This window comes from Streptomyces sp. NPDC030296 (assembly GCF_055572815.1).
In genome coordinates, this window is record NZ_JBVICQ010000011.1 from 236781 (window position 1) to 293803 (window position 57023).

General features: G+C 72.5%; 49 protein-coding genes (2 of these 49 cut by a window edge). 28 read left to right on the plus strand and 21 right to left on the minus strand.

Annotated elements, in window-relative coordinates; all coding sequences use genetic code 11:
* The 3 genes from ACZ4Z3_RS30170 to ACZ4Z3_RS30180 form a co-directional block, all read left to right on the plus strand.
* Positions 1–297 carry the end of an alpha/beta hydrolase gene (locus ACZ4Z3_RS30170; RefSeq protein ID WP_468503986.1) on the plus strand. Its footprint begins 1287 nt before the window's first position, so only the last 297 of its 1584 coding nucleotides appear in the window; its start codon lies off the left edge, out of view; its stop codon occupies positions 295–297.
* 218 nt (positions 298–515) lie between these two features.
* On the plus strand, positions 516–1394 hold the full coding sequence (locus tag ACZ4Z3_RS30175; RefSeq protein ID WP_468503987.1) for a MurR/RpiR family transcriptional regulator: 879 nt from the start codon (positions 516–518) through the stop codon (positions 1392–1394).
* Positions 1395–1522: 128 nt separating this feature from the next.
* Positions 1523–2122 carry a hypothetical protein gene (locus tag ACZ4Z3_RS30180; protein ID WP_468503988.1) on the plus strand — a complete coding sequence of 200 codons (600 nt, stop codon included), beginning with the start codon at positions 1523–1525 and terminating at the stop codon, positions 2120–2122.
* Between the two features lie 34 nt (positions 2123–2156).
* On the opposite strand, the gene ACZ4Z3_RS30185 is transcribed toward ACZ4Z3_RS30180, so the two are convergent.
* The 6 genes from ACZ4Z3_RS30185 to ACZ4Z3_RS30210 all read right to left on the minus strand — a co-directional run bounded on the left by ACZ4Z3_RS30185 (position 2157) and on the right by ACZ4Z3_RS30210 (position 7362).
* Positions 2157–2852 carry a lipoprotein gene (locus ACZ4Z3_RS30185; protein ID WP_468503989.1) on the minus strand — a complete coding sequence of 232 codons (696 nt, stop codon included), beginning with the start codon at positions 2850–2852 and terminating at the stop codon, positions 2157–2159.
* A 108-nt stretch (positions 2853–2960) separates the two neighbouring features.
* Positions 2961–3335, minus strand: coding sequence for a roadblock/LC7 domain-containing protein (locus ACZ4Z3_RS30190; protein ID WP_033524857.1), 375 nt, complete (start codon positions 3333–3335; stop codon positions 2961–2963).
* A 14-nt stretch (positions 3336–3349) separates the two neighbouring features.
* Entirely contained in the window at positions 3350–3961 is a 612-nt protein-coding gene (locus tag ACZ4Z3_RS30195) for a roadblock/LC7 domain-containing protein (RefSeq protein ID WP_468503990.1), read from the minus strand.
* Positions 3962–3998: 37 nt separating this feature from the next.
* Positions 3999–5075 carry a DUF4388 domain-containing protein gene (locus ACZ4Z3_RS30200; RefSeq protein ID WP_468503991.1) on the minus strand — a complete coding sequence of 359 codons (1077 nt, stop codon included), beginning with the start codon at positions 5073–5075 and terminating at the stop codon, positions 3999–4001.
* The gene (locus ACZ4Z3_RS30205; RefSeq protein ID WP_055538428.1) at positions 5072–5470 is read right to left on the minus strand and encodes a hypothetical protein; all 399 of its coding nucleotides are present in this window, start codon (positions 5468–5470) and stop codon (positions 5072–5074) included. Before ACZ4Z3_RS30205 ends, ACZ4Z3_RS30200 begins: the two co-directional genes overlap by 4 nt.
* 389 nt (positions 5471–5859) lie before the next feature.
* Positions 5860–7362, minus strand: coding sequence for a type III PLP-dependent enzyme domain-containing protein (locus tag ACZ4Z3_RS30210; RefSeq protein ID WP_468503992.1), 1503 nt, complete (start codon positions 7360–7362; stop codon positions 5860–5862).
* Positions 7363–7519: 157 nt separating this feature from the next.
* On the opposite strand from ACZ4Z3_RS30210, the gene hutU reads away from it, so the two are divergent.
* The 4 genes from hutU to hutI are packed head-to-tail and all read left to right on the plus strand — an operon-like array spanning position 7520 to position 13150.
* The gene (gene hutU, locus ACZ4Z3_RS30215) at positions 7520–9208 is read left to right on the plus strand and encodes a urocanate hydratase (RefSeq protein ID WP_468503993.1); all 1689 of its coding nucleotides are present in this window, start codon (positions 7520–7522) and stop codon (positions 9206–9208) included.
* Positions 9205–10515, plus strand: a complete 1311-nt coding sequence (locus ACZ4Z3_RS30220; RefSeq protein ID WP_468503994.1) for an allantoate amidohydrolase — start codon at positions 9205–9207, stop codon at positions 10513–10515. Before hutU ends, ACZ4Z3_RS30220 begins: the two co-directional genes overlap by 4 nt.
* A complete protein-coding gene (locus ACZ4Z3_RS30225) occupies positions 10512–11867 on the plus strand; it encodes a formimidoylglutamate deiminase (protein WP_468503995.1) in 1356 nt (451 codons plus the stop codon). The genes ACZ4Z3_RS30220 and ACZ4Z3_RS30225 overlap by 4 nt, the downstream gene beginning before the upstream one ends.
* Positions 11864–13150, plus strand: a complete 1287-nt coding sequence (hutI, locus tag ACZ4Z3_RS30230) for an imidazolonepropionase (protein ID WP_468503996.1) — start codon at positions 11864–11866, stop codon at positions 13148–13150. Before ACZ4Z3_RS30225 ends, hutI begins: the two co-directional genes overlap by 4 nt.
* Before the next feature lie 95 nt (positions 13151–13245).
* Here the strand turns inward: hutI and ACZ4Z3_RS30235 are convergent, their stop codons facing one another.
* Positions 13246–14148, minus strand: a complete 903-nt coding sequence (locus tag ACZ4Z3_RS30235; protein ID WP_468504047.1) for an RNA polymerase sigma factor SigF — start codon at positions 14146–14148, stop codon at positions 13246–13248.
* Between the two features lie 248 nt (positions 14149–14396).
* Between ACZ4Z3_RS30235 and ACZ4Z3_RS30240 the strand changes: the two genes are divergently transcribed.
* The 5 genes from ACZ4Z3_RS30240 (at position 14397) to ACZ4Z3_RS30260 (ending at position 19236) form a co-directional block, all read left to right on the plus strand.
* Complete coding sequence (locus ACZ4Z3_RS30240; protein WP_055540172.1) at positions 14397–14765, plus strand: STAS domain-containing protein; 369 nt, start codon at positions 14397–14399, stop codon at positions 14763–14765.
* 314 nt (positions 14766–15079) lie between these two features.
* Complete coding sequence (locus ACZ4Z3_RS30245) at positions 15080–15595, plus strand: ATP-binding protein (RefSeq protein ID WP_055516920.1); 516 nt, start codon at positions 15080–15082, stop codon at positions 15593–15595.
* Between the two features lie 296 nt (positions 15596–15891).
* The gene (locus ACZ4Z3_RS30250) at positions 15892–16623 is read left to right on the plus strand and encodes an LPXTG cell wall anchor domain-containing protein (RefSeq protein ID WP_468503997.1); all 732 of its coding nucleotides are present in this window, start codon (positions 15892–15894) and stop codon (positions 16621–16623) included.
* A 28-nt stretch (positions 16624–16651) separates the two neighbouring features.
* Entirely contained in the window at positions 16652–17782 is a 1131-nt protein-coding gene (locus ACZ4Z3_RS30255; protein ID WP_468503998.1) for a hypothetical protein, read from the plus strand.
* A 38-nt stretch (positions 17783–17820) separates the two neighbouring features.
* Positions 17821–19236, plus strand: coding sequence for a hypothetical protein (locus ACZ4Z3_RS30260; RefSeq protein WP_468504048.1), 1416 nt, complete (start codon positions 17821–17823; stop codon positions 19234–19236).
* Positions 19237–19329: 93 nt separating this feature from the next.
* Here the strand turns inward: ACZ4Z3_RS30260 and ACZ4Z3_RS30265 are convergent, their stop codons facing one another.
* A complete protein-coding gene (locus ACZ4Z3_RS30265) occupies positions 19330–20835 on the minus strand; it encodes a peptide MFS transporter (RefSeq protein ID WP_468503999.1) in 1506 nt (501 codons plus the stop codon).
* Between the two features lie 577 nt (positions 20836–21412).
* On the opposite strand from ACZ4Z3_RS30265, the gene ACZ4Z3_RS30270 reads away from it, so the two are divergent.
* The gene (locus ACZ4Z3_RS30270; protein WP_468504000.1) at positions 21413–22090 is read left to right on the plus strand and encodes a response regulator transcription factor; all 678 of its coding nucleotides are present in this window, start codon (positions 21413–21415) and stop codon (positions 22088–22090) included.
* 107 nt (positions 22091–22197) lie between these two features.
* Entirely contained in the window at positions 22198–23466 is a 1269-nt protein-coding gene (locus ACZ4Z3_RS30275; RefSeq protein ID WP_468504001.1) for an ATP-binding protein, read from the plus strand.
* 20 nt (positions 23467–23486) lie between these two features.
* Here ACZ4Z3_RS30275 and ACZ4Z3_RS30280 read toward each other — a convergent pair whose 3' ends face one another.
* On the minus strand, positions 23487–24053 hold the full coding sequence (locus ACZ4Z3_RS30280) for a GtrA family protein (protein ID WP_468504002.1): 567 nt from the start codon (positions 24051–24053) through the stop codon (positions 23487–23489).
* Positions 24054–24284: 231 nt separating this feature from the next.
* On the opposite strand from ACZ4Z3_RS30280, the gene ACZ4Z3_RS30285 reads away from it, so the two are divergent.
* The 4 genes from ACZ4Z3_RS30285 (at position 24285) to ACZ4Z3_RS30300 (ending at position 28622) form a co-directional block, all read left to right on the plus strand.
* The gene (locus ACZ4Z3_RS30285) at positions 24285–25424 is read left to right on the plus strand and encodes a 5-(carboxyamino)imidazole ribonucleotide synthase (protein ID WP_468504003.1); all 1140 of its coding nucleotides are present in this window, start codon (positions 24285–24287) and stop codon (positions 25422–25424) included.
* Positions 25421–25945: a 5-(carboxyamino)imidazole ribonucleotide mutase gene (gene purE / locus ACZ4Z3_RS30290; protein ID WP_468504004.1), complete on the plus strand. Its 525-nt coding sequence runs from the start codon at positions 25421–25423 to the stop codon at positions 25943–25945. Before ACZ4Z3_RS30285 ends, purE begins: the two co-directional genes overlap by 4 nt.
* 99 nt (positions 25946–26044) lie before the next feature.
* Complete coding sequence (locus ACZ4Z3_RS30295) at positions 26045–27241, plus strand: dipeptidase (RefSeq protein WP_468504049.1); 1197 nt, start codon at positions 26045–26047, stop codon at positions 27239–27241.
* 139 nt (positions 27242–27380) lie between these two features.
* A complete protein-coding gene (locus ACZ4Z3_RS30300; RefSeq protein WP_468504005.1) occupies positions 27381–28622 on the plus strand; it encodes a dipeptidase in 1242 nt (413 codons plus the stop codon).
* A gap of 116 nt (positions 28623–28738) precedes the next feature.
* Here the strand turns inward: ACZ4Z3_RS30300 and ACZ4Z3_RS30305 are convergent, their stop codons facing one another.
* Positions 28739–29101, minus strand: coding sequence for a VOC family protein (locus ACZ4Z3_RS30305; protein ID WP_359698599.1), 363 nt, complete (start codon positions 29099–29101; stop codon positions 28739–28741).
* 110 nt (positions 29102–29211) lie between these two features.
* Between ACZ4Z3_RS30305 and ACZ4Z3_RS30310 the strand changes: the two genes are divergently transcribed.
* On the plus strand, positions 29212–29718 hold the full coding sequence (locus ACZ4Z3_RS30310) for a CGNR zinc finger domain-containing protein (protein WP_468504006.1): 507 nt from the start codon (positions 29212–29214) through the stop codon (positions 29716–29718).
* Positions 29719–29905: 187 nt separating this feature from the next.
* Here the strand turns inward: ACZ4Z3_RS30310 and ACZ4Z3_RS30315 are convergent, their stop codons facing one another.
* Entirely contained in the window at positions 29906–31249 is a 1344-nt protein-coding gene (locus ACZ4Z3_RS30315) for a UDP-glucose dehydrogenase family protein (RefSeq protein ID WP_468504007.1), read from the minus strand.
* Positions 31250–31470: 221 nt separating this feature from the next.
* On the opposite strand from ACZ4Z3_RS30315, the gene ACZ4Z3_RS30320 reads away from it, so the two are divergent.
* Positions 31471–32628, plus strand: a complete 1158-nt coding sequence (locus tag ACZ4Z3_RS30320; RefSeq protein WP_468504008.1) for an acyl-CoA dehydrogenase — start codon at positions 31471–31473, stop codon at positions 32626–32628.
* Between the two features lie 173 nt (positions 32629–32801).
* Positions 32802–33164, plus strand: a complete 363-nt coding sequence (locus ACZ4Z3_RS30325; protein WP_468504009.1) for a four-helix bundle copper-binding protein — start codon at positions 32802–32804, stop codon at positions 33162–33164.
* Between the two features lie 75 nt (positions 33165–33239).
* On the opposite strand, the gene ACZ4Z3_RS30330 is transcribed toward ACZ4Z3_RS30325, so the two are convergent.
* The gene (locus ACZ4Z3_RS30330) at positions 33240–34508 is read right to left on the minus strand and encodes an LCP family protein (RefSeq protein ID WP_468504010.1); all 1269 of its coding nucleotides are present in this window, start codon (positions 34506–34508) and stop codon (positions 33240–33242) included.
* Positions 34509–34627: 119 nt separating this feature from the next.
* Here ACZ4Z3_RS30330 and ACZ4Z3_RS30335 point away from each other — a divergent pair, with 119 nt between their 5' ends.
* On the plus strand, positions 34628–35176 hold the full coding sequence (locus ACZ4Z3_RS30335; protein WP_355396283.1) for an acyl-CoA thioesterase: 549 nt from the start codon (positions 34628–34630) through the stop codon (positions 35174–35176).
* A 34-nt stretch (positions 35177–35210) separates the two neighbouring features.
* On the opposite strand, the gene ACZ4Z3_RS30340 is transcribed toward ACZ4Z3_RS30335, so the two are convergent.
* Complete coding sequence (locus ACZ4Z3_RS30340) at positions 35211–36632, minus strand: LCP family protein (RefSeq protein ID WP_468504011.1); 1422 nt, start codon at positions 36630–36632, stop codon at positions 35211–35213.
* A gap of 133 nt (positions 36633–36765) precedes the next feature.
* Between ACZ4Z3_RS30340 and ACZ4Z3_RS30345 the strand changes: the two genes are divergently transcribed.
* Positions 36766–37794 (plus strand): glycosyltransferase family 2 protein, encoded by a 1029-nt coding sequence (locus tag ACZ4Z3_RS30345; RefSeq protein ID WP_468504012.1) that lies wholly within the window; start codon positions 36766–36768, stop codon positions 37792–37794.
* A gap of 84 nt (positions 37795–37878) precedes the next feature.
* Here ACZ4Z3_RS30345 and ACZ4Z3_RS30350 read toward each other — a convergent pair whose 3' ends face one another.
* The 4 genes from ACZ4Z3_RS30350 to ACZ4Z3_RS30365 form a co-directional block, all read right to left on the minus strand.
* The gene (locus ACZ4Z3_RS30350) at positions 37879–39552 is read right to left on the minus strand and encodes an LCP family protein (RefSeq protein ID WP_468504013.1); all 1674 of its coding nucleotides are present in this window, start codon (positions 39550–39552) and stop codon (positions 37879–37881) included.
* 324 nt (positions 39553–39876) lie between these two features.
* A complete protein-coding gene (locus tag ACZ4Z3_RS30355) occupies positions 39877–41625 on the minus strand; it encodes an LCP family protein (RefSeq protein WP_468504014.1) in 1749 nt (582 codons plus the stop codon).
* A gap of 245 nt (positions 41626–41870) precedes the next feature.
* A complete protein-coding gene (locus ACZ4Z3_RS30360; protein ID WP_468504015.1) occupies positions 41871–43067 on the minus strand; it encodes an LCP family protein in 1197 nt (398 codons plus the stop codon).
* A 166-nt stretch (positions 43068–43233) separates the two neighbouring features.
* On the minus strand, positions 43234–43989 hold the full coding sequence (locus ACZ4Z3_RS30365) for a TIGR03089 family protein (RefSeq protein ID WP_468504016.1): 756 nt from the start codon (positions 43987–43989) through the stop codon (positions 43234–43236).
* Between the two features lie 143 nt (positions 43990–44132).
* Between ACZ4Z3_RS30365 and ACZ4Z3_RS30370 the strand changes: the two genes are divergently transcribed.
* Together ACZ4Z3_RS30370 and manB are read left to right on the plus strand one after the other, a co-directional pair.
* Entirely contained in the window at positions 44133–45611 is a 1479-nt protein-coding gene (locus ACZ4Z3_RS30370; protein WP_468504050.1) for an N-acetylmuramoyl-L-alanine amidase, read from the plus strand.
* A gap of 256 nt (positions 45612–45867) precedes the next feature.
* A complete protein-coding gene (gene manB, locus ACZ4Z3_RS30375; RefSeq protein WP_468504017.1) occupies positions 45868–46950 on the plus strand; it encodes a mannose-1-phosphate guanylyltransferase in 1083 nt (360 codons plus the stop codon).
* Positions 46951–47167: 217 nt separating this feature from the next.
* On the opposite strand, the gene ACZ4Z3_RS30380 is transcribed toward manB, so the two are convergent.
* The 4 genes from ACZ4Z3_RS30380 to ACZ4Z3_RS30395 all read right to left on the minus strand — a co-directional run bounded on the left by ACZ4Z3_RS30380 (position 47168) and on the right by ACZ4Z3_RS30395 (position 51112).
* Complete coding sequence (locus ACZ4Z3_RS30380; protein WP_468504018.1) at positions 47168–48169, minus strand: DNA-3-methyladenine glycosylase family protein; 1002 nt, start codon at positions 48167–48169, stop codon at positions 47168–47170.
* Between the two features lie 80 nt (positions 48170–48249).
* Entirely contained in the window at positions 48250–49578 is a 1329-nt protein-coding gene (locus ACZ4Z3_RS30385; protein ID WP_468504019.1) for a coenzyme F420-0:L-glutamate ligase, read from the minus strand.
* Positions 49575–50534 carry a 2-phospho-L-lactate transferase gene (gene cofD / locus ACZ4Z3_RS30390; protein ID WP_468504020.1) on the minus strand — a complete coding sequence of 320 codons (960 nt, stop codon included), beginning with the start codon at positions 50532–50534 and terminating at the stop codon, positions 49575–49577. The genes ACZ4Z3_RS30385 and cofD overlap by 4 nt, the downstream gene beginning before the upstream one ends.
* 80 nt (positions 50535–50614) lie before the next feature.
* Complete coding sequence (locus ACZ4Z3_RS30395; protein WP_468504021.1) at positions 50615–51112, minus strand: cysteine dioxygenase; 498 nt, start codon at positions 51110–51112, stop codon at positions 50615–50617.
* Positions 51113–51782: 670 nt separating this feature from the next.
* On the opposite strand from ACZ4Z3_RS30395, the gene ACZ4Z3_RS30400 reads away from it, so the two are divergent.
* The 3 genes from ACZ4Z3_RS30400 to ACZ4Z3_RS30410 all read left to right on the plus strand — a co-directional run.
* Positions 51783–52046: a WhiB family transcriptional regulator gene (locus tag ACZ4Z3_RS30400; RefSeq protein ID WP_003975777.1), complete on the plus strand. Its 264-nt coding sequence runs from the start codon at positions 51783–51785 to the stop codon at positions 52044–52046.
* A 238-nt stretch (positions 52047–52284) separates the two neighbouring features.
* The gene (locus ACZ4Z3_RS30405) at positions 52285–55914 is read left to right on the plus strand and encodes a glycosyltransferase family 2 protein (RefSeq protein WP_468504022.1); all 3630 of its coding nucleotides are present in this window, start codon (positions 52285–52287) and stop codon (positions 55912–55914) included.
* Positions 55911–57023, plus strand: partial view of a DUF5719 family protein gene (locus ACZ4Z3_RS30410; protein ID WP_468504023.1) — the 5' portion only. 375 nt of this gene lie beyond the right edge of the window; only the first 1113 of its 1488 coding nucleotides appear in the window; its start codon is at positions 55911–55913; the stop codon falls past the right edge of the window. Before ACZ4Z3_RS30405 ends, ACZ4Z3_RS30410 begins: the two co-directional genes overlap by 4 nt.

Below are 57023 nucleotides of genomic sequence, written 5' to 3' on the forward strand. Positions count from 1 at the left end.
GGCGCGCTGATCCTCCAGAACGAGTGGGACTCCCAGACGCCGCTGACCAGCGGCCAGGGCCTGCGCCGCGTCATGAGGGGCTCGAAGATGGTCACCGTCGCCGGAGGCGTCGGACACGGCATCTACGGCAACAAGTCGTGCGCCGACAAGACGGCCACCGCCTACCTGACCACCGGCAAGCTCCCCGCGAAGGACATCACCTGCAAGGCCCGTCCCGGTGCGGAGGAGCGCGCCACCGCCAACCCGCTGCCGATCCCGACGCCCCCGGGCATCCCGGGGATGGCCGACCGCTTCTGATCGCCACGGCCCCTGGGGCGCCGCCCGCACGCGGGAGGCGCCCCACGGGCCTGGCCGTCCCCGGCCGCGCGGGCGGGACCGGGGGCCGAGCAGACCCGGCACGCACGGCCCCCCGAGAACGATGATGCATAGGCTCATGCAGACTTCTCGGCGACTGAATAGGGTGGGTGTTGCGCTGCGCTGATCGAGGGAGGCGCAATGCGGAAGGGGAGCGCGTCATGAGCGCCGAGCGGAACACCGGTGGCACGGGGGCGGCGGGCGGTGCGGACAGCCCCGCCGCGCGCCTCCAGACCTTGTTCGAGGGGCACCGGCTGACGCCCACTCAGCGGCGGATCGCCCACAGCATGGTGCGGCGCGCCGCCGACGTGCCGTTCCTGTCGAGCGTGGAACTGGCGGAACTCGCCGGGGTGAGCCAGCCGTCGGTGACCCGGTTCGCGGTGGCGCTCGGCTTCGACGGATACCCGGCGCTGCGCCGGCACCTGCGCGAGGTCGCGCCCGCCGAACCGGCCTCGGCCGCCGCCGCCCTCAACGAGTACCAGCAGGCCGTCGAGGCCGAGATCGAGAACCTGCGCCACCTGGCCGAGGTCCTCGCCGACCCCGCTCCGGTGGCACGCGCCGGGCGGCTGCTCGCCGCGTCCCGGCCGCTGCCGGTCCTCGGCCTGCGGGCCGCCGCCGCCCAGGCGTACGGCTTCGCGTACTTCGCCGGGAAGGTCCACCCCGACGTACGGCTGCTGCACGAGGGCGGCAGCATGCTCCACGACCGGATCGACGCGACGGTACGCGCCGGGGCGACCGCGCTGCTCTGCTTCGCGCTGCCCCGGCACCCGCGCGAGGTCGTCGACAGCCTCGCGTACGCCAAGGAGGCCGGGCTGACGGTCGTCAGCGTCGCCGACTCCGCGTTCGCGCCCGTCGCCAAGGTCTCCGACCTGCTGCTCCCCGCCGCCGTCGGGACCGGCCTGGCCTTCGACACCGCCTGCGCGCCGATGCTGCTCGGGCGGGTGCTGCTGGAGGCCATGTGCGACGACCTGCCCGAGGCGCAGGCGCGCCTGGAGGAGTTCGACGCGAAGGCCGCCGCCCGGGGACTCTTCGTGGAGTAGAACCCCTTGGGTTCCGGCCCGGTGAGTGGTATCCCGCTTTCTCAGGCGCGTTTCACCTTCGCTGGTTAACGTGCCTGGTGACCGACGTACGACAGGGAAACCGAACCTGGGACACGGGAGGCGGGAGAGTGGCACGCGGAGGACAGGGGCTGGCTCGGGTGGCCGTCGTGGTGCGGGCCGGGGCGGCACCCATGGGGTGGCTCGGAATGATCGCGGCGGGTGCCGGTCTGGTGCCGTCGGGGATGACCGGACGGCGGATCGGGGTGCTCGGCGGGGCGGCGTTGTTCATCGTGGCGGCCGTGGTCGTCGCGGCGTCGCGGCGGGGACGGTACGCGGAACTGGCGCGCGGGGCCGCGCGGGCGGGCAAGCACGATGTGCTCCAGGACCGCGCGGTGACCCTGCGGAACTGGCGGCGCGGACACCGCTGGTGGCTGCTGCTCGCGTTCGCCGCGGCGCTCGCCTCGTCGTTCGCCGTCCCGGCGGCGGGCGGGATGCTGCTGGCCGGCGCCGGTGCCGGCCTGTGGCTCAAGGCGGGCCGGCTCGGCCGCCGCGAGCGCGCCGACGGACACCTGCTGTGGGTCCGCGTGGACTGGCTCTCCCCCCGCGGTGGCGCCCCGGCCGGCAAGCGCGTCACCGCCTACCGGTCGACGGGCGCCGCAGCGGGCGACGCGGCCCCCGGCGGCGGCAGGCGCCCCACGAGGACGGCGGCGGCGGCCGGGCGGGCGTAGGAGGCCCTCACCAGGCAAGCGGTAGAGGTCCGGCTCAGGTGGCGCGCAGCGTCCGTTTGGCCAACTCGTACGCCGGGAGCATGTCCTCGTGCTCCCCGGTGTCGAGGCCGCCGAGGTGGACGACGACGGGGCCGTCGGCGGTCACGGTGAGGAAGGCCCGTTCCTTCTTCGTCTCGTCCAGCGCCTCACTGGTGTAGAGGTACTCGACCTCGGCGCCGGAGACGTCGGAGTCCGAGGAGAAGTCGCTGTACTTCGCCTTGCTGGTGTCGCCCTCGGCCTTCACGAACTCCCGCAGCAGCGCTTGCGCGTCGTCGGCCTTCGCGCCCGCCTCGCCGGTCCACACCCGGATGAAGCCGAGGTTCCCGGCGGGCTTGGCGTCGATCTCGCACGCGGCGGTGAAGGTGCCCTGGTGCAGCAGGGCCTCGGCCAGTTCGGCGGCGACCTCGTCCCCGCCCTCCGCGGTGCCGGGGTCGATGGCCTCCGCCTTCCAGTTCTCCGCCGTGTCGAAGGCGACCGGCAGCTCGCAGGCGGAACCGGCCGCGCCCACCGAACCGCCGCTCGCGGCGACGTCGTCGCCCTTGCCGGAGCCGGCGGAGCCCGCCGCCCCGGTGCCCGAGGCCGACGGCTTGGTCACATCGTCCTCCGCCGGCTGCGAGCACCCCGCCAACAGCCCGGCCAGCACCACCACCTGGGCGAGCACCGCCCCCCGTACCGCTCCGCGCACCGTCACCTTCTCCTCTCGACCTGAGGCGGACACGGTAGCCGAGGGGGCGGCTCGGCATGCCTGGGCGGCGCCCCCCGGTGGGGGGCGCCGCCTCGTGGGTGGGCGTTCGGGGGGTCAGACCTCCAGTTCCGCCTCGATCCTCTTCAACTGGTGCCGGGCCATCGCCAGGTTGGCCCGCTTGGCGTCGAGCACCAGGTACAGGAAGAGGCCGTTGCCGCCGCGGCCGGTGAGCAGCCGGATCAGGTGGTAGGCGTCGGACAGGGTGATCAGGATGTCCTCGATCTCGCCCTTGAGGCCGAGGTGCTCCATGGTGCGCAACTTGGCGCGGACGACGTCCGTGTTGCCGGCGGCGGCGACGGTGAGGTCGAAGCCCTTGCTGCCGCCGATCGTGCCCAGTGCCATGCCGCTGGTGTAGTCGACGAGGGCGGCGCCGGTCGCGCCCTCGATCGACGCGAGGGCCTCTTTGAGTGCGGTCTCGGTGTTCGCCATGGTGTGCGGTCCTTTCAACTCTCTGACGTGGTCGGTGCGTTGGGAGCGGTACGGGGGGTGGATCGTGCGGTCGTGGCGCCGGGCGTCCGGCGGGGCATGGTCGACCTGACCGTGGCCCTGGACGGCGTCTGCGACGTGGTCGGTTCGGTGCCCGGGGGCGTGGTCTGGGCGAGGGACCTGGCCGGGCTCCGCCCGGTCGTGTCGGCCGGGGTCTTGATCGCGGCCCGGCCGGCGACCGGGTCGGCCGCGCGTCGGGGCGAGGCGTCCACCAGCTCCCCGATACGGGTGCCGGTCCGCCGGCCCTCCAGGTGCAGCCGGCCCACGTTGACCCGGTCCTGGGCGAGCAGCGTGAGCACGGCGGAGGCGCCCGCCGCGTACGTCGCCACATAGCCCTGCTCGCCGCGCAGCAGCAGTTCGCGGAGGTCGCCCCGGCCGCCCGCGTCGGTGATGCGTACGGCGACGCCCAGGGCGGCGGCGGTGAGTGCGGCCAGGCCCTCCGGCTCCACGCCGGGGGTGTCGTGGGCCAGCACCAGCCCGTCCACGCTGGCCGCGAGCGCCCCGGTCAGCTGGGGCACACGGGCCCGCAACCGGTGCAGTTCGTCGAGGACTTCCGCCTCGGCGGCCATGGGTAGTCTCCTCTCGGCGGGGCGCTCCCGCTGCCGCTCAAAGGGCCTCCAGCGCATCCCTGAGCCTTTGCAGTAGGGCGATGTCGGGGTCGGCGGTGACCAGCGGCCACGGCGGTGCGGGGACGGGGACGGGGTCGGGGTGCGGCGGGGTGGGGCCCGGTGCCTCGGCCCGCTTCGGCGGAGTGGGGCCGGGAGCGGTGGCCGTCCCGGCCGGGGAGCCGCCCGCGGGGCGGTCGGGGGCGCCGTACGCGCCGGGGTGCGGCGCGGCGCAAGGGGTGGCGTACAGGGCGGTGGCCGGTGTCGGCGCGGCGGGCTCCGGTGCCGGCACGGCGGGGCACGGTGGGGTGTCCGGTGCGGGTGCGGTGTGGCCCGGGGTGGTGTCCGGTGCCGGTGGGGTTCTGGACGGGTGGGGTGGCGCCGGGGAGATGAGGCCCGCCGCGGCCAGCCGGCGGACGGCCACCAGGGTGTGGAAGGTGGGGCGGCCGAGGGTCAGGGAGATGTCGGCGGCGGTGCGGAAGCCGTTGATCTGGTCGAGCACGGCTCCCTGGCGGATCGGGACCGGTGGGGAGGAGAGGCCGACCGCCCGCATCAGCGGGGCGTCGTCCGCCGCCGCGTCGGGCCAGATGCGGTGCAGCAGGTCCCTGCGGCGCAGCGCCTCCCGCGTGATCGCGGCCACCGGCACCGGACGTATCGGTCCCAGCCAGTGCGCGGCCCCGTAGCGGAAGCGGGCCGGGGCGCTGCTCGGCCCCAGCACGAAGTACGCCGCGTCGAACATGGCGCCCGCGTGGCAGAGTTCCAGCGTGCCCTTGGTGACCCGGCCGCTGTCGACGAGGAACCGTCCGACCCGCAGCCCGGCCCCCGCCGTGTCGACGGCCTCCCGCCAGCCGTCGGTGTCGAGGACGCCCCCGGCGCTGAGCAGCACGTCGAGCCCGGGGGAGCGGGGGCTCTCGGCGTGCACGACCTCGCCGTCCGACAGATAGAGCGAGCCGGACTCGCGCAGCAGGACACCGGTGGCCCGCTCGGCGGCGAGCCGGTGCAGCATGGGGGAGACGGCGTGCCGGGTGCGCTCGCCGCGCACGGGCAGCGGGGGAGCCGACGTGGTGATCACGCTCATGCCAGCACCAGCCGCCCCGCCATCTCGCCCAGCCGGATCCGGGCCAGCGCGAGATTGCCGTCCGACCTGGCCAGCCACAGATGCAGGAAGACACTGCTGTCGAACGTCGTCCGCACGAACCGCAGCACGTGGTACGTGTCCCGGTTGCTGACGATCAGGTCCTCGACCGGGAGATCGGCCCCGGACCAGTCCGAACCCTCCTCCGGGGCGAACGCCCGGTGTTCCGCCGCGAGCCGGGCCAGCTCCGCCGCCTCCGCCGCGGTCGTCTCGTGGTCACCGCCGGGTGCGTCCCCGACCGTGCCCAGCGCCAGTCCGCTGGTCCAGTCGACCACCGCGGCGCCCAGGGCACCGGGCAGCCTCATGGCCTCCACCAGACACTCGTCGATTCCGGGCACCGTGGCTCCCCTCCTGCCTGCGGTTCGGCTGAGTGACGCAGACGCTACGCAACGTGTGCACGAGGGGTGAGCGATCTGGCATTTTCCAGCGGAACATGCGGAGAGGTGACTAAGGTGGGTCGACTTGCCTCATTTTCACCGCTGTTGAGGTCCGCGCGGGCGGTCGGTGCGCTGAGGTGGGGGTATGCGGGCCGCGCGCATACGGGCCCGGGGCGCACCGCCGGAGGCACCGACCATTGTGGGGGGAGCGCGGGGCGTGCGGAGTGAAGCGTCCGGCATCCCGCGCGCGCCCGTCTTTGGCGAACGCGCGGGGAACCGCGCGACGGGCCGCGGACGACTTCCGCGGACTTCCGCCCGCCGCACGGCATCTGTCAGGTGGTGGACGGGTGTCAGAGCCCCAGGAGCCCCGACCGTTCCCCGCCCCCCGACTCCGCGACGATCTCCTCCGCCGTCTGGGCCCGCCGGACCACCGCGAAACGCACCCCGCCCTCGCCCTCACCGGGCGCGTAGCCGTAGATCGCGGGCCTCGGCAGCGAGTTGTACCCGTAGTGGTGTGCGAAGTAGTACGCCCCGGTGTCCAACGCCGCCGCGTAGTCCCCCGGTTCGAGGCGCGGCAGGGAGCGCCCCCGGGCGAGCAGGTCGCCGGCGAAGCAGGCCGGTCCCGCCACGTCCTGCACGACCGCCGGTCCCTCCTTCACCCGGCCCTTGCTGTCGTACGCCGCGATCCGCAGCGGCCACGCCCCGGGCGCGTACACCGTCCGCGCCGCCACCTGGACCCCCGCGTGAGTGACCGCCACGGCCCGCCCGCCCGCGCTCTTGGTGTACTCCACGCGCGCCACCACCGTCCCGTGCTTGGCGAGCAGTGACCGCCCGAACTCGGTGACCAGCCCGTACCGTCCGTCGAACAGCCCCGGCACCGCCTCCGCCAGCAGCCGCGCGTACTGCGCGTGCGTCGGTGTCGCCGCCTCCGACGCGAAGTTCACCGGCAGTCCGCCGCCGATGTCGATCGTGTCGATCTGCTGCCGCCCGATCCGCCGGTTGATCTCCTCGGCCAGTTCGTACGTCTCCGCGATCCCCCGGGTCATCAGCGACAGCGGCATGCCCTGCGACCCGGAGTGCGCGTGCAGCCGGCTCAGCCAGGGCCGCTCCAGATACGCCCGTACGACCCACTCCCGGGCGCCCTCGTCCCGCAGCGGCACCCCGAACTTCGAGGTGGCCGTCGCGGTGGACAGCGCGTCGATAGCACCCCCGCCCACCTGCGGATTCACCCGGACGCCGAGGGGGGAGCGGGTGGTGGCCGAGCGGACCAGCGCGTCGAGGCGGTCCAGCTCCTGCGGGTTGTCCGCGTTGACCGCGATGCCCAGCGCCAGCGCCTCCCGCAGCTCCGCCGGGGTCTTGGCGGGCGAGTCCAGCACGGTCTGCCGGGGCGACACCCCGGCGGCCCGCGCCAGGGCCAGCTCACCGGCGCTCGCGACCTCCGCGCCGATCCCCGCCTCGCGCAGCAGCCGCAGCACCGGCACCAGCGGTGTCGCCTTCACCGCGAACGCGTGCAGCACCGGCGTGCCGGGCGCCGTCACCTCGTCGAACGCCCGCCGCAGCGCCGCCGCCGACGCCCGGATCCCGGCGACGTCCAGCAGTCCGATCAGCGGGGTGCCCGGCCCGAGCAGCCCCTGCTCCACGGCCGCCCGCACGGCGTCGTCCCGCCGGGCCGCGCGCTCGTCGTCCGTCTCGAACAGCCGGAGCGTGCGCTCGGCGTCCGCCTCGGCGTCCCCGTCCGGCCGGGGGGCGCGGTCCCCGGCCGTGCTCCCCCGCCGCGCGGCGGGATCCTCCGCCGCCCCGTCACGCCGGGCGGCGGGCCCCGTCCCGTCGGCCCCGCGCGTCGCGTCTCCCATCTCGTCCCCCCGTGGTGGTGTCGTTCCCGGGCCCATGCACCCAGTGTGTCCAGCCAAACATCCACGGCGCGCCTGTCGCTGGCGTACGGGCGTATTGACTAGCTCTATTCATCGAGCGAGGATGTGAATAGTTGCTGTAAATCGAGGAGGCAGACCCGTGTCAGGACCCCGCCCTGTTCGAGCCCCGCGCGGTACGGAACTGAGCACCCTGGGCTGGCAGCAGGAAGCCGCCCTCCGCATGCTGCAGAACAACCTGGACCCCGAGGTGGCCGAGCACCCCGACAAGCTCGTCGTCTACGGCGGCACGGGCAAGGCCGCCCGCGACTGGCGCTCCTTCGACGCCATGGTCCGCACCCTGCGGACTCTCAAGCAGGACGAGACGATGCTCGTCCAGTCCGGCCGCCCCGTCGGCGTCATGCAGACCCACGAGTGGGCCCCGCGCGTCCTCATCGCCAACTCCAACCTCGTCGGCGACTGGGCGAACTGGGAGGAGTTCCGCCGACTGGAACAGCTCGGCCTGACCATGTACGGCCAGATGACCGCCGGCTCCTGGATCTACATCGGCACCCAGGGCATCCTCCAGGGCACCTACGAGACCTTCGCGGCCGTCGCCGCCAAGAAGTTCGGCGGCACCCTCGCCGGGACGATCACCCTCACCGCCGGCCTCGGCGGCATGGGCGGCGCCCAGCCGCTCGCCGTCACCATGAACGACGGCGTCGCGCTCTGCGTCGACTGCGACCCCCGCGCGATCGAGCGCCGTATCGAACACCGCTACCTCGACGTGAAGGCCGACAGCCTCGACCACGCCCTGCGGCTTGCCACCGAGGCCCGTGACGCCCGCCGCCCGCTGTCCATCGGCGTCCTCGGCAACGCGGCCGACCTCGTCCCGCAGCTCCTCGCCATGGGCGCCCCCATCGACATCGTCACGGACCAGACCTCGGCCCACGACCCGCTGTCGTACCTCCCCGTCGGCGTCGACTTCGACGACATGGCCTCCTACGCCGCCAAGGACCCGGCCGGCTTCACCACCCGCGCCCGCGAGTCCATGGCCCGGCACGTCGAGGCCATGGTCGGCTTCCAGGACGCCGGCGCCGAGGTCTTCGACTACGGCAACTCCATCCGCGGCGAGGCCCAGCTCGCCGGGTACGACCGCGCCTTCGCCTTCCCCGGCTTCGTCCCCGCCTACATCCGCCCCCTGTTCTGCGAGGGCAAGGGCCCCTTCCGCTGGGCCGCCCTGTCCGGCGACCCCGCCGACATCGCCAGGACCGACAAGGCGATCCTCGACCTCTTCCCCGAGAACGAGTCCCTGCACCGCTGGATCCGGATGGCCGGCGAGCGCGTCCACTTCCAGGGCCTGCCCGCCCGCATCTGCTGGCTCGGCTACGGCGAGCGCGACAAGGCCGGCGAGCGCTTCAACGACATGGTCGCGAGCGGTGAACTGGCCGCCCCGCTGGCCATCGGCCGCGACCACCTCGACTGCGGCTCCGTCGCCTCCCCCTACCGCGAGACCGAGGCCATGCTCGACGGCTCGGACGCGATCGCCGACTGGCCGCTGCTCAACGCCATGGTCAACGTCGCCTCCGGCGCCTCGTGGGTCTCCCTCCACCACGGCGGCGGCGTCGGCATGGGCCGTTCGATCCACGCCGGCCAGGTCACGGTCGCCGACGGCACCAAGCTGGGCGGCGAGAAGATCCGCCGCGTCCTCACCAACGACCCCGGCATGGGCGTCATCCGCCACGTCGACGCCGGCTACGACATCGCCGAGTCGGTCGCCGACGAGCGGGGCGTGCGGGTGCCGATGCGCGAGGGCGCCGAAGCCGCGCACGGCGAGGGTGAGGACGCGTGACCCCGAGCCACGGCGGCCGCGACGGCGGCTCCCCGGCGGGAGCCGCCGCCTCACCGGCGTCCACGGGCCCGGCCGGGCCCGGCGGCGCCTCCTTCCACGAGATGTGGCGCGATCTGCTCCCCATCGGGCGGCACCCCGACTCCGGTGGATACCGGCGGTTCGCCTGGACCGGCGCGGACGCCGAGTGCCGGGCCTGGTTCGAGGAGCAGGCCCGCGACCGGGGGCTGACCCACGAGGTCGACCGGAACGGCAACCAGTGGGCCTGGCTGGGCGACCCCCGGCAGGGCGACGCCGTCGTCACCGGGTCCCACCTCGACTCCGTACCCGACGGCGGGGCCTTCGACGGCCCCCTCGGCGTCGTGTCCTCCTTCGCCGCGCTCGACGAACTCCGCGCCCGGGGCGCCCGGTTCGACAAGCCGATCGGGATCGTGAACTTCGGCGACGAGGAGGGCGCGCGCTTCGGCCTCGCCTGTGTGGGCTCCCGGCTCAGCTCCGGGCAGCTGACCGTCGAACAGGCGCACCGGCTGACCGACGGCGACGGGGTGACCCTGCCGCAGGCGATGGAGGCTGCCGGGTACGACCCGGAGGGCATCGGCGCGGACCCCGAACGGCTCGCCCGGATCGGCGCGTTCGTCGAACTGCACGTCGAACAGGGACGGGCACTGGACCTGTCCGGCGACGCCGTCGGGATCGCCAGCGCCATCTGGCCGCACGGACGGTGGCGCTTCGACTTCCGGGGCGAGGCCAACCACGCGGGCACCACCCGGCTCGTCGACCGCCGCGACCCCATGCTGTCGTACGCGGAGACCGTGCTCGCCGCCCGCCGCGAGGCCCGGCTCGCCGGCGCGGTCGCCACCTTCGGCAAGATCTCCGTCGAGCCCAACGGGGTGAACGCCATCCCCTCCCTCGTCCGCGGCTGGCTCGACTCCCGCGCCGAGGACCAGGAGACGCTGGACACGGTCGTCGGCGCGATCGAGGAGGCGGCCCGCGACCACGCCCGGCTCCACGGGGTCGAACTGGACGTCGTCCGCGAGTCCTTCACCCCGGTCGTCGAGTTCGAGCACGCCCTGCGCGACGAACTCGCCCGCATCCTCGGCCGGGGCGCCGCCGAGCTGAAGGTGCCGGTGCTCGGGACCGGCGCCGGACACGACGCCGGGATCCTCTCCGGACACGTCCCGACCGCCATGCTGTTCGTACGCAACCCCACGGGCGTCTCGCACTCCCCGGCCGAACACGCCGCCGAGGACGACTGCCTGGCCGGGGTGACCGCGCTCGCCGACGTACTGGAAGGGCTGGCCCGCAGGTGACGGAGACGACCTACTGGCTCGAACACGCCTGGCTCGGCAGCGACGTCGAGCCGGGTGTGACCCTGACCGTGGCCGGGCCGGGCAGCCCCCGGGCCGGCCGCGTCACCGCCGTCCACACCGGCACCCCCACCCCGCCCCCCGGCGCCGAGCCCCTCCGGGGGCTCACCCTCCCCGGACTGGCCAACGCCCACAGCCACGCCTTCCACCGGGCCCTGCGCGCCACCGTCCAGGTCGGCTCGGGCACCTTCTGGACCTGGCGCGAGGTCATGTACCAGGTGGCGCACCGGCTGACGCCCGACAGCTACCACGCGCTCGCCCGGGCCGTGTACGCCGAGATGGCGCTCGCCGGCATCACCGCCGTCGGCGAGTTCCACTACGTCCACCACGCACCCGGCGGCACCGCCTACGCCGACCCGAACGCCATGGGCGAGGCCCTGATCGCGGCCGCCGCCGAAGCCGGCATCCGGATCACCCTCCTCGACACCGCCTATCTCTCCTCCGGCTTCGGCCAGGCACCCGACCGGCACCAGCTCCGCTTCTCCGACGGCACCGCGGACGCCTGGGCCGAACGCTGTTCTGTTCTCAAGGAACGGGATCACGCGCGGATCGGGGCGGCCGTCCACTCCGTACGGGCCGTGCCCGCCGGACAACTGGCGACCGTTGCCCGCTGGGCCGAGGAGCGGCGGGCCCCGCTGCACGTCCACCTGTCGGAGCAGACGGCCGAGAACGACGCCTGCCGGCAGGCGCACGGCCGCACCCCCGCCCAACTCCTCGCCGACCACGGGGTCCTGGGGCCCCGCACCACCGGCGTCCACAACACCCACCTCACCGACACCGACATCGCGCTGATCGGCGGCAGCGGCACCGGCACCTGTATGTGCCCCACCACCGAACGCGACCTCGCCGACGGCATCGGACCGGCCGTCGCCCTCCAACGGGCCGGCTCCCCGCTCTCCCTCGGCTCCGACAGCCACGCCGTCATCGACCTGTTCGAAGAGGCACGCGCGATGGAGCTGAACGAACGGCTCCGCAGCCGTACCCGAGGTCACTGGACGGCGGCGGCCCTCCTGCGGGCGGCCTCGGCCGACGGTCACGCGGCGCTCGGCTGGGACGAGGCGGGCACCCTGGAGCCCGGAGCGCTCGCCGACTTCACGACGATCGCCCTCGACTCCGTCAGGACGGCAGGCCCGCTTCCACGGCTGGGCGCGGAGACGGCTGTATTCGCCGCGTCGGCAGCAGACGTGTCGCACACGGTCGTGGGCGGTCGGCACGTCGTCCGGGACGGGGCGCACGCCCTCGTACCGGATGTGCCGAAGGCGCTCGCCGAGGCCGTCGCAGCCCTGCGCGGATGAGGCCCGCCCGCGCACCCGAAGCAGAGCCCGCACCCGACCCGACCGCCGAGAAGGCCACCAAGGACGCCATGAGCAGCCCGACGACCGACAGTCCCGCCCACTCCGCGAGCACCGCCAGCACGCTCATCACCAACATCGCTGCCCTGGTCACCAACGACCCCTCTCTCGGCGACGGATCCCCTCTCGGCCTGATCCGGGACGCGGCACTCGTCATCGACGGTCAACGCGTCGCGTGGACCGGTGAACGAAGCAAAGCACCCGCCACTGACAATCGGGTCGACGCCGGTGGCCGGGCGGTGCTCCCCGGCTTCGTGGACTCCCACTCCCACCTCGTCTTCGCGGGCGACCGGACCGCCGAGTTCAACGCCCGGATGTCCGGCAGGGCCTACAGCGCGGGCGGCATCCGCACCACCGTCGCCGCCACCCGCGCCGCCACCGACGAGGAACTGGAGGCGAACCTCACCCGCTACCTGCGCGAGGCCCTCCGCCAGGGCACGACCACCTTCGAGACGAAGTCGGGCTACGGCCTGACCGTCGAGGACGAGGCGCGGGCCCTGCGCATCGCCGCCCGGCACACCGACGAGGTGACCTACCTCGGCGCGCACATCGTGTCCCCGGACCACACCGAGGACCCCGCCGCGTACGTGGACCTCGTCACCGGCGAGATGCTCGACGCCTGCGCCCCGTACGCCCGTTGGATCGACGTCTTCTGCGAGAAGGGCGCCTTCGACGGCGACCAGGCCCGCGCGATCCTCACCGCCGGCAAGGCGAGGGGGCTGCACCCGCGTATCCACGCCAACCAGCTCTCCCACGGCCCCGGCGTGCAGCTCGCCGTGGAACTGGACGCGGCGAGCGCCGACCACTGCACCCATCTGACCGACGCCGACGTGGACGCCCTCGCCCACAGCCGTACGGTCGCCACCCTGCTGCCCGGTGCCGAGTTCTCCACCCGCGCCGAGTGGCCGGACGCCCGCCGTCTGCTCGACGCGGGCGTCACCGTCGCCCTGTCGACCGACTGCAACCCGGGCTCGTCCTTCACCTCGTCCGTGCCGTTCTGCGTCGCGCTCGCCGTGCGGGACATGCGGATGACGCCGGACGAGGCGGTCTGGTCGGCCACGGCAGGGGGAGCGCGGGCGCTGCGCCGGGACGACATCGGCCGCCTCGCTCCGGGCGCGTACGCCGACCTGGTCCTGCTGGACGCCCCCAGCCATGTCCACCTCGCCTACCGGCCGGGCGTCCCCCTGGTCACGGGCGTGTGGCGCAGGGGCGTACGCGAGGTCTGAGCGGGCGGCCGGGGCCGGACACAGTTCGGCCGGGCGCGGGAGGAACATGGCTCCTGCCGCACCCGGCCGAAATGTTTGGTCGGGGCCGACGCGTGCTACTCGTCGAGGGTCAGCCCCTTGCGCAGGCGGACCAGCGTGCGGGACAGCAGCCGGGACACGTGCATCTGCGAGATGCCCAGCTCGTCGCCGATCTCGGACTGCGTCATGTTGGCGACGAACCGGAGGGAAAGGATCTGTCGGTCGCGCGGTGCCAGCCCGGCGATCAGCGGCTTCAGGGACTCGACGTACTCGATGCCCTCCAGCCCGTGGTCCTCGTAGCCGATGCGGTCGGCCAGCGCGCCCTCGGAGTCGTCCTCCTCGGGCTGGGCGTCCAGCGACGAGGCCGTGTACGCGTTCGACGCGGCCATGCCCTCGACGACCTCGTCGTTCGTGAGACCCAGGCGCTCCGCCAACTCTCCCACTGTCGGAGCGCGATCGAGCTTCTGGGCGAGCTCGTCACCGGCCTTGGCCAGGTCGAGGCGGAGCTCCTGGAGCCTGCGCGGGACCCGCACGGACCAGCTCGTGTCACGGAAGAAACGCTTGATCTCGCCGACGATCGTCGGCATCGCGAAGGTGGGGAACTCGACGCCTCGGCTCAGCTCGAAGCGGTCGATGGCCTTGATCAGGCCGATCGTCCCGACCTGGATGATGTCCTCCATGGGTTCGCTGCGCGAGCGGAACCGGGAGGCGGCGAACTTCACGAGCGCGAGGTTCAGCTCCACCAGGGTGTTGCGGACGTACGAATACTCGTGCGTGCCTTCCTCGAGCGCTTCGAGGCGCTCGAAGAGGGTCTTGGACAGGGCCCGTGCGTCCACCGGCCCCACCTCGTCGTACGGGGGGATCTCCGGAAGGTCCGCGAGCGAGTCGCCCGATGGGTGGGCGATGTCGTCGAGACCGTCTTCCAGAGAGGGTGTCGACGTCGCCCTCTGGGTATGCGATTCGTCGAGCCGGGGTGACATGATGTCCTCCATCGTTCTCGGCATATGGCCGCCGATGCCAATCCGTGCACTGCGGTGTGCGGCGCCTCCGAAGCCGGCCGTGTTGATTGGTGTCACTACTAGGCCTACCCGGTTCCGGGACACCGTCGCAAGTGCCTACTGTGGCGAAATGTCCATTTGCGGGTGATTGTTCGGGTGTCGGGGAGTGTGGAGAAGGCGTAGTGTTCGAGGGCGAGTCAGCAGCCACGACGGTCGGGAGAGATGACGGCATGGACCGTGGGACGGTCGGCAGCGCACAGTCGGGCCGGCTACGGGTCGAGGTGCGGGAAGAGGGCGCCAGCGCCGTCGTGACCCCGGCGGGTGAGCTAGATCACCACACCGCCGATCTGTTGCGCGAGCCGCTCGAAGGGTGCCTCGACAAGGGGTTCGCCCGCCTTGTGGTGGACTGCACACAACTGGAGTTCTGTGACTCCACCGGACTCAACGTCCTGCTGGGCGTCCGCCTCCGGGCGGAGGCCGCGGGCGGCGGGGTCCATCTGGCGGGGATGCTGCCGGCGGTCGCCCGGGTCTTCGAGATCACCGGCGCCGAGGCCGTCTTCACCGTCCACGACACCGTCGAGGCGGCCCTGTCCGCCTAGGGGATTCCCCCTGGGTGCCTCGGCGGACCGCCTCGCGGTCGGCCGGCCGCCCGCGGGGGCCTGCCCGGTGTCACACAGTGACCGATGGGTTACTGGCGTCACAGGTTTCGTGCCGAAAACGTGGGTGTTCTGACGGTTCGCTCGGGCAGGAGACATCCTGAACGGGTCGCAAGCGCGGCCGACGGCTCGACGGCCACGACGTAAAGACGGATGGCACAACGGATGACAGCAGGAAAAAGCACGTGCGGCGGGCTCCGTTCCCGCACTCTTGAGTCCTGATACGTGAACTGGTGAATCGGTGAGGTGAAGCGCTGATGAGCACCACCCGGCCTGTCTCGCCGGGCGACCGCGGCCCGGAACCGGGTGTCGGCGGCGCTTCCGGGGCGCCCGGAGAGGACCGGCCCGCGGCGACGGCCGCCGGTCGCCGGTCCCGCCGGCTGAGCTTCGACGGCGAGAGCGGTGTGGTCCCGCTCGCCCGTGACTTCACCCGCCAGGCGCTGTACGAGTGGGGATGGCTGCCCGCCGCCACCGCGGACCAGCGGGCCGCGGCCGAGGACGTGCTGCTGGTGGTGTCCGAGCTGGTCACGAACGCCTGCCTGCACGCCGGGGGGCCCGCCGAGCTGTGGATCAGCTGCGACAACAAGGTGCTGCGCATCGAGGTGGCCGACCGGGGAGCCGGGAATCCGGCGCCGCGCACACCGCACCGGGCGGGACGGCCCGGAGGGCACGGCATGTTCATCGTGCAGCGCCTGTGCCTCGACTGGGGGGTCGTGCGGACGCCGGGTGCCTCCGGCAAGACGGTGTGGGCGGAACTGGGCGCCCCGGCCTGAGCCCGGCGGTGGCGCAGCGCGCCGCGACCTGACCCCGGCGGTGGAGCCGCGCCGCGACCTGACCCCGGCGGTGGCGCAGAGCGCCGCGACCTGCCCCCGTCGGTGGCGCAGAGCGCCGCGGCCTGACCCCACCAGCGGCTCCGCGTCCCCCGACTGAGTCCGGCAGCGGCTCCGCGCGCCCCGACTGAGTCCGGAGCGCCGCCCCGACGCATCGACACGCATCCGACACTTGCGTGTGTCTTCCCTCCTCAAGGCCCCCGGCGTACCTTGAGCGGCCGATCTGATGTTCCGTCAGAATGTGGGGTGCCGAGGTGTCGTACCGGACGTACCAGAAACGAACCGCCGCGCTCACGTCCCTCGTGGCCCTGGCCGGCTCGGCGGTGCTGATGGCCGCTCCGGTGGCCCATGCCGAGGTCGTGGAGGTCACGTACAACTGCAAGACGCCGATCGGGGACAAGTCCGCGGTCTCGCCCATCGACATCAAGGGCGTGAAGCGGGGCGACGGCTACCGGATCACCATGTCGTGGCAGAAGGGCGTCTCGTCCAGCCCGGTGGAGCTGGGCAAGGGCGCGATGAGCCCGAGCGCCACGATCAAGCTGAGCGGCGCCGAGAGCGGAACGCTCACCGTGGCGGGACCGGCCAACCAGGAGGCCGTTCCGGCCAACACCCCCATCAAGATCAATGACCTGAGCGGGACGTACACCCCGAAGAAGACCGGCAAGGTCGACTTCACCGCCGGAGTGCTCACCATCAAGGCCCTCGGGACGGTCACCACCTGCACCCCGGGCAACGATCCGGGGCCGTCGCTGACGCTGGACGTCACCGCGGCGGGCGGGGGAGGCTCCGGCGGCTCCGGCGGGTCGGCCTCCGGGGGGACGAACGGCGCCGGCGGGTCGGGCGGGGAACTGCCGCAGACCGGCCCCCTGGACTCGGCGGTCGCCCTCGGCACGCTCGGCGGCACGGTGCTGCTCGCGGGCGCCGCGGGGGCGCTGTGGTTGACGCGCAGGAATCAGGCCGCACGCCGCTGACGGGAGCGGTGACGTGAGGAGTGCGCGGATGCCCGCAGCGGTGGCGGCGGTCGTGCTCGCGCTGGCGTTCGCGCTCGTCGCCGTGCCGTTCGGCGGCGGGGCCGGCCCGGCCGTGGCGGCGGACGGGCCGGCCGTGACGCTGTCCAAGTCGCAGGCGGGGACGGGCGGTTCCCTCACCGTCACCGGCAGCGGCTGGCGGTCGAGGGCGCTGCTGATGATTCTGATCTGCGGTCGGTCGACGCCGTCGCGGGGTGTTTCGGGCGGCACCGACTCCTGCGCCAACGCCGACGGCCGGGCCGTGACGGCCGACGCCGAGGGCGACTTCAGCCGGAGGGTGCCGGTGGCGGAGCCGCCGGTGCCGTGCCCGTGCGTGGTGCGCGTCGCCACCATCACCGGGAAGAAGGCGGAGGCCTTCGCGGCCTTCCAGGTCGCCGGGCACTCGGTCGAGCCGCTGCCCCCTGAGGCCACCGGCGGACGCCTCTCCGTCCTGACCGACACGGAGTTGAGGGGTACGAGCGGGCTGCTGACCTGGTTCGGGGCCCCGGCCACCCGCGAACTCGTCCTCACCGTCGGCAATGTGGGCGCCTCCCCGGTCGAGAACCCCGTCTTCCAGGTCGGCACCTCGCACGGGGTGTACGCGCCGCGGTGGGAGGACCACCAGTGGCGCGGCACCATCGAGCCGGGCCGCAAGGCGCGCGTCTCCCTGCCCGTGGAACTCGCCGCCGGGGCGCACGGCGACTACACGGTCTCGCTCACCTACGGCGGCAAGGTCCTCGCCGAACACCCCTGGGAGGTGGGCCGCCCCTGGGGCGTCACCCTCTTCTGGCTCCTGCTCTGCCTCGTCGTCCCGGCCGCGCTGTTCCGCGTCGGACTGGCGGTGGTGGACCGGTTCCGGCCGCGCCGCACCGCCTCCGGCCGACGGTCCCGCCGCAGGCCACCGCTCCCCGGACTCATTCGCCGGCTCCCCCGGTGGGGCGCCTCGACGGGCGCGCACGCCGGATCCCGCCCGTCACCGTCCGGGGCCCGCACCACGTCGCGTACGACCCCGGCCCTGCCGTGGTTCACCCCCGACACCGATCCGGGGGCCACGGCGGCCGGGGCGCTCTCCGCACCGAGGGAAGACAGCCCCACGACTCCGACCAGAGAGGGAAGCGCGTGAGAGCGAAGCGAAGAGCCAGTGCACTCGGGGTCGCCCTGATGCTCGGCGGGGCCGGTGCCCTGCTGGGGGCGGCGGCCGTGCCGGCGTACGCGGGCGAGGTGTCGTACGCGACGAAGTGCGTGCCGCCGCCGATCTCCGGACTGCCGCCCGTCGAGGGCACGACCAAGGTGGAGATCACCGCCCCGAAGTCGGCGAAGGTCGGCGACGAGGTCGAGGTGGTGTGGAAGTTCGTCCAGGCCGCGTCCAAGAACCCCGACCTCATCGACCTGCCCGCCAACACCGTCCAGCCGAGCGGCACGCTCAAGGCCGCTGGGGCGCAGACCGCCGACATCGCCATGAAGGGCCCGCGCGAGAACCCCGCCATCCCCAAGGGCGCCGCCATGGTCCTCTCCACGATGAAGGGCACCCTGAAACTGACGGCGCCCGGCGCGGTGACCCTGACCCCCGGCGGGTACGCCATCGACGTCTTCTCGACCCAGACCACGTGCGCGCCGACCGTACCGGTGGCCGCCGGGGCGACCATCGACGTCACGGGCGGCGGCGGTACTTCGGGCGGTACGAGCGGCACCACGGGCGGCAGCGGCACGACCGGCACCACCGGCACGAGCGGAGGTGCGTCGTCGGGCGGCACCACCGCGGGCGGCACGACGGCGGGCGGGACGACCGGCGGTACGACGACCTCGGGCACCACCGCGGGCGGTACGACGACCTCGGGCACCACCTCCGGGGGCACGTCTTCCGGAGGCACGACAAGCGGCGGCGCGAGCGGCGGCGGAACGACCGGTGGCGGTGGCGGGCAGACCGACTTCCCCGGCAAGGAGGTCCGGGTGCCGTACGACTGCGTGACGCCCATCGGCAACCGGAGCGTGGTCTCGCCGGTGCAGATCGACGCCACGAAGGACGGCGGGAGCTTCGACCTCACCGTGCGGTTCAAGAAGTCGGTGATGGACAGCCCCGCCGACATCCCCGCGGACTCGGTGAAGCCCGCCATGGAGATCGTCCTCGGCGGGGCCGACAAGGGCTCGGTCCGGGTCGAGGGACCGACGAACGCCGAGCCGATCAAGGCGGGCGACCCCATGGAGATCCCCGACCTCACCGGCACCTACAAGCCGGGCGCGAGCGGTGAGTCCACGCTGGCCCCCGGCGTGCTGACGATCAAGGCGCTGGGGACGACCACCACGTGCACCCCCGCCGAGTCGCTGGTCTCGCTCACCCTCGACACCGAGGAGCAGCCGGGCGGCGCCGCGGGCGGTTCCTCGTCCCCCGGTTCCGTGGGCGGCGGCACGGCCTCCGGCTCGGGCACGGCCTCCGGAGGCGCCACCGGCGGCGGACTCGCGGACACGGGCGCGGGCGGCGGTCAGGGCACGCTCAAGGCGCTGGGCCTCGTCGCCGGCACGGTGGCACTGCTCGGCGGCGCGGTCCTCACCTTCATGCCGCGCCGGTATCTGCGCTGAGCCCCCCGCCCGCGGCGGGTACGTCCGGAGAAGCCCGCAGGGCCGCCGCACCCCGAGGTGCGGCGGCCCTGCGCGAAAGCCGGGGCGGCGGGCTCAGCGCACGTCGCCCATGAGCCGCTTGACCTTGTTGCGGTACATGTACAGCGCGAGACCGGCGAGCGCGGCCAGGGTGGCCTCGACGGCGACGAAGCCCGCCCGGTCGAGGTTGACGCCGCCGACGGCCTCGTTGGACAGCAGCGCGGTGACGGAGTCGCCCGCGCTGACCGCGAGGAACCAGACGCCCATCATCTGGGAGGCGTACTTCACCGGTGCCATCTTCGTCGTGACGGACAGGCCCACCGGGGAGAGCGTCAGCTCACCGAGCGTCTGCACGAAGTAGATGCCGGCGATCCACAGCGCGGCGGCCTTCTCTCCGTCCCCGGCGATCGCCAGCGGCGCCATGAAGAGGAAGAACGACGCACCGACCAGCAGCAGCGCCGCCGAGAACTTGACGATGGTGCTCGGCTCCTTGCCCCGCCGGTTCAGCCACACCCACAGCCAGGCGAAGACGGGCGCCGCCGCCATGATCATCAGCGGGTTCAGGGACTGGTACCAGGAGACGGGGAACTCCCAGCCGAGCACGCTGTTGTCGGCGGACTGGCTGGCGAAGACCGCCAGCGTCGAGGCGCCCTGGTCGTAGATCATCCAGAAGATGGCGGCGGCCACGAAGAACCAGACGAACGCCGACATCTTCGACTGCTCGGCGGCGTCCAGGTCGCGGTCCCGCTTGATCCGGGCGATCACCCAGATCGGGACGATCAGACCGATGAGGGTGACCGGGATCACCGCCCAGTTGACCGTGTAGTGACCGGAGAGGCCGACAACGCCGTAGAAGACGACCGGGACGGCCAGCCACAGCAGAGCCTTGCGCAGGACGGCCGACTTCTCGGCGGCGGGCATCGGCGTGGGGACGATGTCGCTGCGCTCGCTCAGATGGCGGCTGCCCAGCAGGAACTGCGCGAGGCCCAGCGCCATGCCGACCGCGGCCATGCCGAAGCCGAGGTGCCAGCCCACCTTCTCGCCGACCGTGCCGATGGCCAGCGGCGCCGCGAAGGCACCCGCGTTGATGCCGATGTAGAAGACGGTGAAGCCGCCGTCGCGGCGCGGGTCGGTCGGGCCGTCGTAGAGGTGGCCGACCATGGTCGAGATGTTGGCCTTCAGCAGGCCCGAGCCGATGGCGACGAGGGCGAGGCCCAGGTAGAAGACGCCGGCCGACGGCAGGGCCAGGGTCAGATGGCCGAGCATGATGACGACGCCCGCGACGGCGACCGTTCTGCGCGGGCCGAGGAAGCGGTCCGCGATCCACCCGCCGGGGAGGGTGAGCAGGTACACCATCGACCCGTACACCGCGGTGATGGTGATCGTCGCCGCCGCGCCCAGGTCGAGGCCGTTCGGCGCGACCAGGTAGAGCGGCAGAAGGGCCTTCATGCCGTAGTAGGAGAACCTCTCCCACATCTCGGTCATGAAGAGAGTGGCCAGTCCTCGGGGGTGGCCGAAGAAGGTGCGCTCGTCGCCGGGGGTCCCCCGGTCGGCCGAGTCCTTCGTCAGGCTGGACGCCATGGTCGTTCCTTGCGCTTCGGGACGCCGCACAGGGTGCGCGGCGCCCGGTCGGAGGGGCGGCCGGCACCACCGGGGATCCACGTCCTCTACGCGCGTCGACGGCAGGGGATTCCGTCGGCGCGGGGGCCGGCCACAGGTCATTCCCGCGGGGCCGGAGAATCCGGCTCCGCGCACAAAAGAGACCTTCAGCGCATATATGCCGCCAAAGGTCCCCACGTGTCGCTACAGGCGTTCCATCACCATACGCCAGAGTAGACAAGGGAATGGAAGTGATTGAGAGACGGATCACAGGTAAGAATGCGATAGTGCTCGCGCATTCGAAGGCGTGTCCGGGAATTGCCTCCCCGTAGTGCGGGGTGCCCATTCCGAGAGGCGAAGCCGTCGCGGAAATCCGCACGGACCGTCCCCGATCTCCATGGACCCTCGACGGCCGCGGCTGGATCTTCACCGGACGGGGGCGGAATGCCCGACCTATTCGATCATGGCCGTCAGGGGTGAGAATTCCGCCGGACAAAGGTGTGAATCAGCCTTGCCGATCACCCTCCACCTGCGGTTCTCGGCGGACTACCATCAGCGCATGACCCGTGTACTGCTCGCCGAGGACGACGCGTCCATCTCGGAGCCGCTGGCCCGCGCACTGCGCCGGGAGGGGTACGAGGTGGAGGTCCGCGAGGACGGCCCCACCGCGCTGGACGCCGGAATGCAGGGTGGCGTCGACCTGGTCGTCCTCGACCTGGGGCTGCCCGGCATGGACGGTCTGGAGGTGGCCCGCCGACTGCGCGCCGAGGGCCTCACCGTGCCGATCCTGATCCTGACCGCGCGCGCCGACGAGGTGGACACCGTCGTCGGCCTCGACGCGGGCGCCGACGACTACGTCACCAAGCCGTTCCGGCTCGCCGAGCTGCTCGCCCGCGTACGGGCGCTGCTGCGGCGCGGCGCGGCCGAGCCGCAGCAGCCGCCCGCCACGCACGGCGTCCGGATCGACGTCGAGTCCCACCGGGCGTGGATGGGCGACGAGGAGCTCCAGCTCACCGCGAAGGAGTTCGACCTGCTGCGGGTGCTGGTGCGGGACGCGGGGCGGGTCGTCACGCGTGACCAGCTGATGCGCGAGGTGTGGGACACCACGTGGTGGTCCTCCACCAAGACCCTCGACATGCACATCTCCTGGCTGCGCAAGAAGCTGGGCGACGACGCGGCGAACCCCCGGTACATCGCGACCGTGCGGGGCGTCGGCTTCCGGTTCGAGAAGAACTGAGGACCCGGGCGGCCGCCTGACGCCCGGGGTCCGGGCGCCGCCCGGACCTCCAACCGGGTGCCGCACAATCGAAGGTCCCAGAACACCCGCCCGCCCGGAGGGCAGCCGTGCGTCGCCGTCTCATCCAGTCCACCCTCGCCGTGGTCCTCGTGGTCATCGCGGTCTTCGGCGTCTCCCTCGTCATCGTCGAGACGCGGACGATCAGCAACAGCGCCCAGGAACGCGTGGAGTCCGAGGCGGTCCAGCTGACCAGCATCGTGGACAGCCGGATCATCGGGGACGAGCGGATCACCGCCGAGGTCCTGGAGGACCAGGTCGGCGACGACCGCTACGCGCGCATCCAGATCCCCGGCCAGCGCACGATCGAGATCGGCGCGAAGCCCGTAGGCGACGTCATCCGCCACGAGGCCAAGGGCGAGAAGGACGAGGTCGTCACCGTCGAGGAGTCCCGCTCGGCGGTCAGCCGCGAGGTCGGCCGGACGCTGCTGATCATCGCGGCGGTCGCCCTGCTCGCCGTCGTCGCCGCGGTCCTCCTCGCCGTACGGCAGGCCAATCGCCTCGCCTCCCCGCTCACCGACCTCGCCGAGACCGCCGAACGCCTCGGCTCCGGCGACCCCCGCCCCCGGCACAAGCGGTACGGCGTCCCGGAGCTCGACCGGGTCGCGGACGTGCTCGACGCCTCCGCCGAGCGCATCGGCCGCATGCTGACCGCCGAGCGGCGCCTCGCCGCGGACGCGTCCCACCAGCTGCGCACGCCGCTGACCGCGCTGTCGATGCGGCTGGAGGAGATCACGCTCACCGACGACCCGGCCACGGTGAAGGAGGAGGCGCACATCGCGCTCGCCCAGGTCGAGCGGCTGACGGACGTCGTGGAGCGGCTCCTGACGAACTCCCGCGACCCGCGCAACGGCTCCGCCGTCGCGTTCGAGCTGGACGAGGTCATCAAGCAGCAGCTGGAGGAGTGGCGGCCCGCCTACCGCAGCGTCGGCCGCGCCATCGTCAGCTCCGGCAAACGGCACCTCCAGGCCGTGGGCACGCCGGGGGCGGTCGCGCAGGTGCTGGCCGCACTGATCGAGAACTCGCTGATGCACGGTGGCGGCACGGTGGCGCTGCGCACCCGTGTCACCGGCAACCAGGCGGTCATCGAGGTCACCGACGAAGGGCCCGGCGTCCCCGCCGACCTCGGGGCGCGGATCTTCGAGCGGGCGATCAGCGGACGGAACTCCACGGGGATCGGGCTGGCCGTCGCACGCGACCTCGCGGAGGCGGACGGCGGACGTCTGGAGATGCTCCAGGCGCAGCCCCCGGTGTTCGGCCTCTTCCTGTCCCGGACCCCGGTGAGGACCCCGTCCGGCGACGACCGGCCCGTGCGGTAGGGCGGCAGAGGGCGGGAAACCTAGCGTCGGCCGTCCGGGCGTTTGGCCGGGCCGCCGCCGGTCAGCGCGGGCGGGTGGGCGGCTCCCGTCTCCAGGAACGATTCCGCGCTCGCCACCGCCTCACGGGCGGGCAGGGCGCGGAACACCCACGTGCGGTACGACCAGAAGCGGAAGAGGGTCGCGACGCCGATGCCGAGGAACTTGAAGATGTTGCTCTGCAGCGGGCTGTCCCAGCCGAAACCATAGGTCGCGGTGTAGAGGACGCCGTTCTCGACGACCAGGCCCACCGCGCTGAACAGCAGGAAGAGGCTCAGCTCCTTCGTCCGGCCGCTCTTGTCGCGGTCCCGGTAGGTGAAGTAGCGGAACCCCACGTAGTTGAAGGCGATGGCGACGACCGTGGCGATCACGCTGGCCCGGACGACCTGGAGGTCGGTGGTGTGCCGGACGAGGTTGAACACGGCGAGGTTCACCAGCAGCCCGGCACCGCCCACCGCACCGAACTTGGCGACCTCACGGACGAGGAGGTCGATCCGTCGGCGCAGGACGCCGCGGGGCTTCGCGTGAGGCCCCGAGGTGGTGCTTCCCATCGTCTGCCGGCCCCCGTCGCTCGGTGGTCTGTCGTACCTCGGTCGGTACCAGGTCGGTCCCGTCGGTCCGAAAACAGTTGATCTTCGATCGAAATCCACTGGTTCCGCCATGCTAACCAGCGGTCCCGGGCAACGCCTGTGCAGCACCTCACAGGCGCTGTCGGGACAGCGGACGGGGGCGGAAACCGGACACCGGGGAGTGGCCGATTCCATGGCCGATACTCTGGGGGTGTGACGTTCCCGGTAGTCGGCATGGTCGGCGGCGGTCAGCTCGCTCGTATGACGCACGAGGCTGGCATCCCGCTCGGCATCAGGTTCAAGCTCCTCAGTGACACCCCTCAGGACTCCGCGGCCCAGGTCGTCGGTGATGTCGTCGTCGGCGACTACCGCGATCTGGAGACGCTGCGCGCGTTCGCGCAGGGCTGCGACGTGATCACCTTCGATCACGAACACGTGCCCACCGAGCACCTCCGGGCGCTGGAGGCGGACGGCATCCCCGTACGCCCCGGCCCGGACGCCCTCGTGCACGCCCAGGACAAGGGCGTGATGCGGGCGAGGCTCGACGCGATCGGCGTGCCCTGCCCGAGGCACCGCATCGTCGCCGACCCGGCGGACGTGGCGGCCTTCGCGGCGGAGGGTGATGGTTTTCCGGTCATCCTCAAGACGGTCCGCGGTGGCTACGACGGCAAGGGCGTGTGGGTCGTCCGCTCCGTCGAGGACGCCGCCGAGCCGTTCCGCGCCGGGGTCCCGGTCCTCGCCGAGGAGAAGGTCGACTTCGTACGGGAACTCGCCGCCAACGTCGTCCGGTCCCCGCACGGCCAGGCCGTCGCCTACCCGGTCGTCGAGTCCCGGCAGGTGGACGGGGTGTGCGACACCGTGATCGCCCCGGCGCCCGACCTCGCCCCGGCGCTCGCCCTCCAGGCGGAGGAGATGGCCCTGCGCATCGCCAAGGAACTGGACGTCGTCGGCCACCTCGCCGTCGAGCTGTTCCAGACCCGCGACGGCCGCATCCTGGTGAACGAGCTGGCCATGCGCCCCCACAACTCCGGCCACTGGAGCCAGGACGGCGCCGTCACCTCGCAGTTCGCCAACCACGTCCGGGCCGTCCTCGACCTCCCGCTCGGCGACCCGCGCCCCCGCGCCACGTGGACCGTCATGGTCAACGTCCTCGGCGGCGACTACCCGGACATGTACTCGGCGTATCTGCACTGCATGGCCCGCGACCCCCAGCTCAAGATCCACATGTACGGCAAGGACGTGAAGCCCGGCCGCAAGGTCGGCCATGTGAACACCTACGGCGACGACCTCGACGACGTGCTGGAGCGCGCCCGTCACGCCGCCGGATACCTGAGAGGCACGATCACCGAATGAGCCCGGTCGTAGGCATTGTCATGGGGTCGGACTCCGACTGGCCCGTCATGGAGGCCGCCGCGCAGGCCCTCGACGAGTTCGAGATCGACTACGAGGTCGACGTGGTCTCCGCGCACCGCATGCCGCGCGAGATGGTCGCCTACGGCGAGGAGGCCGCGGACCGGGGCCTCAAGGTGATCATCGCCGGGGCGGGCGGCGCCGCCCACCTGCCCGGCATGCTCGCCTCCGTGACCCCGCTGCCCGTCATCGGCGTGCCCGTCCCGCTGAAGTACCTCGACGGCATGGACTCGCTGCTGTCGATCGTGCAGATGCCGGCCGGGGTGCCCGTCGCGACCGTGTCCGTGGCCGGCGCCCGCAACGCCGGACTGCTCGCCGCCCGCATCCTCGCCACCCAGGACGAGGAACTCCTCGGCCGGATGCGGGAGTTCCAGCAGGAGCTGAACGACCAGGCCACCGAGAAGGGCAAGCGCCTGCGCACCAAGGTCGAGGGGGCGGGCAACGGCTTCGGCTTCGGCAAGTGACGCACGACTGACCGCGAGAGCCGCGACGACCCGGGCGACCGGGAGGACGGGGGAGTACGGCAAGTGACGGGGACGACGGGGGACGAGGAAGTGACCGGGATGACGGGGACGGGTTCGCTGGAGGAGGCCCGGGAGCTGCTGCGCGAGTTCCCGGTCGCCGACGGGCACAACGACCTGCCGTGGGCGCTGCGCGAACAGGTCCGCTACGACCTGGGCGCCCGCGACATCGCCACCGACCAGAGCGCCTATCTGCACACCGACCTCGCCCGGCTGCACGCCGGCGGCGTCGGCGCCCAGTTCTGGTCGGTGTACGTGCCCTCGGACTCCGCGTTCCTGCCGGGCGCCGTCCCCGCCACCCTCGAACAGATCGACTGCGTACGGCAGCTGATCGACCGTTACCCGGCGCGGCTGCGGTCCGCGCTGACCGCCGCCGACATGGAGGCGGCCCGCACCGAGGGCCGTATCGCCTCCCTCATGGGCGCCGAGGGCGGTCACTCCATCGACAACTCCCTCGCGACGCTACGCGCGTTGTACGCGCTCGGCGTCCGCTACATGACGCTCACCCACAACGACAACATCGCCTGGGCGGACTCCGCGACCGACGAACCGGCGGTCGGCGGCCTGTCCGCCTTCGGCCGCGCCGTCGTCCGGGAGATGAACCGCGAGGGCATGCTCGTCGACCTCTCCCACGTGGCCGCGACCACCATGCGCGACGCGCTGGACGCCTCGGCCGCACCGGTAATCTTCTCCCACTCCTCCTCCCGGGCCGTCTGCGACCACCCCCGCAACATCCCGGACGACGTCCTCGAACGCCTCCCCGGCAACGGGGGAGTGGCGATGGTGACCTTCGTACCGAAGTTCGTCCTCCAGGCCGCCGTCGACTGGACCGCCGCCGCCGACGAGAACATGCGCGCCCACGGCCTCCACCACCTCGACACCACCCCCGAGGCCATGCGCGTCCACCGCGAGTTCGAGGAGCGCAACCCGCGCCCCGTCGCCACGGTCGCCACGGTCGCGGACCACCTCGACCACATGCGCGAGGTCGCCGGCGTCGACCACCTCGGCATCGGCGGCGACTACGACGGCACCGCCTTCACCCCGGACGGCCTGAACGACGTCTCCGGCTATCCGAACCTGATCGCCGAGCTCCTCGACCGCGGCTGGTCCCGGACCGACCTCGCCAAGCTCACCTGGCAGAACGCGGTCCGTGTGCTGGGCGCCGCCGAGGACGTCGCCCGCGACCTGAAGTCCCGTACGGCCCCGTCGAACGCCACCCTGGAGCAGCTGGACGGGTGACACCCGGCCGGCGGTACGGCCCCCGTCCGGCGGCGGCGGGGCGGCCGTACCCCCGAACGCCGCACCCACCAGGAATCCGGGCGGCCCCCGTGGCACGGTGACGGTGACTGCGTTCACCGACCGGGTACGGAGGTCCGCCATGGCAGACCTGCAGGACGAACTGCAAGCGACAGCGGAGGCGGGGCGGCTCGACGCCCCCGCGAAGCGGAAGCCGAAGCCGAGCCGTCGGTTCGGGGCGGCCGAGCCGATAGCCCCGCCGGACGGCACGGCCGAGCACGGCGCCACCGAGCCCGGCACCGCCGCCGGAGCGAAGGCCCCCGAGGCCGACCCGGAGGCCGCCGGGCGGCTCGCGGACCCGGAGGGCGCCGAGCAGTCGGACGGGCTGGAGGACGCACACGCCTTCCTCGTCGACCACCCCGTGGCCGACGGCTACAGCGGGCTGCCGTGGGTGCTGCGCCACCTGCCCTGGTACGACCTGGAACTCGGCGAGAGCGGCGTGGACACGGACGTGCCCCGGATGCGCGAGGGACACATCGGCGCCCTGTTCTGGTCGCTGCACCTGTCCGAGCCGCTGACCGGCGACCGGGCCGTCGGCGCCACCCTGGAACAAGTGGACCTGGTCCACAGGGCCGTCCACGCCCACCCCGAGGGTCTGCGACTGGTCCGCACCGCGGGCGAGGTCACCGACGCGTACAACTGCGGCCGCGTCGCCATCCTGCTCGGCCCCGCCGGCGCCCCCGCCCTCGGCGACTCCCTCGCCATCCTGCGCGCCCTGCGCGCCCTCGGACTGAAGGCCCTGACCCTCGCCGGCGTCTCCTGGGCGAGCGAGGCCGGGCTCAGCCGGTTCGGGGAGGAGGTGGTCCGCGAGATGAACCGCGTGGGCGTGCTCGCCGACCTCTCCGGCGCCGGTGAGCAGACGATCCGCCGGACCCTCGCGGTCTCCCGCGCCCCGGTCCTGTGCACCCGCTCGGCGGCCCACGCCCTGCGCCCCCACCCCGCGAACCTCACCGACGACCTGCTGGCCGCGCTCGGCGAGGCCCACGGCCTGTGCATGGTGCCGCTCACCGCCGAGCAGACCGGCCCCTCCGTGCGCGACGTCGCCGACCACCTCGACCACGTCCGCTCGATCGCCGGACCCGAGAGCGTCGGCCTCTCCGGCACCTACGACTCCGGCGCCGCCCACCCCGAGGACCTCACCGACGCCTCCTGCTACCCCCACCTCGTCGCCGAGCTCCTCCACCGCGGCTGGTCCCACGACGACCTCGCCCTGCTCACCTGGGGCAACGTCCAACGTGTCCTGCGCAGCGCCGACTTCACGGCGCGGGCGGCCCGGGACCGCCGCGAGGCCTCGACGGCGCGGATCGCCGACCTGGACGGCTGACACCGGAGATGAGGGCCCGACCGGGCGACAGCCCCGGGCCCTCACCGGCCGACCCCGAGCCGGGCACACCGGCCCGACTCACCGGCCGGACCTCACGACCGCGTCAGCACCCGGCCTCAGGCGCGGCACAGGCAGAACGGATGCCCCGCCGGGTCGGCGTACACCCGGAAGCCCCGCTCCCGGTCCTCCGTGTCCAGCGGCTTCGCCCCGAGCGCCAGCACCTCCTTCTCCGCCGCGTCCATGTCCTCCACGTTCACATCGAGATGGAACTGCTGAGAACGGGACGGCGACGGCCACTCGGGCGGCACGAAGTCCGGCGCCTGCTGGAACGCCAGCCGGACACCCGCGTCCGGCACCCTCAGATCCACCCAGTCGCCCTCACCCGAGACCTCCCCGCCGACCAGCTCGGCGTAGAACCCGGCGAGCGCGGCCGGGTCGGGACAGTCCAGGACGACGACATCCAGCTTGGCGATGGCCATGACTGCTCTCCTTCGCTCTGCGATCCGGTTACCTGTAGAGCCGGGTAACCAGTAACGGTTACTGCATGCTTCCCCATTGGCGGTAACGTCGCAAGCATGAGGTCGCACGCATGAGTGAGAGAGTGCCCGCACCCGGCGGCCTGGCCCTCATCGAGAGCCTGGTGAACACGCTGGACCTGGAGTCGGGCGCCGACGCCCTCGACACCCCGGAGGGCCGGGCCCGCCTCGCCCTGACGGCGGCCGAGGACCTCGCGGACCTACGGGAACTGCGTGAGTCGCTTCGCGCCGTCTGCCTCGCGCACGCGGGACACCCGCCGCACCGCGCGGTGACCCCGCTCGGGGACCTGCTGGCCGCGGCGCCGCTCGTCGTCGCCGTCCGCGCCGAGGACGGCTCGGCGAGCCTGCGCCCCGCCGCCGACCCCGCACCCCTGCTCGCCCGCGTGGCCGCGGCCGTCGCCGAGGCCCTCACGGCGGGCACCTGGCAGCGCCTCAAGGCGTGCGAGGCCGCCGACTGCCACTGGGCGTACTACGACCGCAGCCCCGCCGGACGCGGCCGCTGGTGCTCGATGCAAGTGTGCGGAGCCCGCGCGAAGATGCGCCGCTACCGCGCCAAGTGAGCCCGCCGAGTGAGGCGGATGAGCCGGACATCACCCCATGAGTCACCGGCGAAGTAAGCGCTTCGCACCCACGGGGGACCGGAACGATGGAGAATGAGCACAGACGCCGTTCCGGCCGACTGAGCCTCGGCCGGAACGGCGTCGCCCGCCACCGGCCCGGTCAGGCCGTCGCCCGCCACCGGCCCGGTCAGGCCGTCGGCCGGCCCATCGCTCGGTAGGTCCAGCCGGCCCGGCGCCACAGCTCCGGGTCCAGGGCGTTGCGGCCGTCCAGCACCAGCCGCCGGGACGCGACCTCGCCCAGCGCCTGCGGGTCGAGCTCCCGGAACTCCCGCCACTCCGTCAGGTGCAGCACGATGTCGGCGCCCCGCACGGCCTCCAGCGCCGAGTCGGCGTACCCGAGCGTCGGGAACAGCCGGCGCGCGTTGTCCATGCCCTTCGGGTCGTAGACCGTGACCTGTCCGCCCTGGAGGTGGATCTGCCCGGCCACGTTGAGCGCGGGGGAGTCCCGGACGTCGTCGGAGTCCGGCTTGAAGGTCGCGCCCAGCACGGCGACCCGCCTGCCCAGGAAGGGGCCGCCGCCCAGCGCCTGCCGGGCCAGCTCCACCATCTGACCGCGCTGCCGCATGTTGATGGAGTCGATCTCCCGCAGGAACGTCAGCGCCTGGTCCGCGCCCAGTTCACCGGCGCGGGCCATGAACGCCCGGATGTCCTTCGGCAGGCACCCGCCGCCGAACCCGATGCCCGCCCGCAGGAACTTCCGCCCGATCCGGTCGTCGTACCCGATGGCCTCCGCCAGCTTCGCGACATCGCCCCCGGCGGCCTCGCACACCTCGGCCATGGCGTTGATGAAGGAGATCTTGGTGGCGAGGAAGGAGTTCGCGGAGGTCTTCACCAGTTCGGCGGTCGGGAAGTCGGTGACGACGAACGGGGAGCCCTCCTCGACCGGCGTCGCGTACACCTCGCGCAGCAGCTTCTCGGCCTTCTCGCTGCGGACGCCCACCACGATCCGGTCCGGGTGCAGCGTGTCGTTCACGGCGAAGCCCTCGCGCAGGAACTCCGGGTTCCAGGCCAGCTCGGCGTCCGCCCCCGCCGGGGCGTGCTCGGCGAGATACGCGGCCAGCCGGTCTGCGGAGCCCACCGGCACGGTCGACTTGCCCACGACCAGGGCCGGGCCCGTCAGATGCGGGGCGAGCGAGGCGAAGGCCGCGTCGACGTACGACATGTCGCAGGCGTACTCGCCGTGCCGCTGCGGGGTGTTCACACACACGAAGTGGACATCGCCGAAGGCCGCGACCTCGGCGTAGTCCGTCGTGAAGCGCAGCCGCCCGGTGGAGCCCTCGATCCCGGCGACGTGCCGGCGCAGCAGCTCCTCCAGGCCCGGCTCGTACATCGGGACCTCGCCCCGGCGCAGCATGTCGATCTTCTCTTCGACGACATCGAGCCCGAGCACCTCGAATCCCAGCTCGGCCATGGCCGCGGCGTGGGTGGCGCCGAGATAGCCGGTGCCGATCACGGTGATCTTGAGGGCCATGGATGCTCCTGGGACGTACGGCCGTGGGTGCGCCGCGACGCGCGCGGCGGGTGCGCTGCCTGAGCATAGTCGGGGCGTGTCCGGGCCCCTCACCGGGCAGATTCCCCCTGGTGCCGCGACCGGACGGGGACCTGTCGCCAAGCTCACGTATCTCTGGGGTGGGCAGGCCCTTTAAAATTTGAGTTACTTAACGGTAGTTAGCATCGGGAGCGTGAGAGACCTTGGCCGGATCGGCTGATTTCGACCTGTACCGCCCGTCCGAGGAGCACGACATGCTCCGCGACGTGATCCGTTCCCTCGCCGAGGCGAAGATCGCGCCCCACGCCGCCGCGGTCGACGAGGAGGCACGCTTCCCCCGCGAGGCGCTCGAAGCGCTCGTCGCGAACGACCTGCACGCCGTGCACGTGCCGGAGGAGTACGGCGGCGCCGGCGCCGACGCGCTCGCCACGGTCATCGTGATCGAGGAGGTGGCCCGCGTCTGCGTCTCCTCCTCCCTCATCCCGGCCGTCAACAAGCTGGGCTCGCTTCCGGTGATCCTCTCCGGCTCCGAGGAGCTGAAGAAGAAGTACATGGCCCCGCTCGCCAAGGGCGAGGGCATGTTCTCGTACTGCCTCTCCGAGCCCGACGCGGGCTCCGACGCGGCCGGCATGAAGACCAAGGCGGTCCGCGACGGCGACCACTGGATCCTCAACGGCGTGAAGCGCTGGATCACCAACGCCGGCGAGTCCGAGTACTACACGGTGATGGCCGTCACCGACCCCGCCAAGCGCTCCAAGGGCATCTCCGCCTTCGTCGTCGAGAAGTCCGACGAGGGCGTCTCCTTCGGCGCGCCGGAGAAGAAGCTCGGCATCAAGGGCTCCCCGACCCGCGAGGTCTACCTCGACAACGTCCGCATCCCCGCCGACCGCATGATCGGCGAGGAGGGCACCGGCTTCGCCACGGCGATGAAGACCCTGGACCACACCCGCATCACCATCGCCGCCCAGGCCCTCGGTGTGGCGCAGGGCGCCCTCGACTACGCCAAGGGCTACGTCCAGGAGCGCAAGCAGTTCGGCAAGCCCATCGCGGACTTCCAGGGCATCCAGTTCATGCTCGCCGACATGGCGATGAAGATCGCCGCCGCCCGCGCCCTGACCTACCAGGCCGCCGCCGCCTCCGAGCGCGGCGACAGCGACCTCACCTTCCAGGGCGCCGCCGCCAAGTGCTTCGCCTCCGACGTCGCCATGGAGGTCACCACCGACGCCGTCCAGCTCCTCGGCGGCTACGGCTACACCCGCGACTACCCGGTGGAACGCATGATGCGCGACGCCAAGATCACGCAGATATACGAAGGCACCAACCAGGTCCAGCGGATCGTGATGGCCCGCAACCTGCCGTAACTCCTTCGGCGCAACCTGTGAACGGCCCCCGGCACCCCGCCGGGGGCCGTTGACTTGTGGGGGGAATGGTGCGGAATGTTTGCGTCCGCCCAATGGCGGGTGGCGGCAGGGGGGCGTAGGACGGAAGTGCACGGGGTCCGCCCCGGACCCCCGCTCCCACCCCTGGAGGAGCCATGCAGGAGACCGGAACCATGAGCGCGATGAGCAAGGAGATGCAGGACTGCGTCAACGCGTGCATGACGTGCCACACGGTGTGCGAGGAGACCATGAGCTCCTGCATGCAGGCCGGCGGTCAGGCTCAGATGCAGATCATGCGCGCGCTGATGGACTGCGCCGAGATGACCCGTATGTGCGCGGACATGATGATGCGCCGCTCCCCGATGAGCGCCGAGATGTGCGCGATGTGCGCTCGCGCCTGTGACATGTGCGCCGAGGCGTGTATGTCCATGCCCGACGATCCCCAGATGATGCGCTGTGCCGAGGCGTGTCGCCGCTGCTCCGAGACGTGCCGGGCGATGTCGGGCGCGACGGCCTGAGCCGAGGCCGGCCCGACCCGCACGACCGAGGGGCATCCCGTCACGGGATGCCCCTCGGTCACGTCGTCCGCCGGGTCAGTTGTCCGACACGGTCACCGTCTCGTCGTTCTTGAGCTCCTCCACCAGCTTCTTCACCTTCGCGGTGTCCCACTGCAGGTTGCCGTTGCCGGCGTTGCCCGAGATCGGCATGTTCATGGACTTGCCGTCGCCGCCCGTGACGCCCTTCATCGCCCAGAACATGTCGGCCAGGTCGAACAGGCCCATGTCCTTGTCGACGATCAGCGTGTCGAGGCCGGCGCTCATCGTCGGGTACAGCTTGAAGGGGTTCAGGACCGTGCTCGGCGTCGCCGTCTGGCTGGCGAGGGCAGCGAGGAACTTCTGCTGGTTCTTCGTGCGGTCGAGGTCGCTGCGCTGGAGGGCGTACCGGGTGCGGACGAAGGCCAGGGACTGCTCGCCGTTCAGCGTCTGCTTGCCCGCCTCGAAGTTCGCGCCCGACTTGGTGTCCTTCAGGCCGCCCTTGGGGATGTCGATCTCCACACCGCCGACCGCGTCGACGATGTTCGCGAAGCCGGCGAAGCCGATCTCCACGTAGTGGTCGATGCGCAGACCCGTGTTGGCCTCGACGGTCCGGACCAGCAGCTCCGGCCCGTCCTCGGCGTACGCGGCGTTCAGCTTCACCTGGCGGCCGGTGCCCTTGTACGTCTTGCCGGACTCGGAGCCCACGAAGGTGGGGATCTCCACGTTCGAGTCACGGGGCAGCGAGATCAGCGTCGGGCCGTTGGACCCGGTGTGCAGGATCATCATCGAGTCGGTGCGCTTGCCGTCGGCGGACCCGGTGTGGAGTTCCTTCTTCTGCGCGTCGGACAGGCCCTCGCGGCTGTCGGAGCCGACGATCAGGTAGTTGGTGCCCTCGCCCTCCTCCGGCCGGTCGATGACCTTCGACAGGTCGACCTCGCGGTTCAGCTTGGAGTCGGCCCAGAAGTAGGTGCCGATCGTCGTGCCCAGGAGGACCACGGTGACGGTGATCGCCGTCCACTTGATCCGGCGCCGCCAGTCCGGCGCGCCGCGCTCCCCCCGGCCGTCGTAGCCGCCGGGGCCGCCCGACCCGCCGCCGTACACCTGGCCGGTGTTGTAGCCGCTGTCGTACTGCTCGGGGCCGCCGCCGTAGCTGTCGTACGTGTCGCCGTACGCCGGCTGCTGCGGCACACCGCCCTGAGGGGGCGCCGACGGGCCGCGGCGGACCTGGCGCATCACACGCGCCCCGTCGGGGTGTGCGCCGGCGCTTCCCTGTCCGTACCCGCCGCCGCGGTTGCTGTCGGACCATCCCTCGGGCCAATCGTTCATGCGCCCCAGTGTGCAGGGCTCCCCTGTGGGCCGTACAAGGGTCGCCGGAATTTCGCAGCGCGGCTGTTGCCAAGCTGATGCAAAGCGGACCTTACGAGGTCACGCATAAGGTGGACGCCATGACAGAGCAGGCCCCCGCAGCGGAATCCGATATACCCGGCAAGCCGACCTCGGCGTCCCGGACCACCCTGAGCCACATCATGACCCACAACGACACCAACCTGCTGGGGACGGTGCACGGCGGTGTGATCATGAAGCTCGTCGACGACGCGGCGGGCGCGGTGGCCGGGCGCCATTCCGGGGGGCCGGCCGTCACCGCCTCCATGGACGAGATGGCCTTCCTGGAGCCGGTCCGGGTGGGCGACCTGGTCCATGTGAAGGCCCAGGTGAACTGGACGGGGCGGACGTCCATGGAGATCGGCGTCCGGGTGCTCGCGGAGCGGTGGAACGAGTCGACGCCGCCGCAGCAGGTGGGGTCGGCGTATCTGGTGTTCGCGGCAGTCGACGCCGACGGCAAGCCGCGCCGGGTGCCGCCGGTGCTGCCGGAGACCGAGCGGGACCGGCGGCGCTACCAGGAGGCGCAGATCCGCCGGACGCACCGGCTGGCCCGCCGCAAGGCGATTCTGGAGCTGCGGGAGAAGAGGATCGCGGACGGCCTGGGCGACTGAGCCGCCCCTGGGCGCCGAGCACCGCTCGCGCCCTTCAGGAACAGGTCACCTCGTCGCCCGTGACCACGCCGAACTCGCCCTGGTCGGGGTCCTCGGCCCGTACCTTGCGGACCTTCTTGAAGTCCGTCCCGGCGATCACCCGCAGGACGGGGCCCTGCCCCGGGGCCTCCCGCAGCTCCGCGCCCGGCAGGGCGGTCGCCAGGGACCGGGCCGAGCGGTCCCAGCGCGGGTCGTGCACGACGACCGTCCGGCGGACATCGGTGCGCCCGGCGTTCACGGGGGTGCGGGTGGTGCGGAAGCCGGTGGCGGCCAGCTGGCGGTCGACCTGGCGGCCGAGGCCCGCGACGGCCGTGCCGTTCTCGACCTGGACGCGGATCTGCTGCGGGGCCACCTCGACCAGGGCGCGCTTGCCGCGGGTCCGGTAGGGGGCGAGGGGCCGGTCGTCGCGGAGGGCCTTGAAGAGGCGGCGCGACTTCGCGGCGTCCCACTGGAGGGTCGAGCCGAGTCCCTCGACGACATGGCCCATGCGGCCGATGGGGACGGTGGTGAACTCGGAGGACGCGGGTGTGAGGTCGCGCATGGCGCGGCCGAGGTCGATCAGCTCCCCGGTGCCGAACTCCTTGTCGGCGCGCACCGAGCCGAGCACGGCCCGGGTGACCTCACGGAACTTGATCGGGTTGAGGAGCACCCCGGAGGACGTCGCCTGGGCCATGAGGGCGGCCATGAAGCGTTGCTGGCGCTTCATGCGGCCGAAGTCGGAGGAGCCGTCGGCGTGGCGGGAGCGGACGTACTGCAGGGCCTGTCCGCCGTCGAGGTCGTGGGAGCCCGCGGCCAGGTCGAGGCCGGTGTAGGAGTCCTTGAGCGGTTCGGCGGTGCAGATCCTTACGCCGCCGAGCACGTCCACGGTCCGCATGAAGCTGGTGAAGTCGACCTCGACGTAGTGGTCGATCTTCACCTTGGTCATGTGCTCGACCGTGCGGACGGTGAGCGGGGGCCCGCCCTCCGCGTACGCGGCGTTCAGCTTGATCGCGTGGGCGGGGCGGTTCTTCCCGGTGGCGCGGTCGGTGTGCGCGGGCACCTCGGCGTAGGAGTCGCGCGGCAGGCTCACGACGCTGGCCCGCTCCCGGTCCGCCGAGATGTGGACGATCATCATGGTGTCCGTGCAGTGGCAGGGGGCGCCGCCGAGCCGGTAGGCGCGCCGCTCCTGCTCGCTGATGCGGTCGCGGCCGTCGGTGCCGACCAGCAGGACGTTCATGCCGTGGCCCGCCTCGGGGCGGTTCTTCATGTCCTTGAAGGGGTCGACGCGGGCGATCTTGTCGTCGAGGCTGGTGACCACCGCGTGCCCGATCCCCGCGGCGGCCAGCACCATCACCGACAGCGTGGTCGCCACCCGCAGGGCCCAGCCCCGCTTCCTCGGGCGTACCGGGGGCCTGGGCTGCTGCGGCCGTGCGGGCATGGGACACCTCCGCGTGACACGGTCGTGGAGACGGGGGAACGCTGAGCACCGTAGGCGCAGTCTCCGCGCGGCCCGTACCGGCGACCGGGCGGCGCGCGTCGCTGTCCCCCGTTCGCGGTAACGTGAGCCCCCTATGAACGCCAAGCCCGACGTGCGGCTCCCCGCCGTGTCTGTGATCATGCCCGTCCTCAACGAGGAGCGGCATCTGCGCGGGGCCGTCCAAGCGATCCTCGCGCAGGAGTACGCCGGCGAGATGGAGGTCGTGATCGCCCTCGGTCCGTCCACGGACCGTACGGACGAGATCGCGGCCCAGCTCGTGGCCGAAGACCCGCGTGTGCACACCGTGCCGAACCCCACCGGTCGTACCCCCGCCGCGCTGAACGCCGCGATCAAGGCCTCCCGCCATCCCATCGTGGTCCGCGTCGACGGCCACGGCATGCTCTCGCCGAACTACATCGCCACCGCCGTGCGGCTCCTGGACGAGACCGGCGCGCAGAACGTCGGCGGCATCATGCACGCCGAGGGCGAGAACGACTGGGAGCGCGCCGTCGCCGCCGCCATGACCTCGAAGATCGGCGTGGGCAACGCCGCCTTCCACACGGGCGGGCAGGCCGGTCCGGCCGAGACGGTCTACCTGGGCGTCTTCCGGCGCGAGGCGCTGGAGCGGCAGGACGGCTACAACGTGGAGTTCATCCGCGCCCAGGACTGGGAGCTGAACTTCCGGATCAGGGAGGCCGGCGGCCTCATCTGGTTCTCGCCGGAGCTGAAGGTGTCCTACCGGCCCCGGCCCAGCGTGAAGGCGCTGGCCAAGCAGTACAAGGACTACGGGCGTTGGCGCCATGTCGTCGCCCGCTACCACCAGGGCTCCATCAACCTGCGCTACCTGGCCCCGCCGACCGCCGTGTGCGCGATAGCCGCCGGTCTGCTGGTGGGCGCACTGCTCACGCCGATCGGGTTCGTCGTCCCCGGCGGTTATCTCGCGGCGATCGTCGCCGGCTCCGTGCCGGCGGGCAGGGGCCTGCCGCTGAAGGCCCGGCTCCAGATCCCCGTGGCCCTCGCCACGATGCACATGTCGTGGGGCTTCGGCTTCCTGACCAGCCCCAAGTCGCTGGCGAGGAAGGTCATCGCGTCCCGCCGCCCGGCCGTGCTCACCGAGAGCTGAACCGGACCGACGCATACGTGACCGACGTATACGTGTGGGGCCCCTCCCGAGCTTCGGGAGGGGCCCCACCCACGTCGTGCCGGACTACCAGGTGAAGTTGGGGTCGACCTTCATGCAGGCGTCCTTGTCGGCGCCGTTCAGCGCGTCCGCCGACTTGGGGGTCTTGTCGTCCTCCTTCTCGGCCTTGTACGCGTCGCCCTCGCGCCAGTCGGCGCCGACGACGAGCGTGACGCCGCTGACGTTCGTCGACTTCTCCACCTGGCTCAGCGGGATGCCGAGCGCCTTGGCGACCGCCTGGGCGTCGCCCTCCAGTTCGGCGCTCGGGTAGCGCACGACCGTCTTGTCCTCGGTGGTGGCGGTGGTCGAGTCCGCGGTCGCCTTGGTGAAGCCCTCGCCGACGAGGAGCTGGGAGACGGTGTGGGCCCGGCCGGGGGCCGCGCCGAGGGCGGACGTCAGGGTGCCGTTCTGCACGAGCACGCCGATCTCGTCCTCCGCCGCCGCGGGGTCGTCGGAGGCCGGCTCCTCGGAGGCGGCCTTCTTGGCGTCCTTGCCGTCGAGGGCGATGTCCTCGCGCACCAGCCGGAACAGCTTCTCCGCGTCGCCCTCCTTCGGCACCACGCGCGCGCCGACATAGGTGAACGGCATCGTCGTCATCGTGATCCGGGCCGGCTCGACCTTGCGCAGTTCCTTGCTGAGGTCGTAGAGCGCCGCCACGTCACCGAGGCCGGGGTCGACGGTGAGAGCCTGCGTGGCCTCCTCGGCGAGCCGGCGCAGCTTGTTCGGGTTGGTGATCGTGGCGTTCTCGCGCAGCTCGCGGACCATCGAGTTCATGTACATGTGCTGCGCCTTGGCGCGGGCGATGTCGCTGCCGTCCTCGAAGCCGTACCGGGTGCGCAGCCACTGCAGGGCCTGCTTGCCCTGGATGTACGTGGTGCCCTTCTCCAGCTTCAGGCCGGAGCCGTGGCCCATGCTGTCCCGGGACTCGATGTTGTCGGTGACGCAGACCGGTACGCCGCCGATGGCGTCGGCCATCGAGACCACACCGGCGAAGTCGACCATCATGAAGTGGTCGATGTGGATGCCGGTCAGCTCCTGCCAGGTGGCGACCGTGCAGCCGGGTCCGCCGCGGCCGAGCGACTCGTTGGTCATCGCCCGGCTGCTCGCCGCGTACACCTTGCCGTCGTCGGGGTCGGTGCACTTGGGGATGTCGAGCAGCGTGTCGCGCGGCATGCTCACCACCGACATGTTGCTGCGGTCGGCGGACAGGTGCAGCAGCATCTGGACGTCGGCGAGCGGTGTGCCGCCGAAGGTCTCCCGGGCGCCGCCGAGCTTCTGGTTCTCCTTGGTGTCCCGCGCGTCGGAGCCGATGAGCAGGATGTTCAGCGGGGTCTGGCCCGCCGCGTTGGGAGTGGGCTCGGCGATCTTCGTGTCGCCGAGGTTGAGCTTCTCCTTCTTGATGTTGCCGTTCAGGTGCCGGTAGTAGAGGTAACCGGCTCCCGCGGTCCCGAGTATCACCACCGCGAGCACCGTCGCCGACCAGCGCAGCACACGCCTGCGCCTGCGCGGCGCGGCCGTACCGGCCCGCCTGCGCCCTCCGGCGCCGCCCTGGCTGCCGCCGCCCCGCCCCCGCTGTTCCGGGACTCTGGCGCTCCCGTCGTCGCCGGACGAGCCGTCCGGCGATCCGAGGCCACCGCCCCGCTCGCCGGGTTCCTCGACGCGCGGCCGCCCCCCGTCCCCGCGTACGTCGCTCCGTACCATCTCCCTGCCCCTCCCCACCCTGCTGTGCCGACGGGGCCGCCCCCGCCTCCTGTTGGACTTCCGAGACCCCGACTGGGATGTACGCATGCTCTCTTGAACGCGTACCGCGCCCTGCCCGGATGACATCGGCCAACCGTGTGCACGACCGGTACCGCGTCTGTGCGCTCGGTCGAACGCCGGACGTGGACACGCACATGGGTCGCTACGGCGGCGGGTGCCGCCGCATGACCACCGGAACCCGCCGGGCGGGCGCACCCTCGCGCCCGCCCGGCGTCTGTACTTCGTGTCGCGTCCTGATAGACGCGAGAAGACCCCGTCAGGTCATCAGCCGGCGCACTTTTCCTTGTCCGCCGTGTTCTTCTCGACATCCAGGTCCGCCGCCGACGACGAACCGCTGATCTTCACCCCGGCGCCCTTGAAGTCCTTGCCCAGGATCAGCACCATCGCGGGCAGCCCCTGGGAGTTGGTCTCGCTGTTGCCCTCGCCGGGCTTGAGCGCGGACGCGGACAGACCCATCAGATCGGCCAGCTTGCGCGCCTGGTCGGCCTGGTCCGGGTCGTACTCGAGAGTCGTCTTCGACAACGTCTTGCCCGCGTTGCCGAGTTGGCTGGACTTCGTCACGCCGACATCGTTCTGCAGCCAGTTGAGAGTGGCCTGTGCGCTGCCGGCCTCGGCACCGCCGTTGTAGACGTTGACCCGGACCTCGGAGGCGTCGGCGCGCTTGCCCTTGAGCTTCGCGGCCTGCTTCTCCTTCTCCTTCTTCTTCACGTCGCTGAGCGAGACGTCGTCGCGGATCGTCTCGAACAACTGCTCCGCCTTGCCGGGCATGGGCAGCACGGTCGCGCGGTCGGTGTTGTCGATCACCGGGACCGTGGTGAAGGTGATGTTCTTCGTGTTCACCTTGCCGACCTCCTGGCCGAGCGAGCCCAGCTTCTTGATGTCGGCGATCTTGTCGTCGACGGTGAGGGCCTTGGTGGCCGCCTCCGCCAGGTCGATGACCTTGCCCGGGTCCGTGAGGGTGTCCTCGGACTTCATCTGGCGGATCATCGAGCTGAGGAACTGCTGCTGCAGCTTGATCCGGTCCAGGTCGCTGCCGAAGCCCACGCTGTAGCGGGTGCGCAGGAACGACAGTGCCTGCTCGCCCTGGATGACGTGCTCGCCCTTGGACAGGTCCAGCTTCGACTTCGAGTCCTTGATGGGCTTCGCGAGGCACACCTTCACGCCGCCGATCGCCGTGGACAACGTCTTCACCGCGTTGAAGTCGGCCACCATGAAGTGGTCGGGGACGATCCCGGTGAGCTCCGTCACGGTCCGCATCGTGCAGCTGGGGGTGCGGCCGTCCTGGCCGAGGCTCGTGTTGAACCGGACACCGGTGGAACCGCCGATGATCTTCTTGGAGCCGTCCTCCTGCGTCGTCTCGCAGTCGGGGATGTCCACGATCATGTCCCGCGGGATGCTCATCGCGGTCGCGTTCGTCCGGTCCTTGGAGACGTGCAGCAGGATCGTGGTGTCGGCGTGGCCGACGCTCTCCTTGTCGCCGTACGACTCGTTGCCCTTGCCGGTGCGCTTGTCCGTGCCGATCACCAGCAGGTTGATCGCCCGGTCCTTGCTGAAGCCGCCGGTGCCGGCGCCGTCGGCGGAGATGGCGGTGATGTTGTTGTTCAGGTGCCGGTAGTAGAGGTAGCCCGCGGCGCTCACCCCGACCAGCACGAAGGCCAGCGTGCCGCCCGTCCACACGAGTATCCGCTTGCCCTTGGGTTTCTTGGCCTTCGTCCTGCCCCGGCCGCCACGACGGCCCGGCAGCGGCTCCTCCTCGGGCGCCCCCCGGCGACGCCCGGGTCCCGGAACGACCTCGCGGATCTCCCGGGTGTCCGGCGTCGCCGTCGCCGACCGCCCGGAGGCGCCGCCCGCTCTGGCACCCGCCGCCGCGGGCGTGGCCCGGCGGGGCCTGGGTACGCCTGACTGCGGTGCGGAAGGGGCCAGTCGCAGTTCGTATTCACCGGTGTTCGGGTTGAGTACCCACTGGTCTGCGGGATCGATGTCTTCCGCCCGCCCACGGCCTTGCGCGTCCACGGTTGTCTGATTCCTCCGTCGGGGCCACGCGGCGTCTTCCCCCTCAAAAGACGCTCGGGTCTCGCTGCAAGTGGTGCGTGACCGGGAAGGCCTGACACACCGGATCGCTCACACTAGCCGCCCGATCAGGCGTCAAGCGACGGCGGTGACAAATTGCACGTCCCTACAAGTGGGCAATCTGCCCATTTCCTGGTGCATTTGTTCCTCGTGTTGACGTGCGTTTTACCTGCGGGGACCCACTCCGGTCACTCGCAAGCCCCTTCGGCGGCCGTGCGACCGCGAAAAGTGGGCATCGGATCGGGGGTGACGGAAGACGCACCCGATAGCTCGTCCGCTTCGCCTTCGGGTCCCCGTTCCGGGAGTTCCCGGGCCACGGCCACGGGTGCGTCGGAACGCAGCCGGGCGAAAAGCCGGTGCGCCGCCGGCTCGACGAGTTCGTCACGATTGGCGTCCTGTGCGTACGACTTCCTGGGAACGGTCAGGAATTGCACCCTTTCCATGGGAATGCCGCGCAACCCGCGGACGAGGTCGTAGAGACCGCGCAGACTCGCCAGACCGGGGTCGGTGGTGAGCGAGGACGTCGCCGCGTCCAGTACCGGATAGAGCTTCACCGGATTCAGCAGTACGCCGTTGCTGCGCACCTTCGCGGCCAGTGCCGCGAGGAAGCGCTGCTGGCGGTCCATCCGTTCGGTGTCACTGCCGTCGCCCAGCGTCTTGCGGGCCCGCACATAGCCGAGCGCCTGCTCGCCGTCGAGTCTCACCCTGCCCGCGGGCAGCCGGAGCTTGGCGGCCTTGTCGCGGATGGGGGCCTCGACGCACACCTCGACGCCGTCCACGGCGTCCACCATCTCCTTGAAGCCGCTGAAGTCCACGACCACGTGGTGGTCGACGCGGATGTCGGTCATCTTCTCGACCGTCCGGATGGTGCAGGCCGAACCCCCGGCCTGGAAGGCGTAGTTGAACATCGCGAAGGTCGGTTCGGACCGGGTGCCGTCCGCCCTGCGGCAGCCGGGCACGTCCACCATCAGGTCCCTCGGCAGGGACACCGCCGTCGCGCTGCGCCGGTCGGCCGCCAGGTGCAGCAGGATGGTCGTGTCCGATCGCTCGGTGCCCGAGTCCCGCCCGTATCTGCCGTTCTCGTTCCCCGATCGGGAGTCCGACCCGATCAGCAGGATGTTCTGCGCGTCCCGCACCAGCGCGGTCGGCCGCTCCCGCTCGTACCGGGCCAGCTCGTCCGCCGCCGTCGTGTCCGACGTGATGTTCCCGTCCAGCTTCCGGTAGGCGGCCCACCCCACCGCCACGCCCCCGAGCAGCATCGTCGCGGCGCCCGCCGCGGTCCAGCGCAGCCACCGCCGCCGACGACGGCGCAGAAGCCCGTCCCCGCTGGCGGAACCACCCGCACCGGGCCCGAGCACCCCCGTCCTGCCTCCGGCGTCGTTCACTGTCGGCCACCCCTCACGGCGTACGAGGTACGAGCGAGCTGTGCTCCTACGACGATGGCGCGAGAGGGGGGAGGGGGCGGCCCGGGGTAGGCCGAACGGGGGACGGCGGCTGTTGTCCGAGGCCCCGCCCCCTCGGCGCGGGACGGTCCCTGTGGTCCGAGGCCCGCTAGCGCGAGACGGCCGTGACGCGCTCGCTCTCGACGCGCTTGGCCAGCGCCTCCTCCGCCAGCTGGTCCAGGTGCCGGCACAGCACCACGGAACCCCCGGTCGCCAGCGGCCCGTACAGCCCCGCCAGCAGACCCTCCCACGTGTCGTAGCCCGCTCCGGACAGCAGCCGCGACCCCGGCCCCGTGAGCCCGAGGTCGCCCGCCTCGGCGCGTGCCCGCTCCACGACCTCCGCGCCGCTGAACTCGCGCCCGGCCACGATCAGCGCGGGCTCGTCGGGGTCCACGGGCGCGAAGGGCGCGAACCGGTCCCCCTGCGAGGGCACCTCCACGGCGTAGTCCGCGAAACCCGCCGGGGTCTGCGGGAACCTCCCGCCGAGCGGCCGCAGCGCGAGGGCGACCCGCTCCCCAGGGCAGGCCCGCGCCTCCTCCAGGGTGTCCGGCCCGCTCACCACGAGATCGGCCGCGCCGGGGTCCCCGGCGACATCGGCGACGACGCCCACCGACGAGCACGCGAGGAGCCACACCGCCGTCTGCCAGTGCGCGGGCAGCAGCAGCGCGAGCCGGTCGCCGGGCTCCGCGGCCAGGTCGCCCTGGAGCAGATTCGCCGTCTTGGCCACCCAATTGGCGAAGGTGGCCACGGACAATTCGACGCGTTCGCCCGTGGCGTCGTCGTAGAAGGTCACCAGGGGGCGCGCGGGGTCCGCGGCGAGCGCGGATCGCAGCAGGTCGGCAGGGGTGCGATCGGTGGCGTTCATCCGCGTAAGCGTACGCGGGGCCGGGTGGGGGGCGGGTGCGGGGCGAAGCGGAGGGGCCACCGGTTCGGCCCAGCGCCACCCACCGGTTCGGCGGAGCGGAGCCGACGGTCCGTCAGTTCCGCGATGGACAGATATGTATGACTATGCCCAAGATCGGGCGTATGCCTAGCTCTCGTTTCCTCGCCTCCTCGATCGGTGTCGCCTGTGCTGCGGTCCTCGCCCTCCCCGCCGCACTGCCCGCCGCGGCCGCGACCCCCGCCGCCCCGGCCCTCGACACGACCTCCTCCTCCGAACAGTCCGCGACCTCCGCGCAAGCCGCCTCGGTCGTGGCCCCTGCCCTCGACAGAGCGACCGCATCGCCGTCCGGTCGCACCCAGTCGCTCCCCCTGGTCCCGCGCGCGACGGACCGCGCCCTCGGCCCGACCGCCGAACAGGGCCTCAGCCGCCGGGGCGTACGGTCCTTCTCGCTGGTCGGTGTCGTGTGGGACGACCCGGACACCGAACTGCACGGCCGCGTCCAGGTCCGTACCCGGGCGCGCGGCACCTCCCACTGGTCCGGCTGGCAGGACGTCGAGACGCACAACCACGAGCACGCCGCCGACCCGGACACCGCCGAACGCGCCTCCAGCCGGGTGCGCGGCTCCACCGCCCCGCTCTGGGTGGGCGAGTCCGACGGGGTCGAGGTCCGCGTGCGGGCCGAGGTCACCGGTCGTACGGCCGCGCAGGGCGTCCAGATGCTCCCGGACGGCCTACGCCTCGAACTGGTCGACCCCGGCACCGGCCTCCCGGAGGCCGTGTCGACGCAGGCGACCGGCCCGGCGGCCGGGCCGGTCGCCGACCCCCCGCCCGTCGGCACGCCCGTGGACGCCTCGCGGCTCGGCGCGCTGACCGTGGAGTCCGCCGCCGCCTCCGCCGTCAACGCGGACCTCGCGCCGCTCGGCGCCACCGTCATCCCGGCGTTGACGCGGAAGGCGACGGAGGCCGGGCTGGCCGGCCTGGAGCCGGGCATGAAGCCCTACATCGGGCCGCGTCCACGCATCATCACGCGCCGCGGCTGGGGCGCCGACGAGAAGCTCCGCGAACGGGACTTCCTCTACACCAAGAAGGTCCAGGCGGCGTTCGTGCACCACACCGCCTCCGGCAACAACTACAGCTGCGACGAGGCGGCTTCCGTCATCCGCAGTATCTACCGCTACCACGTGGTGAGCAGCGGCTGGCGGGACATCGGCTACAACTTCCTCGTCGACAAGTGCGGAAACATCTACGAGGGGCGCGCGGGTGGCGTGGCCAAGGCCGTCATGGGCGCCCACACCCTCGGTTTCAACACGAACAGCATGGGGGTCGCGGTCATCGGCAGCTTCGGCACCACCAAGCCGCCCGCCGTCGCTGTGACGGGCATCGCGCAACTCACCGCCTGGAAACTCGGTCTTTACCGGGCGAACCCCAAAGGCAAGACGGATCTCATCTCCGGGGGTGGCAATCTGTACGCAAAAGGCAAGAAGGTACGACTGAACGTGATCTCCGGCCATCGTGACGGGTTCGCGACCGAGTGCCCGGGGGGGCGCCTTTACGGAAAGCTCGGTACGGCCCGCGCGAAAGCCGCCCAGTACCAAGGGCGGTAGGACGGCGGCAGGTTGAAGGGGGAACAGGGGCGCGACCGCCCCGACCGCACACCGGTGAGCCGGCCGGAGGCCACCGCACGGCAGCACAGCAACGCAGGGGGCACGCGCGCCGTGCCCCCTCGAACCACCCCGCCGACCTGCGAAGGAGCAGACCGGCGGGGTTCCGCACGTCCATGAAGGCGCCATCGCACGGTCTGCATACACTGGCCGGCCGAAAGACAGTTCGGCCGGTCCCGGCAGGAAGCAGAGACGACAGGTGACAGAAGCGATCCTCCTGGTCGGCGGCAGAGGCACCCGACTGCGTCCGCTCACGGTGCACACTCCGAAGCCCATGCTCCCGGCGGCCGGAGTCCCTTTCCTGACACACCAACTGGCGCGGGCGAGAGCGGCGGGCGTCGACCACATCGTCCTCGCCACCTCGTATCTGGCCGAGGTCTTCGAACCCCACTTCGGCGACGGCTCCGCCCTCGGCCTCCACCTCGAGTACGTCACCGAGGAGGAGCCCCTCGGCACGGGCGGCGCCATCCGCAACGCGGCCGCACACCTCCACTCCGCTCCAGAGGACCCCGTCCTCGTCTTCAACGGCGACATCCTCACCGGCCTGGACATCCGCCGCCTTGTCGGCACGCACCGGTCGACCGGGGCGGACGTCTCGCTCCATCTGACCCAGGTGACCGACCCGCGCGCCTACGGTCTGGTCCCCACCGACGAGTCGGGCCGCGTCCTCGCCTTCCTGGAGAAGCCGCAGACGCCCGAGGAGATCGTCACCGACCAGATCAACGCGGGGGCGTACGTCTTCCGCCGCTCGGTCATCGACACGATCCCGGCGGGCCGCCCGGTCTCGGTGGAACGCGAGACGTTCCCGGACCTGCTGGCTGCGGGCGCCCACCTCCAGGGCATGGTCGACTCCACGTACTGGCTTGACCTCGGCACCCCCGCGGCCTTCGTCCGCGGCTCCGCCGACCTCGTCCTCGGCCGCGCCCCGTCCCCGGCGGTGCCGGGCCGCTGCGGTGACCGCCTCGTCCTGCCCACCGCCCGGGTGGCCGGCGACGCCAAGCTCACCGGCGGCACGGTCGTCGGCGAGGGCGCGTTCGTGGGTGAGGGCGCGCGGGTCTTCGGCAGCACGGTTCTCGCGGGCGCCGTCGTCGAACCGGGCGCGGTCATCACCGACTCCCTTATTGGCGCCCGCGCCCGCATCGGCGAACGCTCCGTCCTCACGGGCACGGTCGTCGGCGACGGCGCGGTCATCGGCGCGGACAACGAACTCCGCGCGGGGGTGAGGGTCTGGTGCGACGCCCAGATCCCCACGGGGGCGCTCCGCTTCTCGTCGGACGAGTAGGGCGCCCAGTAGCTCGGGGGCGCGCTGTTCGTTCGGCGGGTGCGGGTGGTTCGTGGTTTCTCGCGCAGTTCCCCGCGCCCCTGGAGGCACGGGCCTGCGGCCCGGTCTTCATCGGAAAAGCACGGGGCCGCGGGCCCCTGCTTTTCCAGGGGCGCGGGGAACTGCGCGAACGGCCCCCGCTCACCCGCGCCCGCCGACGAGAGGCGGACCCCCGAGTTCAAAGGCGCCCGATATCCCAGCGAGGCATCTTCGGCGTCCGCCGCCCCGGCACCCGCCCCGACAGCAGAATGAACCGCGCGGCCCGATGCCGCTGCCCCGCATACGGCTCCAGCAGCGACAGCATCACCGAGTCGTCCGCGTCCCGGTCGCCCGCCAGCGCGTAGCCCACGATCCCCGGCAGATGCAGATCGCCCACGGTCACCGCGTCCGCCGCCCCATGGCTGCGCTGCACCGTCTCCGCCGACGTCCACGGCCCGATGCCCGGCACCAGTTCCAGCCGGGCCCGCGCGTCCTCCGGCGACATCCCGACGGCCTCCTCCAGCCGCCCCGCCACCCGCACCGCCCGCAGGATCGTCGACGCCCGTTTGTTGTCGACCCCGGCCCGGTGCCACTCCCACGACGGGATCAACGCCCACTCACGGGCTGTCGGCATCACGGCCATCCCCGCGGGCGCGGGCCCCGGCGCCGGCTCCCCGAACTTCCGTAGGAGCAGCCGCCACGCCCGGTACGCCTCGTCGGTCGTGACCTTCTGCTCCAGGATCGACGGGATCAGCGACTCCACGACCAGCCCGGTCCGTGTCAGCCGCAGTCCCGGACGCCGTCGCCAGGTCGCCGCCACGATCCGGTGCCGGGGCACGAATGCGTCGGGTTCGTCCGACGCCCCCAGCAGGGGCGGCAGTCGGTCGAGCAGCCACTCGCCGCCGGGACCCCAGGCCTCCGCCTCGACGGCCCCGCCGCGCACGGCGACCCTGAGGGTGCCGGCCCCGGCCGGTGTGCGGCAGACCCGCCACACGGCCCCGTCGGGGGTCGCCTTGAACGTCGGATCGCCGGGCCCCCTCTTGAGCGGCCCGAGCACCAGCCCCAGGTCGAACGGCCCCTCAGGCGTCCAAGCCCGCCGAAGCCCGGGGGCGGCCGCGGGCCGGGGCACCCCACCGGGCACCACGACATGCCCGCCTCGCACGGTCGTACGAGTGGGTCGGGGGGAGAAACGTCCGGCCACGATGAGGTCCTAGGAAGCTGTGGGCGCCCTATGAGCATAGGAGGCGGTGGTTCTGGTGAGGCCGAGGTTCTCCGGACCCGTCACCGCACCTCGATGAACGCCCCCGCGTCCCGCTCGCCCCGCGCGGGCGGCTCCGCCGCCGGGTGACCGACGGCCACGGCACCCATCGGGTCCCAGTCCTCCGGCAGCGCCAGCACGTCCCGTACGACGTCCCGGCAGAACATCGTCGAGGACACCCACGCGGACCCGAGCCGCTCCCCGGCCAGCGCGACCAGGAAGTTCTGCACCCCGGCCCCGGTGGCGACGACGAACATCTCCCGCTCGGCGCCGTCCCGCCGCGCGTCCCCGTAGGTGTGCGACCCGTCCATCACCAGACACGGCACGACGAGGTACGGCGCGTTGCGCAGGACGTCCCCCCGCCGTACCCGCTTCGCGATGGAGTCCTCGCTCTTGCCGTCCCGGCGCAGGTCCGCGATCCACGCGTCCCGCATCGCGTCGAGCAGCCGCACCCGCGACTCCTCGGACTCCAGCAGCACGAACCGCCACGGCGTCGTGTGGTGCGGTGCCGGCGCGGTGACGGCGGCGGCCACGGCACGCCGTACCGCCCCGGGGTGGACGGGCTCGTCGGTGAACGCCCGCACGGTCCGCCGCTGGGTCACCGCCAGCCGTACGGCCTCCGAGGTCCCGAGCCGGAACATGTCGTCGCGGGCGCCCCTGACCAGGGCCTTCGTGCCCTCGCCCGAGTCCTCGGCGACGACGTGCGCGAGGCCCCGCACGACGGCCACCGGCAGCCCGGCGGCCTTGCCCTTCACCAGGTCGCCGGCGGCGGCCAGCTCGTCGGCGGTGGCGACGACGGTCGCGCTGAGCGGATTGCCGTGCGCGTCCGTGCCGCCGCGCAGGTCGTCGAGGACCCGTACCCCGGCCGCGCCGATGGCCACGTCGGTGAGCCCGCTGCGCCAGGGCCGCCCGAAGGTGTCGGTGACGACGACCCCGACCTCGACCCCGAGCGTGTCCCTGATCCCGTCCCGGACGGCCCGCGCGGAGGCGTCGGGGTCCTCGGGCAGCAGCAGGACGGTCCCGGCGGGGGTGTTGGAGGCGTCGACGCCGGCGGCGGCCATCACCAGGCCCTGCCGGTTCTCCACGATCCGCAGGGCGCCGCGCCGGGCCACGACCCGGACGGTCTCGGCGTCGATCGCGGCCTCCCGGTCGGCCGCCTCGACCGTCCGGCCCTCGGCCTTGGACACGATCTTCGAGGTGACGAGCAGCACGTCCCCGTCGCGCAACCCCGGCTCGGCCGCGGCGATCAGCTTGGCGAGGTCGTCCCCCTGCTGGATCTCGGGAAGGCCGGCCACGGCCCACACCCGGTACCCGGCGGCCGGGGACGTCTCTCTCGCGGTCTCCCCGCTCACGCGGCCCGCACCTCCTCGGCGAGCGCCAGCGCCGCCCCGGCCATGGCCGCGGTGGCGTCGAGGTCGGTCATCATCAGGGGCACCGCCCGGCAGCGGATGCCCGCGGCCTCGACGCGCTCGACGGTGCCGGCGTCGACCGTGTCGACGAGCCAGCCGTCGAGCAGCCCGGAGCCGTAGTGCTCGGCGACGGCCGCGGCGGTGGACTCGACGCCGACGGCGGCGAGGACCTTGTCGGCCATGCCCCGCACGGGCGCGTCCCCGACGATGGGGGAGAGCCCGACGACCGGCACCCCGGCCTCGGCGATCGCCTCCCGGATGCCCGGCACGGCGAGGATGGTGCCGATGGAGACGACGGGGTTGGACGGCGGGAAGAGGATCACGTCCGCCTCCGCGATGGCCTCCAGGACCCCGGGGGCGGGCTTGGCCTGCTCGGCGCCGACCGGCACGATCGCCTCGGCGGGCACGGAGGCCCGCAGCCGCACCCAGTACTCCTGGAAGTGGACGGCCTTGCGCTCGCCGTCGAGGTCGACGGCGACATGGGTCTCGACCCGGTCGTCGGTCATGGGGATGAGCCGCACCCCCGGCTTCCACCGGTCGCACAGCGCCTCGGTGACGGCGCTCAGCGGGTATCCGGCGCCGATCATCTGCGTCCGGACGATGTGCGTGGCGAAGTCCCGGTCGCCCAGGCCGAACCACTCCGGTCCGACGCCGTACGCCGCGAGCTCCTCCTTCAGATGGAAGGTCTCGTCGGCCCGGCCCCAGCCCTGCTCCTCGTTGATGCCGCCGCCGAGCGTGTACATCACCGTGTCGAGGTCCGGGCAGACCTTCAGGCCGAAGAGGTGGATGTCGTCCCCCGTGTTGCCGATGACCGTGATGTCCGCCTCCGGAGCGGCCCGCTTCAGGCCGCGCAGGAACCGGGCACCACCGATGCCACCCGCCAGAACCACAATGCGCATGGGAGCCAGTCTCGCAGGCGCCGATGACAACGGACCGCGCGCCCGCCCCCGGTCACGAACGGTTTCGGCCGGGTGCGGCGTCAGGCCGTGGCGGTCGCCGCCCGTGTCGCGCAGGCCTTGGTGTGCATCGGCATGTCCGTCAGGCCCGGGTAGTAGATGTGCAGGCTTATGGCTGGTTCCAGCGTGTCGTTGACGACCTCGTGCGCGTACCCCGGCGCGAAGACCCGCTGCGCGCCGGCGGCCAGCACCCGCGTGCCCCGGTCCGTGCGCTCGGTCAGGGTGCCGTCCAGGACGGTGAGCACCCCGGACGAGCCGCCGTGGTCGTGCAGCCCGGTGCCCTGACCCGGCACCCAGGACAGCAGCCACACCTCGTACCCGGGGCCGGTGCGCAGCCGGTGGTACCAGCGGGTGGTCGCGTCGTACTCGACGAGGTGCTCCCACTGGGCGCGGTCCTCGGCGATGGAGCGGGCCAGTCCGGCGAACTCGGCCACGGTGACCGGGTGTTGGCGCGGCGTCCGCAGGAGGTGGGGTACCTCGAGGATGTCGCCGGCGATCTGGAGGTCGCTGTCGCTGTTCATGGGATGCGGTGGTCCTCGGCGAAGGGTGTGGGGGATGGCTGGGTGTCGCGTGCCGTCCGCCCGGGTCACGGGCGGGGCGAACGCCCGGGTGCGGGCGGAGGGGAACAGCAGCCGAGCCGCGATGGGCTCAGTGGCAGCCGGAGCGCGTTGGGCTCAACAGCCGGGACAGCAACAGCTACAGCGAGCGCGGGCAGCACCGAGGAACCCGGCGGAGCGGGTCGAGGTGAGTGCCAAGTTCGCGAGCATGCCCACTAGGACAGCGGTTCACACCCCTGCTGTCAACTTCACGTCCGGTATGTGGATGCCGCTTCACCTCTTTCGGTGCATCACCCCGGTGAAAGGTTTGTGCAGGGGGAGTCGGGGACACATGGCGCACAACCCGATACGGGTGAGTGCGAGCGGGCCGGAACGAGATCGAACTCCTGGACGTCTTCCCTCGTAAGAGAGGGAGACCGAACGGGACTCCCACCCGCCGCCGGGCTGCTGTCAGGTTTATGCCGATTTGAACACTTTCCGCATAGCCTTGGTTCCGCAGAGTGAATAAGGGGCCCAATAGCAGATCTCGGCTTGACTCGCCCGTAGCAGCACACTTGTAATTTCACTCGTGTCGTTCAGCCGAAATCGGTAACGGCCGCACGACGGGGACGCGAAAGACGGACGAGGGGCGCACATGACCGAGCTCGTGCAGCAACTGCTGGTCGACGACGCGGACGAGGAACTCGGCTGGCAGGAGCGCGCGCTGTGCGCCCAGACCGACCCCGAGTCCTTCTTCCCCGAGAAGGGCGGTTCGACCCGCGAGGCCAAGAAGGTCTGCCTGGCCTGCGAGGTCCGCTCCGAGTGCCTCGAGTACGCCCTCGCCAACGACGAGCGCTTCGGCATCTGGGGCGGCCTGTCCGAGCGGGAACGCCGCCGCCTCAAGAAGGCCGCCGTCTGAGCGCGCGCCGCGCTCACCGCACGCACCTTCCCGCACACCGCACACCACAGGAAGTCGGCAGTCCGCAGCACGTCCCAGCGGAACCGGGTGCCCAACGGCCCGTCGCAGGTGGCTCGTCCACAGGCGGCGGGCCGCCGTGGTGCTCAGCCGTTAGTGTGGGCCCTCGTCCGAGACGTCCCGCTGTCCCCGCCGGACACAGACGTCCACCGCAGTCCATCGAACCGGGGCCCGTACCTCGATGTCCGTGCACAGCCACACCGCAGCCCACGACGCTGCCACCCCTGAGTTCCCACGTCATGTGGTGACCGCGGTCCTCGTCGCGCACGACGGCGCCCGCTGGCTGCCCGACGCGCTCGCCGGACTGCTCGGCCAGGAGCGCCCCGTGCAGAGCGCCATGGCCGCCGACACCGGCAGCGCGGACGACTCCGCCCAGCTCCTCGCCGACGCCCTCGGCGCCGACCGCGTCCTGCACCTCGCCCGGCGCACCGGTTTCGGCCAGGCCGTCGAGGAGGCCAACCGCACCGCGGGCGTGCTCACCCAGGACGACCTGGCCTACCTCCGACGCCCCAGCGGCTGGGACCCCGTCACGCGCACGTGGCGCGACGACGCGTACGACATGCCCGAGCTCCCGCACGGAGAGCCGGTGCAATGGCTGTGGCTGCTGCACGACGACTGCGCCCCCGAGCCCGACGCCCTCGCCCAGCTGCTGCGCGTCGTGGAGAACGAACGCGAGCTGGGCCGGGACGACGTCGCCGTCGTCGGCCCCAAGCTGCGCGGCTGGTACGACCGCCGTCAGCTCCTGGAGGTCGGCGTCACCATCGCGGCCTCCGGCCGCCGCTGGACCGGCCTGGACCGCCGCGAGCAGGACCAGGGCCAGCACGACCACGTCAAGCCCAGCCTCGCCGTCTCCACCGCCGGCATGCTGATCCGCCGCGACGTCTTCGAGGAACTCGGCGGCTTCGACCGCCGGCTGCCCCTCATGCGGGACGACGTCGACCTGTGCTGGCGCGCCACCGCCGCCGGCCACCGCGTCCTCGTCGCCCCCGAAGCGGTCGTACGGCACGCCGAGGCGTCCTCCCGCGAGCGCCGCACCGTCGACTGCGTGGGCCGCTCCGCCGCCTCCCCGCACATGGTCGACAAGGCGGGCGCCGTCTACACCCTCCTCGTCAACTCCCGTACCGCACAGCTCCCCTGGGTGCTGTTCCGGATCGTCCTCGGCACCCTCCTGCGAACCGTCGCCTACCTCGTCGGCAAGGTCCCCGGCCAGGCCGTCGACGAGATCCGCGGGCTGCTGAGCGCTCTGTTGCGGCCCGAGCGGATCATCGCCGGACGCCGCAGAAGAGGCGGGGCGCAGATCGACAAGGGCGAGCTGCGCGCGCTGTTCCCGCCGCCCGGCGCGACCGTCCGCGCCACCGTCGAGCAGGCCGCCGGTGATCTGTTCGGCCGCTCCGACACCGAGACCTCCGCCGCCGGACGGCACGGCGGCGCCGTCGAGTCCGGGCCCGGCGACGACGACGCCGACTTCCTGGAGGTCGAGCAGTTCGCCCGGCTCAAGCGCGTCGCGCGCAAACCGGGCCCGTTGCTCCTCCTCGTACTGCTGCTCGCCTCGCTCGTGGCCTGCCGCGCCCTCCTCGGCGGCGGCGCCCTCGCGGGCGGCGCCCTGCTGCCCGCGCCCGCCGACTCCGCCGAGCTGTGGTCGCGCTACCTGGACGCGTGGCACCCCGTCGGCGCCGGCGGCGCCGAGGCCGCGCCGCCCTACCTGGCGATCATCGCGATGCTCGCCTCCCTGCTGTTCGGCTCGACCGGCCTCGCCGTCACCGTGCTCCTCGTGGCCTCCGTGCCGCTGGCCGGATTCACCGCCTACTTCGCCTCACGGCCCCTCGTCGAGTCCCGGCTGCTGCGCGCCTGGGCGGCCGTCGTCTACGCCTTCCTGCCCGCCGTCACCGGCGCCCTCGCCGGGGGGCGCGTCGGCACCGCCGTCCTCGCGATCCTGCTCCCCCTGATCGCCCGCGCGGGCGCCGCCGCGGCCGGGCTCGCGAACAGCACGGGGGCGCGCGGCAGCTGGCGCGCGACCTGGGCGTACGCGCTGCTGCTGACGATCACCACCGCGTTCACCCCGATCGTGTGGCCCATCGCGCTGCTCCTCGGCCTTGCCGTGCTCGGTGTGCGCCGCCGCGAGATCACCGCGTACGGCCCGCGCTTCCTCGCCCAGCTGGGCACCCCGCTGCTGATCCTGGCCCCCTGGTCGCTCACCCTGCCGCCGTTCGGCTTCTTCCAGGAGGCCGGCCTGGAGTACGGGGCGAGCGCGGCCTCCCCGACCGATCTGCTCGGCATCAGCCCCGGCGGCCCCGGCACGGTCGGCGGCCTCACCCTCGTCGGCGTGGTCCTCGCCGCGCTCGCCGCCCTGCTGCGCTCGGAACGCCGACTGGCGATCGGGACCGCCTGGACGGCGGCCCTGGTGGGACTCGTCTTCGCCGTCCTGTCCAACAACTCCACCTGGGCGGGCCCCGCGACCCTGGTCTACGGCATCGCCCTCCTGGCCGCCGCCACCCTGGGCGCCGACGGGGCACGCGCGCGCGTGGCCGAGCAGAGCTTCGGCTGGCGTCAGCCGGTGGCCGCGCTGATCGCGCTCGCCGCCGCCGTCGGCCCCCTCCTCGCCGCCGCCGGCTGGATGATCGGCGGCGCCGACGGGCCCCTGGAGCGCCGCGACCCCGTCCAGGTCCCCGCGTTCGTCGCCGAGGAGAGCGGCACCCGCGACCAGGCGCGCACCCTCGTCCTCGACAGCGACTCGGCAGCCGAGGTCTCCTACACCCTGGTCCGCGGCTCCGGCGTCCGCCTCGGCGACGAGGAACTCACGGCCGCGGCCGGGCGGAACCGGCAGCTCGACAAGGTCGTCGCCAACCTCGTCGCCGGCTCCGGCGCCGACCAGGCCGACGAGCTCGGCGGCTTCGCCGTGCGCTACGTCCTGGTCCGCCCTGGCGCCCCCCGTGAGATGAGCCGCGTCCTGGACGCCACGCCCGGCCTGAGCCGGCTCAGCCAGCAGGACGGCAGCGCCCTGTGGCGCGTGGACCGCGAGGTCGCCCGCGTCACCGTCGAGACGGGCTCCGGCGACCCGAAGTCCGTCGCGGCCGGCCCCGTCGACGTGCACACCACACTCCCGGCCGGCGGCTCGGGCCGCGTCCTGCGCCTCGCCGACACCGCCGACGAGTCCTGGACCGCCACCCTCGACGGCAAGCCGCTCACCCCGACCACGGTCGACGGCTGGGCCCAGGGTTTCCAGCTCCCCACCGGGGGCGGCCGACTGGACGTCACCTTCGACGAGCCCGTGAGCCACACCGGCTGGCTGTGGGCGCAGGGCTCGCTCGCCGTCGTCCTCGTGGTCCTCGCCCTGCCGGGCCGCCGCCGCGACGTCGACGACGACCTGCCCGACGAGCCGGTCGCGGTACCCGCCCAGGACGCCACCGGCGACGGCCGCCGCGCCCGCCGGCTGCGCGCCCAGGCGGAGGCCGAGGCCGAGGCCGACCGGCCCGCGGACACCCCGCCCCCGCCCGCCGAGGAGGCCCCGGTGGCGGTCCCCGTCCCGGAGCAGCAGGCGTACGGCGAGTGGGACACCCCGAGTTACGCGGGCGCCGAGTACGGCCAGTACGACCAGCAGTACCAGGCCGCCCAGCAGTACCAGGCGGGCACCTACGACCAGCAGCACTACCAGGCGGACCCCTACCAGGGCGGCCAGTACGACCCGTACGCCTCCTACGGGGGCGACGCGGCCTCCTACGACCAGACGTACACCCAGGGCTACGACGCGACGTACGACCCGTCGCACGGCACCGGCGCCGACCCCGAGCGCCCCGACGGGAGCCAGCAGTGAACCGCACGACCCTGTCCCTGATCGCTGGCACGACCGCCCTCGCCGCCGTCACCGGTTTCGCCGTGCTCAGCGCGCCCGACGCCTCCGGCGGCGACACCACCGTCGAGGCGGCCGCCCAACTCCCCGTGGAGCGCACGAGTCTGCTCTGCCCCCGGCCGAGTTCCTCGGACGTCGCCGAGACCGCGTACACGTCCTTCACGCCCGTCACCAAGGGCGCCTCCGGCAAGGGCGGCGCCCAACTGGCCTCCGCGGGCGAGGAGTCGGCGGACAGCGGCGCGAAGGGCAAGAAGGCCAAGCCCGTCCTGGAGCCGAAGGAGCCGGGCATGCCCGCCACCGGGAGCACCGACGGCGGTGACGCGCCCGCGCTGATCGGTACCGCCGAGGGGAAGTTCGCGCCCGGCTGGACCGTCCAGGAGACCACCGAGGTCGCCGCCGGCACCGGCCGTGGTCTGCTCGGCGTCAACTGCACGGCGCCGGACACGCAGTTCTGGTTCCCGGGAGTCAGCACGGCCGCCGGCCGCACCGACTACGTCCACCTCACCAACCCGGACGACGCGGCGGCCGTCGTCGACATCGAGCTGTACGGCAAGGACGGCGAGCTGAAGTCGACGGTGGGGGAGGGCATCACGGTCCGGCCCCGCTCCACCGAACCCGTCCTGCTGTCGACGCTCACCACGGAGAAGCAGGCCGACCTCACGATCCACGTCAGCGTCCGCAGCGGTCGCGTCGGCGCTGCCGTGCAGGCCCTCGACGACAAGCAGGGCGGCGACTGGCTGGCCGCCGCGGCCGACCCGGCCGCCACCGCCGTCCTCCCCGGCATCCCCGAGGACGCCACGTCCGTCCGGCTGATCGCCTTCACCCCCGGTGACACCGACGCCGACCTGAAGCTCCGGCTCGCCTCGCCGTCCGGGACGATCACCCCGGCCGGCAGCGAGACCCTGCACGTCAAGGCGGGGATGACGGCCACGGCCGACCTCGGCGCCATCACCCGAGGCGAGGCCGGCTCGCTCCTGCTGAGCCCCACCGACGAGTCGATCCCGGTGGTGGCCGCCCTCCGCGTCGTCCGCGGCAAGGGCGCCGACCAGGAAACGGCGTTCATCCCGGCCACC

Bases quoted from the DNA above. Each gene is read 5' to 3' on its own strand.
- ACZ4Z3_RS30295 (WP_468504049.1), top strand. From the start codon at position 26,045: ATGACGGGGACGGGTTCGCTGGAGGAGGCCCGGGAGCTGCTGCGCGAG.
- ACZ4Z3_RS30255 (WP_468503998.1), top strand. From the start codon at position 16,652: ATGCCCGCAGCGGTGGCGGCGGTCGTGCTCGCGCTGGCGTTCGCGCTC.
- ACZ4Z3_RS30405 (WP_468504022.1), top strand. From the start codon at position 52,285: ATGTCCGTGCACAGCCACACCGCAGCCCACGACGCTGCCACCCCTGAG.
- ACZ4Z3_RS30190 (WP_033524857.1), bottom strand. From the start codon at position 3,335: ATGGCGAACACCGAGACCGCACTCAAAGAGGCCCTCGCGTCGATCGAG.
- ACZ4Z3_RS30330 (WP_468504010.1), bottom strand. From the start codon at position 34,508: ATGAACGATTGGCCCGAGGGATGGTCCGACAGCAACCGCGGCGGCGGG.
- ACZ4Z3_RS30340 (WP_468504011.1), bottom strand. From the start codon at position 36,632: ATGCCCGCACGGCCGCAGCAGCCCAGGCCCCCGGTACGCCCGAGGAAG.
- ACZ4Z3_RS30365 (WP_468504016.1), bottom strand. From the start codon at position 43,989: ATGAACGCCACCGATCGCACCCCTGCCGACCTGCTGCGATCCGCGCTC.
- cofD (WP_468504020.1), bottom strand. From the start codon at position 50,534: ATGCGCATTGTGGTTCTGGCGGGTGGCATCGGTGGTGCCCGGTTCCTG.
- ACZ4Z3_RS30245 (WP_055516920.1), top strand. From the start codon at position 15,080: ATGAGCACCACCCGGCCTGTCTCGCCGGGCGACCGCGGCCCGGAACCG.
- ACZ4Z3_RS30200 (WP_468503991.1), bottom strand. From the start codon at position 5,075: ATGAGCGTGATCACCACGTCGGCTCCCCCGCTGCCCGTGCGCGGCGAG.
- ACZ4Z3_RS30260 (WP_468504048.1), top strand. From the start codon at position 17,821: ATGCTCGGCGGGGCCGGTGCCCTGCTGGGGGCGGCGGCCGTGCCGGCG.
- ACZ4Z3_RS30345 (WP_468504012.1), top strand. From the start codon at position 36,766: ATGAACGCCAAGCCCGACGTGCGGCTCCCCGCCGTGTCTGTGATCATG.
- hutI (WP_468503996.1), top strand. From the start codon at position 11,864: ATGAGGCCCGCCCGCGCACCCGAAGCAGAGCCCGCACCCGACCCGACC.
- ACZ4Z3_RS30315 (WP_468504007.1), bottom strand. From the start codon at position 31,249: ATGGCCCTCAAGATCACCGTGATCGGCACCGGCTATCTCGGCGCCACC.
- ACZ4Z3_RS30280 (WP_468504002.1), bottom strand. From the start codon at position 24,053: ATGGGAAGCACCACCTCGGGGCCTCACGCGAAGCCCCGCGGCGTCCTG.
- ACZ4Z3_RS30310 (WP_468504006.1), top strand. From the start codon at position 29,212: ATGAGTGAGAGAGTGCCCGCACCCGGCGGCCTGGCCCTCATCGAGAGC.
- purE (WP_468504004.1), top strand. From the start codon at position 25,421: ATGAGCCCGGTCGTAGGCATTGTCATGGGGTCGGACTCCGACTGGCCC.
- ACZ4Z3_RS30235 (WP_468504047.1), bottom strand. From the start codon at position 14,148: ATGTCACCCCGGCTCGACGAATCGCATACCCAGAGGGCGACGTCGACA.
- ACZ4Z3_RS30305 (WP_359698599.1), bottom strand. From the start codon at position 29,101: ATGGCCATCGCCAAGCTGGATGTCGTCGTCCTGGACTGTCCCGACCCG.
- ACZ4Z3_RS30265 (WP_468503999.1), bottom strand. From the start codon at position 20,835: ATGGCGTCCAGCCTGACGAAGGACTCGGCCGACCGGGGGACCCCCGGC.
- ACZ4Z3_RS30395 (WP_468504021.1), bottom strand. From the start codon at position 51,112: ATGAACAGCGACAGCGACCTCCAGATCGCCGGCGACATCCTCGAGGTA.
- ACZ4Z3_RS30325 (WP_468504009.1), top strand. From the start codon at position 32,802: ATGCAGGAGACCGGAACCATGAGCGCGATGAGCAAGGAGATGCAGGAC.
- ACZ4Z3_RS30300 (WP_468504005.1), top strand. From the start codon at position 27,381: ATGGCAGACCTGCAGGACGAACTGCAAGCGACAGCGGAGGCGGGGCGG.
- ACZ4Z3_RS30250 (WP_468503997.1), top strand. From the start codon at position 15,892: ATGTGGGGTGCCGAGGTGTCGTACCGGACGTACCAGAAACGAACCGCC.
- ACZ4Z3_RS30175 (WP_468503987.1), top strand. From the start codon at position 516: ATGAGCGCCGAGCGGAACACCGGTGGCACGGGGGCGGCGGGCGGTGCG.
- ACZ4Z3_RS30270 (WP_468504000.1), top strand. From the start codon at position 21,413: ATGACCCGTGTACTGCTCGCCGAGGACGACGCGTCCATCTCGGAGCCG.
- ACZ4Z3_RS30335 (WP_355396283.1), top strand. From the start codon at position 34,628: ATGACAGAGCAGGCCCCCGCAGCGGAATCCGATATACCCGGCAAGCCG.
- ACZ4Z3_RS30240 (WP_055540172.1), top strand. From the start codon at position 14,397: ATGGACCGTGGGACGGTCGGCAGCGCACAGTCGGGCCGGCTACGGGTC.
- ACZ4Z3_RS30370 (WP_468504050.1), top strand. From the start codon at position 44,133: ATGCCCAAGATCGGGCGTATGCCTAGCTCTCGTTTCCTCGCCTCCTCG.
- ACZ4Z3_RS30400 (WP_003975777.1), top strand. From the start codon at position 51,783: ATGACCGAGCTCGTGCAGCAACTGCTGGTCGACGACGCGGACGAGGAA.
- ACZ4Z3_RS30350 (WP_468504013.1), bottom strand. From the start codon at position 39,552: ATGGTACGGAGCGACGTACGCGGGGACGGGGGGCGGCCGCGCGTCGAG.
- ACZ4Z3_RS30195 (WP_468503990.1), bottom strand. From the start codon at position 3,961: ATGGCCGCCGAGGCGGAAGTCCTCGACGAACTGCACCGGTTGCGGGCC.
- ACZ4Z3_RS30210 (WP_468503992.1), bottom strand. From the start codon at position 7,362: ATGGGAGACGCGACGCGCGGGGCCGACGGGACGGGGCCCGCCGCCCGG.